Origin of the sequence: Streptomyces sp. OfavH-34-F (genome assembly GCF_022347745.1) — a bacterium.
Lineage (GTDB): Bacteria > Actinomycetota > Actinomycetes > Streptomycetales > Streptomycetaceae > Streptomyces.
In genome coordinates this window covers 1-46,572 of the sequence record NZ_JAKRGC010000020.1, presented here as the reverse complement: position 1 = coordinate 46,572, position 46,572 = coordinate 1, and the positions used below count along the sequence as shown (strand labels likewise).

The 46,572-nt window shown below is 71.6% G+C and carries 44 protein-coding genes and 1 pseudogene; 17 read left to right on the top strand and 28 right to left on the bottom strand.

Annotated features, from left to right (window positions below):
- Positions 1-30: 30 nt before the first annotated feature.
- The gene (locus MHW47_RS06490; protein ID WP_239221670.1) at positions 31-714 is read right to left on the bottom strand and encodes an alpha/beta fold hydrolase; all 684 of its coding nucleotides are present in this window, start codon (positions 712-714) and stop codon (positions 31-33) included.
- A gap of 61 nt (positions 715-775) precedes the next feature.
- On the opposite strand from MHW47_RS06490, the gene MHW47_RS06485 reads away from it, so the two are divergent.
- Positions 776-1,600: a chitosanase gene (locus MHW47_RS06485; RefSeq protein ID WP_239221669.1), complete on the top strand. Its 825-nt coding sequence runs from the start codon at positions 776-778 to the stop codon at positions 1,598-1,600.
- A 58-nt stretch (positions 1,601-1,658) separates the two neighbouring features.
- Here the strand turns inward: MHW47_RS06485 and MHW47_RS06480 are convergent, their stop codons facing one another.
- The 8 genes from MHW47_RS06480 to MHW47_RS06445 form a co-directional block, all read right to left on the bottom strand.
- Positions 1,659-3,107 carry a nucleobase:cation symporter-2 family protein gene (locus MHW47_RS06480; protein ID WP_239221668.1) on the bottom strand — a complete coding sequence of 483 codons (1,449 nt, stop codon included), beginning with the start codon at positions 3,105-3,107 and terminating at the stop codon, positions 1,659-1,661.
- A gap of 279 nt (positions 3,108-3,386) precedes the next feature.
- Complete coding sequence (locus tag MHW47_RS06475; RefSeq protein WP_239221667.1) at positions 3,387-4,784, bottom strand: 8-oxoguanine deaminase; 1,398 nt, start codon at positions 4,782-4,784, stop codon at positions 3,387-3,389.
- A 172-nt stretch (positions 4,785-4,956) separates the two neighbouring features.
- Positions 4,957-5,880 carry a factor-independent urate hydroxylase gene (gene pucL / locus MHW47_RS06470; protein ID WP_239221666.1) on the bottom strand — a complete coding sequence of 308 codons (924 nt, stop codon included), beginning with the start codon at positions 5,878-5,880 and terminating at the stop codon, positions 4,957-4,959.
- A gap of 7 nt (positions 5,881-5,887) precedes the next feature.
- Positions 5,888-6,280, bottom strand: coding sequence for a hydroxyisourate hydrolase (gene uraH, locus MHW47_RS06465; protein WP_239221665.1), 393 nt, complete (start codon positions 6,278-6,280; stop codon positions 5,888-5,890).
- Positions 6,281-6,299: 19 nt separating this feature from the next.
- A complete protein-coding gene (gene uraD, locus MHW47_RS06460) occupies positions 6,300-6,809 on the bottom strand; it encodes a 2-oxo-4-hydroxy-4-carboxy-5-ureidoimidazoline decarboxylase (protein ID WP_239221664.1) in 510 nt (169 codons plus the stop codon).
- A 177-nt stretch (positions 6,810-6,986) separates the two neighbouring features.
- Positions 6,987-7,364 carry a helix-turn-helix domain-containing protein gene (locus tag MHW47_RS06455; protein WP_239221663.1) on the bottom strand — a complete coding sequence of 126 codons (378 nt, stop codon included), beginning with the start codon at positions 7,362-7,364 and terminating at the stop codon, positions 6,987-6,989.
- The gene (locus MHW47_RS06450; protein WP_239221662.1) at positions 7,361-7,612 is read right to left on the bottom strand and encodes a thiamine-binding protein; all 252 of its coding nucleotides are present in this window, start codon (positions 7,610-7,612) and stop codon (positions 7,361-7,363) included. Before MHW47_RS06450 ends, MHW47_RS06455 begins: the two co-directional genes overlap by 4 nt.
- A gap of 81 nt (positions 7,613-7,693) precedes the next feature.
- Positions 7,694-8,863 carry a lactonase family protein gene (locus MHW47_RS06445; RefSeq protein WP_239221661.1) on the bottom strand — a complete coding sequence of 390 codons (1,170 nt, stop codon included), beginning with the start codon at positions 8,861-8,863 and terminating at the stop codon, positions 7,694-7,696.
- Positions 8,864-9,087: 224 nt separating this feature from the next.
- On the opposite strand from MHW47_RS06445, the gene MHW47_RS06440 reads away from it, so the two are divergent.
- The 3 genes from MHW47_RS06440 (at position 9,088) to MHW47_RS06430 (ending at position 12,546) form a co-directional block, all read left to right on the top strand.
- The gene (locus MHW47_RS06440; protein ID WP_239221660.1) at positions 9,088-9,933 is read left to right on the top strand and encodes a TIM barrel protein; all 846 of its coding nucleotides are present in this window, start codon (positions 9,088-9,090) and stop codon (positions 9,931-9,933) included.
- A 38-nt stretch (positions 9,934-9,971) separates the two neighbouring features.
- Positions 9,972-10,871, top strand: coding sequence for a 2-hydroxy-3-oxopropionate reductase (locus tag MHW47_RS06435; RefSeq protein WP_239221659.1), 900 nt, complete (start codon positions 9,972-9,974; stop codon positions 10,869-10,871).
- Positions 10,872-11,088: 217 nt separating this feature from the next.
- Positions 11,089-12,546, top strand: coding sequence for a catalase (locus tag MHW47_RS06430; RefSeq protein WP_239221658.1), 1,458 nt, complete (start codon positions 11,089-11,091; stop codon positions 12,544-12,546).
- 225 nt (positions 12,547-12,771) lie between these two features.
- On the opposite strand, the gene MHW47_RS06425 is transcribed toward MHW47_RS06430, so the two are convergent.
- The 7 genes from MHW47_RS06425 to MHW47_RS06395 all read right to left on the bottom strand — a co-directional run bounded on the left by MHW47_RS06425 (position 12,772) and on the right by MHW47_RS06395 (position 22,403).
- A complete protein-coding gene (locus MHW47_RS06425) occupies positions 12,772-13,920 on the bottom strand; it encodes a hypothetical protein (RefSeq protein ID WP_239221657.1) in 1,149 nt (382 codons plus the stop codon).
- 73 nt (positions 13,921-13,993) lie between these two features.
- Positions 13,994-16,075, bottom strand: coding sequence for a methyltransferase, FxLD system (gene fxlM, locus MHW47_RS06420; protein ID WP_239221656.1), 2,082 nt, complete (start codon positions 16,073-16,075; stop codon positions 13,994-13,996).
- A gap of 22 nt (positions 16,076-16,097) precedes the next feature.
- Complete coding sequence (locus MHW47_RS06415) at positions 16,098-17,369, bottom strand: lanthionine synthetase C family protein (RefSeq protein WP_239221655.1); 1,272 nt, start codon at positions 17,367-17,369, stop codon at positions 16,098-16,100.
- Positions 17,366-20,320, bottom strand: a complete 2,955-nt coding sequence (locus MHW47_RS06410) for a lantibiotic dehydratase (protein WP_239221671.1) — start codon at positions 20,318-20,320, stop codon at positions 17,366-17,368. The genes MHW47_RS06415 and MHW47_RS06410 overlap by 4 nt, the downstream gene beginning before the upstream one ends.
- A gap of 215 nt (positions 20,321-20,535) precedes the next feature.
- The gene (locus MHW47_RS06405; protein ID WP_239221654.1) at positions 20,536-20,715 is read right to left on the bottom strand and encodes an FxLD family lanthipeptide; all 180 of its coding nucleotides are present in this window, start codon (positions 20,713-20,715) and stop codon (positions 20,536-20,538) included.
- Positions 20,716-20,971: 256 nt separating this feature from the next.
- Entirely contained in the window at positions 20,972-21,691 is a 720-nt protein-coding gene (locus MHW47_RS06400) for a hypothetical protein (RefSeq protein WP_239221653.1), read from the bottom strand.
- A 133-nt stretch (positions 21,692-21,824) separates the two neighbouring features.
- Complete coding sequence (locus MHW47_RS06395) at positions 21,825-22,403, bottom strand: ATP-binding protein (RefSeq protein ID WP_239221652.1); 579 nt, start codon at positions 22,401-22,403, stop codon at positions 21,825-21,827.
- Positions 22,404-22,604: 201 nt separating this feature from the next.
- On the opposite strand from MHW47_RS06395, the gene MHW47_RS06390 reads away from it, so the two are divergent.
- The 6 genes and pseudogenes from MHW47_RS06390 (at position 22,605) to MHW47_RS06365 (ending at position 27,495) form a co-directional block, all read left to right on the top strand.
- Positions 22,605-23,891 (top strand): XRE family transcriptional regulator, encoded by a 1,287-nt coding sequence (locus MHW47_RS06390; protein ID WP_239221651.1) that lies wholly within the window; start codon positions 22,605-22,607, stop codon positions 23,889-23,891.
- Positions 23,888-24,454 carry a GNAT family N-acetyltransferase gene (locus tag MHW47_RS06385; protein WP_239221650.1) on the top strand — a complete coding sequence of 189 codons (567 nt, stop codon included), beginning with the start codon at positions 23,888-23,890 and terminating at the stop codon, positions 24,452-24,454. Before MHW47_RS06390 ends, MHW47_RS06385 begins: the two co-directional genes overlap by 4 nt.
- Positions 24,455-24,484: 30 nt before the next feature.
- Positions 24,485-25,671 (top strand): annotated as a pseudogene (locus tag MHW47_RS06380) (dihydrofolate reductase family protein).
- A 104-nt stretch (positions 25,672-25,775) separates the two neighbouring features.
- Entirely contained in the window at positions 25,776-26,282 is a 507-nt protein-coding gene (locus tag MHW47_RS06375; RefSeq protein WP_239221649.1) for a hypothetical protein, read from the top strand.
- A gap of 163 nt (positions 26,283-26,445) precedes the next feature.
- Positions 26,446-26,736, top strand: coding sequence for a hypothetical protein (locus MHW47_RS06370; RefSeq protein WP_239221648.1), 291 nt, complete (start codon positions 26,446-26,448; stop codon positions 26,734-26,736).
- 84 nt (positions 26,737-26,820) lie between these two features.
- Positions 26,821-27,495, top strand: coding sequence for a DUF6518 family protein (locus MHW47_RS06365; protein ID WP_239221647.1), 675 nt, complete (start codon positions 26,821-26,823; stop codon positions 27,493-27,495).
- A gap of 61 nt (positions 27,496-27,556) precedes the next feature.
- Here MHW47_RS06365 and gcl read toward each other — a convergent pair whose 3' ends face one another.
- Positions 27,557-29,341, bottom strand: a complete 1,785-nt coding sequence (gene gcl / locus MHW47_RS06360) for a glyoxylate carboligase (protein WP_239221646.1) — start codon at positions 29,339-29,341, stop codon at positions 27,557-27,559.
- 279 nt (positions 29,342-29,620) lie between these two features.
- Here gcl and MHW47_RS06355 point away from each other — a divergent pair, with 279 nt between their 5' ends.
- Both MHW47_RS06355 and MHW47_RS06350 read left to right on the top strand, forming a co-directional pair.
- Positions 29,621-30,319 (top strand): hypothetical protein, encoded by a 699-nt coding sequence (locus MHW47_RS06355; protein ID WP_239221645.1) that lies wholly within the window; start codon positions 29,621-29,623, stop codon positions 30,317-30,319.
- Positions 30,320-30,474: 155 nt separating this feature from the next.
- Entirely contained in the window at positions 30,475-30,711 is a 237-nt protein-coding gene (locus tag MHW47_RS06350; RefSeq protein ID WP_239221644.1) for a hypothetical protein, read from the top strand.
- A 15-nt stretch (positions 30,712-30,726) separates the two neighbouring features.
- Here MHW47_RS06350 and MHW47_RS06345 read toward each other — a convergent pair whose 3' ends face one another.
- Entirely contained in the window at positions 30,727-32,334 is a 1,608-nt protein-coding gene (locus tag MHW47_RS06345; RefSeq protein WP_239221643.1) for an AMP-binding protein, read from the bottom strand.
- Positions 32,331-34,007, bottom strand: coding sequence for an AMP-binding protein (locus MHW47_RS06340; protein ID WP_239221642.1), 1,677 nt, complete (start codon positions 34,005-34,007; stop codon positions 32,331-32,333). Before MHW47_RS06340 ends, MHW47_RS06345 begins: the two co-directional genes overlap by 4 nt.
- Positions 34,008-34,170: 163 nt before the next feature.
- Between MHW47_RS06340 and MHW47_RS06335 the strand changes: the two genes are divergently transcribed.
- Positions 34,171-34,989: a LuxR C-terminal-related transcriptional regulator gene (locus tag MHW47_RS06335; RefSeq protein ID WP_275448918.1), complete on the top strand. Its 819-nt coding sequence runs from the start codon at positions 34,171-34,173 to the stop codon at positions 34,987-34,989.
- Positions 34,990-35,007: 18 nt separating this feature from the next.
- Here the strand turns inward: MHW47_RS06335 and MHW47_RS06330 are convergent, their stop codons facing one another.
- Positions 35,008-36,153, bottom strand: coding sequence for a winged helix DNA-binding domain-containing protein (locus MHW47_RS06330; protein WP_239221640.1), 1,146 nt, complete (start codon positions 36,151-36,153; stop codon positions 35,008-35,010).
- A 177-nt stretch (positions 36,154-36,330) separates the two neighbouring features.
- Here MHW47_RS06330 and MHW47_RS06325 point away from each other — a divergent pair, with 177 nt between their 5' ends.
- Complete coding sequence (locus MHW47_RS06325; RefSeq protein WP_239221639.1) at positions 36,331-37,212, top strand: DMT family transporter; 882 nt, start codon at positions 36,331-36,333, stop codon at positions 37,210-37,212.
- A 36-nt stretch (positions 37,213-37,248) separates the two neighbouring features.
- On the opposite strand, the gene MHW47_RS06320 is transcribed toward MHW47_RS06325, so the two are convergent.
- Together MHW47_RS06320 and MHW47_RS06315 are read right to left on the bottom strand one after the other, a co-directional pair.
- Positions 37,249-37,833, bottom strand: a complete 585-nt coding sequence (locus tag MHW47_RS06320; RefSeq protein ID WP_239221638.1) for a TerD family protein — start codon at positions 37,831-37,833, stop codon at positions 37,249-37,251.
- 255 nt (positions 37,834-38,088) lie between these two features.
- Positions 38,089-38,316, bottom strand: a complete 228-nt coding sequence (locus tag MHW47_RS06315) for a DUF6296 family protein (RefSeq protein ID WP_111338952.1) — start codon at positions 38,314-38,316, stop codon at positions 38,089-38,091.
- A gap of 162 nt (positions 38,317-38,478) precedes the next feature.
- Here MHW47_RS06315 and MHW47_RS06310 point away from each other — a divergent pair, with 162 nt between their 5' ends.
- Together MHW47_RS06310 and MHW47_RS06305 are read left to right on the top strand one after the other, a co-directional pair.
- Entirely contained in the window at positions 38,479-38,940 is a 462-nt protein-coding gene (locus MHW47_RS06310) for a DUF5709 domain-containing protein (RefSeq protein ID WP_239221637.1), read from the top strand.
- A gap of 135 nt (positions 38,941-39,075) precedes the next feature.
- Complete coding sequence (locus MHW47_RS06305) at positions 39,076-39,438, top strand: nuclear transport factor 2 family protein (protein WP_239221636.1); 363 nt, start codon at positions 39,076-39,078, stop codon at positions 39,436-39,438.
- Here MHW47_RS06305 and MHW47_RS06300 read toward each other — a convergent pair whose 3' ends face one another.
- From MHW47_RS06300 to MHW47_RS06275, 6 genes are all read right to left on the bottom strand, one after another.
- The gene (locus MHW47_RS06300; protein WP_239221635.1) at positions 39,439-40,782 is read right to left on the bottom strand and encodes an LLM class flavin-dependent oxidoreductase; all 1,344 of its coding nucleotides are present in this window, start codon (positions 40,780-40,782) and stop codon (positions 39,439-39,441) included.
- On the bottom strand, positions 40,766-41,563 hold the full coding sequence (locus MHW47_RS06295; RefSeq protein ID WP_239221634.1) for an ABC transporter ATP-binding protein: 798 nt from the start codon (positions 41,561-41,563) through the stop codon (positions 40,766-40,768). Before MHW47_RS06295 ends, MHW47_RS06300 begins: the two co-directional genes overlap by 17 nt.
- The gene (locus MHW47_RS06290) at positions 41,539-42,411 is read right to left on the bottom strand and encodes an ABC transporter permease (RefSeq protein WP_239221633.1); all 873 of its coding nucleotides are present in this window, start codon (positions 42,409-42,411) and stop codon (positions 41,539-41,541) included. Before MHW47_RS06290 ends, MHW47_RS06295 begins: the two co-directional genes overlap by 25 nt.
- Before the next feature lie 2 nt (positions 42,412-42,413).
- Positions 42,414-43,475, bottom strand: a complete 1,062-nt coding sequence (locus MHW47_RS06285; RefSeq protein ID WP_239221632.1) for an ABC transporter substrate-binding protein — start codon at positions 43,473-43,475, stop codon at positions 42,414-42,416.
- Positions 43,476-43,495: 20 nt separating this feature from the next.
- The gene (locus tag MHW47_RS06280; protein ID WP_239221631.1) at positions 43,496-44,017 is read right to left on the bottom strand and encodes a flavin reductase family protein; all 522 of its coding nucleotides are present in this window, start codon (positions 44,015-44,017) and stop codon (positions 43,496-43,498) included.
- Between the two features lie 380 nt (positions 44,018-44,397).
- Positions 44,398-45,666, bottom strand: a complete 1,269-nt coding sequence (locus MHW47_RS06275) for an ROK family transcriptional regulator (RefSeq protein WP_239221630.1) — start codon at positions 45,664-45,666, stop codon at positions 44,398-44,400.
- Positions 45,667-46,018: 352 nt separating this feature from the next.
- Between MHW47_RS06275 and MHW47_RS06270 the strand changes: the two genes are divergently transcribed.
- A partial coding sequence (locus MHW47_RS06270) for a lamin tail domain-containing protein (protein ID WP_239221629.1) occupies positions 46,019-46,572 on the top strand: 554 nt, incomplete at its 3' end.

Here is a 46,572-nt window from a genome sequence, read left to right as displayed (position 1 = left end):
CGGAGGGGGGCGCCGCGCCGGCCGCCGTCGTCAGCTGGTGAAGAACTCCGTGATCCGGTGCGCCGTCTGCTCCGGGTCCGCCTCGTGCGGGCGGTGGCCGCCGCCCAGGGTGACCAGGTGGCAGTCCGGGATCAGCGCCGCCATGTCCTGGAGCCGGCCCTGCGGCATCTCGCTGCCGGGCCCGCCGGCCAGCAGCAGCGTGGGCGCGACGATCTCGCCGAGGCCCCGCGCCCACTCGGGGTCGGGGTCCGCCAGTTCGGCCCCGACCGACGCGAGGACCGCCTCGTCGTAGTCGGCGGGCCCGTCCGGGGACGCCGCCGGGTACGCCGTGCCGGGGAACGGCGGCGGGGTCTCCACCAGCACCAGGCGCTCCACCCGGTCCGGGTGCTCCTGCGCGAGGAGGTGGGCGACGACCCCGCCCATGCCGTGTCCGACGACGCCCACCCGGTCCAGCTCGCACTCGTCCAGGAACCCGAGCACGTCGTCGCGCATCAGCTCCAGGTCGTACGCGTCGGGCCAGTCGCTCTCGCCGTGGCCGCGCAGGTCGATCGCGTACACCCGCCACTCCTCGCCCAGCAGGCTCCCGGCCGCCTCCCAGCTCGCCGCGCTCGCGCCGACATCGTGCAGCAGTACGACGGGTGACCCGAAGGGGGCACCCCAGCTCCGGTACGCCAGCCGCACGTCGCCGACATCCACCACAGACCGTTCATCCATGCCCCCGACGCTACCGCCGAATGCGCGGGCTCCACGCCGCCGGGCCTGGCAGGCTGGAGCGGTGAAGCCCACCGCGCGTTCCCTGGTCACCCCGCTCGCCGCCCTCCTGCTGTCCGCCGTCGCGCTCGCCGGCTGTGCCCCGGCCGGGGAGGCGTGGGGCAAGGGAAGGGGAGCGGGGCTCGCCGATCCGGTGAAGAAGGACATCGCGATGCAGCTGGTGGCCAGCGCGGAGAACTCGACGCTGGACTGGAAGGCCCAGTACAAGTACATCGAGGACATCGGGGACGGGCGCGGCTACACGGGCGGCATCATCGGCTTCTGCTCCGGGACCGGCGACATGCTCCGGGTCGTCGAGCGGTACGCCGCGGCCCGGCCCGGCAACGCGCTGGAGCGGTTCCTGCCCGCGCTGCGGAAGGTGAAGGGGAGCGACGCGCACACGGGGCTCGGCGGCCCGTTCACCCGCGCCTGGGCGGCGGCGGCCGGTGACGCGCGGTTCCGGGCGGCGCAGGACGCCGAGCGGGACGCCTCGTACTTCGACCCGGCGGTGCGCCGGGCGCGGCAGGACGGCCTGGGCACGCTGGGCCAGTTCGTCTACTACGACGCGTACGTGATGCACGGGGAGGCCGACGCGGACGGCACCACCGGTTTCCGGACGATCCGCGACCGGGCGCTCGCCGAGGCCCGGACCCCCGCCGGGGGCGGGGACGAGACCGCGTACCTCGGCGCGTTCCTGGACTCCCGGGTCGCCGCGATCCGCGAGGAGCCCGCGCACAGCGACACCAGCCGGGTGGAGACCGCGCAGCGGGTGTTCCTGGAGCGGGGCAACCTGGATCTGGACCCGCCGCTGGACTGGAAGGTGTACGGCGACCGCTACCACATCGGCTGAACGCGCCCGTGGCGCGTACGGCCAACCCCCGTACGCGCCACGAACCTCCGACGATACGTCAGTGGGCGGCGGCCTCCATCGCCTTCGCCGGGTCGTGCCCGCCGGGCGCGGTCGCGGTCTCGGCGTCCGGGGTGCGGCCGAGGTGGTTGAAGGCCAGGTTCAGGACGATCGCCACCACGCAGCCGGTGGAGATGCCCGAGTCCAGCACGACGAGCAGGTCCTTGGGGAAGGCGTGGTAGAAGTCGGGCGCCGCTATCGGTATCAGTCCGACGCCGACCGCCGCGGCGACGATCAGCGCGTTCTCGCCCTTCTCCAGGGCGGCACCGGCCAGGGTCTGGACGCCGCTGGCGGCGACCGAGCCGAACAGGACGATGCCCGCGCCGCCGAGGACCGGCAGCGGCACCAGCGCGATGACGGACGCGGCCACCGGGACCAGGCCGAGCAGGATGAGGATGCCGCCGCCCGCGGCGACGACGAACCGGCTGCGCACCTTGGTCATCGCGACCAGCCCGATGTTCTGGGCGAAGGCACTGCACATGAAGCCGTTGAACAGGGGGCTGAGGGCGCTGCCCAGGGTGTCGGCGCGCAGCCCGCCCTCGATGGTCCGCTCGTCGGCCGGGCGGCCGACGATCTTGCCGAGGGCCAGCATGTCCGCCGTGGACTCGGTCATGCAGACCAGCATCACGATGCTCATGGAGACGATGGCGGCGATCTCGAACTGCGGGGCGCCGAAGTGGAACGGGGTGGGGAAGCCGATTGCGTCCGCGTCCCCGAGCGCGCCGAAGTCGGTGATGCCGGCGGGGATCGCGATGAGGGTGCCGGCGACGAGGCCGAGCAGGATGGCGATCTGCTGGAGGAAGCCGCGCAGGAGTTTGCGCAGCGCCAGCACGATGACGAGGGTGACCGCCGCCATGGTGATGTTGGTGGTGGAGCCGTAGTCGGCGGCGGTCGCGTTGCCGCCCTGGGACCAGTTGAAGGCGACCGGTAGCAGGGAGACGCCGATGAGGGTGATGACGGTGCCGGTGACCACGGGCGGGAAGAAGCGGACCAGTTTGCAGAAGTAGGGGGCGAGGACGAAGCCGAGGAGGCTCGCCACGATGATCGCGCCGAAGATGACGGCGATCCCGTCGTGTCCCCGGTCCTTGCCGATGGCCACCATCGGGGTCACTCCGGCGAACGAGACGCCGTTGACGAACGGCAGCCGGGCGCCTATGCGCCAGAAGCCGAGCGTCTGGAGCAGGGTGGCGATGCCCGCGGTGAACAGGCTCGCCCCCATCAGGAAGGCGGTCTCCTTCGCGCTGAGGCCGACGGCGGGCCCCACGATCATGGGCGGGGCCACCACGCCCGCGTACATCGCGGCCACGTGCTGGAGGCCGCTGGTGAACATCTTCAGCGGGGGGAGCGTCTCGTCGACCGGATGTTTGCGGTCGGACGGTGCCGTCGCCGGCTCTCCGTCGGGGGTGGGGGTCGCACTTGCGTCGTCGCGAAACCTGGGCGTAGCTGCCACGGCGGTTCCTCCGGTCGGGTACACGTCTGCGGTGACGTGGGTGTCAGGGAGGTGGATGCGGGGCCGGGTCCGCCGGACCGGGCCCCGTGTCATGCGGTGGTGCGGTGAGGCAGGTCGCAGCTGGTGCGGGCAGCTGGGAACGCCGGAGACGGGAGGCGCGTGCGCGGGTGCGGCGCGCCTCCCGTCCCGGGTGCCGCGGACCCCGCTCGGGTCCGCGGCGGCCGGGACGAGGGCCGTCCCCCTCGTCCGGCCTGTTTCGGGTCGCCGGTCGCGGGGCCGTCAGGCTCCGGCGGCGATCCGCGCGAGGCGGCGGGCCTCGTCGCGGGTGGCGCGGGCGATGGCGTCCTCGTCGCCGGTGACCAGGCGGCCGGACTCGACGACCGGCTTGCCGTCGACCAGGGACAGGGTGACCGGGGCGGCGGCGCCGAAGACGAGGGCGGTGACCGGGTCGGCGATGGAGGCGTGGGCGAGGGTGTCCAGCTTCCACAGGACCAGGTCGGCGAGCTTGCCTGGCTCCAGGGAGCCGGTCTGGGCGGCGCGGCCGAGGACCTGGGCGCCGCCGTGGGTGCCCAGGCGGAGGGCCTGGCGGGCGTTCAGGGCGCGTTCGCGGTGGGCGCCGAGGCGGTTGATGAGGAGGGCGTTGCGCAGTTCGGTGTGGAGTTCGCCGGACTCGTTGGAGGCGGTGCCGTCGACGCCGAGACCGACCGGGACGCCGGCGGCGAGCATGTCGGGGACGCGGGCGATGCCGGCGGCGAGGCGGGCGTTGGACGAGGGGCAGTGGGCGACGCCGGTGCCGGTGCGGGCGAACGCGGCGATGTCGGAGTCGTTCATGTGGACGCAGTGCGCCATCCACACGTCGTCGCCGAGCCAGCCGGTGGACTCGAAGTAGTCGGTCGGGCCCATGCCGAACAGCTCGTGGCAGAACTTCTCCTCCTCCACGGTCTCCGAGCCGTGCGTGTGCAGCCGTACGCCCTTGCGCCGGGCCAGTTCGGCGCCCTGGCGCATGAGGGCGGTGGAGACGGAGAAGGGCGAGCAGGGGGCGACGGCGATCTGGGTCATCGCGTCGAAGGAGGCGTCGTGGTGGGCGTCGACGGTGGCCTCGGTGGCGGCGAGCGCGTCGTCCAGGCTCTCCACCGCGAAGTCCGGCGGCAGCCCGCCGTCCTTCTCGCCGCGGTCCATCGAGCCCCGGGCGAGGGTGAAGCGTACGCCCAGGTCGCGGGCGGCGCCGATGACGGCGCCGGACAGGTCGCCGGAGCCCTGCGGGAAGACGTAGTGGTGGTCCATGGCGGTGGTGACGCCGCCGAGGGCCATCATGGCGAGCGAGCCCTGCGCGGCGGCGCGGACCATCGGTTCGTCGATGCGCGCCCAGGTCGGGTACAGCGCGACGAGCCAGTCGAACAGGTTGTGGTCGGTGGCCAGGCCGCGGGTGATCCACTGGTAGAAGTGGTGGTGCGTGTTGATCAGGCCGGGCGTGGCGAGGTGGCCGGTGCCGTCGATCCGGCGTACGACGTTCTCCAGTCCCTCGGGTGCCCGGCCGGCGCCGACGGACTCGATGCGGTTCCCGGCGACGACGACGTGTCCCGAGGCGTACTCGGTGTCGGCGGCGTCGACGGTCGCGATCGCGCAGTTCTCGATGACGATGCGTTCCACCCGGCCGGGTGCTGCCGGTGCTGCCATGGTGCTTCCTTCTCTCTTCCGGGATGTGGGCACGGCAGGACCCTGGGGAGATTTGAGTGCCACGGCGGTGCGGCCGTGGGTGCCGAGAGGGTGGCGGAACGCTCGGTGCGTCCCTGCGGCCCGGCCGGTGCCCGTCCGCGACGGTACGGGCGGGCGCCGGCGTGGTGCCGCGTCAGAGGTTGGTCAGGTCCACGGGGATCTGCGGCTCGACGCCGTCGCGCAGGACGGTGCCCTCGATGAGCCCGTACGGGCGGTCGGCCGCGAAGTACACCTCGTTGTCGTTCTTGAGGCCGAACGGCTCCAGGTCCACCAGGAAGTGGTGGTTGTTCGGGAGCGAGAAGCGGATCTCGTCGATCTCGCTGCGGTGCTCGATGATGCGCGACCCCATCTGGTACAGGGTCTGCTGGAGCGAGAGCGAGTACGTCTCGGCGAAGGCGTGCAGCATGTGCTTGCGCGCCTGCTGGTAGGACTTCTCCCAGTTCGGCATGCGCTGCTCGTCGCTGGTCCAGTTGTAGCGCCAGCGGGCGGAGACGTCGGTCGCGAGGATGCGGTCGTACGCCTCCTTGAGCGTCGTGTACTTGTCCTTGACGTAGCCCCAGAACTCGGAGTTGGTCGAGTTCAGCACGGTCAGGTCCTTGAGCCCGGAGATGACCTGCCAGCCCTCGCCGTCGAAGGTGACCTGGGTGGTGCGGATCTCCTGGTTCCGGCGGACGAACGAGTGCTTGACCTCGTCGGCGCCGATGAAGCGGGAGTTGGCGTCGGAGGTGGCGATCCGGTCCCAGGCGTACTCCTCGATGCGGATGCGCGCCCGCCGGATCGGCTCCTGCGAGGTCACGAAGTGCCGCGCGAGGTGGATGCCGAACTGCTCGGCGGAGTCGATGCCGTGTTCCTTGGCGAAGGCGAACACCGTGTTCTTGGTGGTGTCCGTGGGCAGGACGTGCGCGTTGGAGCCGGAGTAGTGGACGTCGTCCATGTCGCCGGAGAGGGCGACCGATACGTTCAGGTCCTTGAGGTGGTGGGTGTCGCCGTCCCGCACGACCCTGAGGACGCGGGTCTCTGCCTTGCCGTACTGGTTCTGGCCGAGCATCGTGGGCATGTGTCTGCTAGCTCCCTCGGTATACGGAGTAGCCGAACGGGTTGAGCAGCAGCGGTACGTGGTAGTGCTCGCCCGGAGTGACGGCGAAGGTGATCGCCACCTCCGGGAAGAACGCGCCGCTGTCCCTTACGCGGGGGGCGTCCTGCTGCGCCTCGGCTTGCTTCTTGGCGGTGAAGTAGGGCTCGGTCTCGAAGTCGAGCCGTACGTGGGTGGTGCCTTCCGGCAGGGCCGGCAGATCCTTGCAGCGCCCGTCCGCATCGGTCGCGGAGCCGCCGAGGGCCACCCAGTCCGCGTCGCGGCCCGAGCGGGCGGCGAGCGAGACGGGGACGTCCGCGGCGGGGCGGCCGATGCTGGTGTCCAGGATGTGGGTGGACACCGATGCGGTGGCGAAGGTGCTCAAGCCCTTCACTCTCCTTCTGTTACGCGTCTTCCGTGACGAGGCGGGTGAGGCGGATGCGGTTGATCCTGCCCAGTTCGGTGCGCACGATCCCCCGCTCCCGTTCGGGCGGGTTGCCGAGCCGCGCCTTGACCGCGTCGCGCATCTGCTCACCGGTGGCGCCGGTGGCGCAGATCAGGAAGACGTGTCCGAACCGCTCCTGGTAGGCCAGGTTGAGTTCGAGCATCTCGGCCTTGAGCTCCTCGGAGGCCCCGGCCATCCCCCGCTGCTCGCGGGAGGAGGTCGGGTCACCGGGCACGGGCCGGCCGATCGGGGGGTGACCGGCCATGGCCGCGGCCAGGTCGTCCGCGCCGAGTGCCGCCGTGGCGGTGTCGCTCGCGGAGAGCAGGGCTTCGGTGGTGGCGTACGGGCGGTGGGCGAGGATCGCTCGTGCCCAGGCCGCACTGGCGCACACCTCGTGCAGTGCGGCGGCCGCCTCGTTGTCCGCCAGGGTGTTGAACCGGGCGAGGCCCGGCGTGGAGCTCGAAGTCACGGGAGCCTCCGTGGCTGTTCCTCGCTGTGCGTTGGTCGGGCTGCGGATAGCTAACGCCCTCGGCAACACGACGTCAACAGTTTGTTGAAATTCCGTTCACGGAAAGGGCCGCCGCCCGGTCGTCCGGACGGCGGCCCTTCCGCTCACCTGTCGGCCACCCGCGCAGGAGCGGCCCAACTACCCGCTCTTGGCGGCGTTTTCCCTGTTCAGGTAGTTGTAGACGGTGAACCTGGAGACCCCCAGGGCGCCGGCCACGGTCTCGACGCCGTGCCGTACGGAGAAGGCACCGCGTGCCTCCAGCAGCCGGACGGCCTCCTGCTTGGCCTTGCGGTCCAGCTCGGCCAGCGGCATGCCGTGCCGGCGCTCCATCGCGGCCAGGATGTGGTCCAGCGACTCCGAGAGCTGCGGCAGCCGGACCGCCACCACGTCCCGGCCCTCCCAGGCCAGCACCACGTCGTCGGCGCGCGCCTCGTCCGGTCCGACCAGTTCGGCGCCCATCGCGTCGGCGAGCGGCTTCACGGCGGCGACGAGGGGGTGGTCCCCCGGTCCGGTCACTTCGGGTCCTCCCCGATGACGTTGACCTGGAGGGAGACCCGCGTGGCACCCGATGCCAGCGCCTGCCGCAGCAGGCTGTCCGCGGCGGTCAGCACCTGGTCGGCGCCGCCCTCGGCCGTGTTGCCGAACGGCCCGACGTCCACGGCGTCCAGCTCGGCCGACTGGATCACCTCGCGGGCGACGACCGCGTGCGCGGGCGCCTCGTCGAGATCGAAGGGCTCGGTGGTGAATTCCACCCTCAAGCGCATGGTGCCTCCCTGCTGCGTCCGCCGCGTCCGGGGCGGCCCCCCGCGGCTCGGGCTCGACCCTAGCGCCCGCGCGCCCGCGGCCTAAAGCGGTAGCACGCAGACCGCCGACGGCGCGGTGTACGGGGCGCCGGCCGGGGTCAGCGCGCCGGAGGCCGCGTCGACCCGGAGGACGGTGACGGTGCCGGAGCGCTGGTTGGCGGCGAACAGCAGGGTGCCGTCCGGCGAGAACGCGGTGTGCCGGGGGAAGTCGCCCCCGGCCGGCACGGTGTCGAGCAGGCGCAGCGCGGCCCCGCCGCCCTCGACGGCGTACCGGGCGATGCTGTTGTGGCCCCGGTTGGCGAGGTAGGCGAACCGGCCGTCGGCGGTGACCAGGAACTGGGCGGGGTAGCTGGTCGCGGCGCCGGTGCCGGTGGACTGCGGGGCGCCCGGCGTGAGCCGGCCGGTGGCGGGGTCGTAGCCGCAGACGACGGCCGTGTTGTCGACCTCGCAGGCCAGGTAGGCGTGGCGGCCGCCCGGGTGGAAGGCCAGATGGCGGGGTCCGGCGCCCGGCCGCAGTCGCGCGTACGAGAGCTGTCGCAGCGTGCCGCGCGCCTGGTCGAGCCGGTAGGTGTACACCGTGTCGTTGCCGAGGTCGGTGGCGAGGACGTGGTTGCCGTCGGGCGCGGTGACGATCTGGTGCGCGTGGGGGCCGGACTGGCCGGGCCCGGGGGCGGGCGAGGTGTGGGCGACGAGGTCGGTGCGTTCCCCGATGGAGCCGTCGGCGGCGAGCGGGTGCACGGCGACGCTGCCCGAGGTGTAGTGGGCGGTGAGCAGCCAGCGCCCGCTCGGGTGCACCGAGAGGTGACAGGGCCCGGAGCCGCCGGTGGAGCGGGTGCCGAGGACCCGGAAGGTGCCGTCACCGCCGAGGGCGACGGCGGTGACGCCGCCGCTCCACTGCTCGTTCACGGCGTACAGCGTGCCGCCGGTGGGGTGGAGGGCGAGGTACGAGGGGTTCTGCACGCCGGTGACGGGGGTGCGGGCGGTGATGCGCCCGGACGCGCTGTCGTACGCGGCCACCCCGATGCCGGGGCCGGCCGGGGTGTAGGTGCCGAGGAACAGGGTGCCGGTGCGGAGGGCCGCGGGCCGGGCGGGGCGTGGCGGGCGGGTGGTCGCGGGGTGGCCGGCGGAGCGCGCGATGCCGGGGGCGGCGGTGAGGGCGCCGCCCGCGAGAAGGGCGCCGAGCAGGGTGCGGCGGCTGGTGGGGGACGTCATGCGAAGCACCTCGTGGGGGGGTCGGTCGCGTCGATGTGTCAGCCACAGTGGCCGCCTCCGCATCCGCCCGCAAGACACGCACCGGCCATTGCGCAGGACGCAACAACAGGACCGATCTGTCGGCCCGAGTCGCGGACACCCCTTGACAGCCTCGCCACCCGCCGGGCAATCTTCCGTTAAGCAGAAACAAACTTCCGCAATACGGAAGGAGCGCCGAACCCCTCATGGGCTACCCGGACCAGCGCTTCGATGTGAACCTGTCGATCCTCTTCACGGAACTCCCGCTCCTGGAGCGTCCCGCGGCAGCCGCCGCGGCCGGCTTCACGGCGGTCGAGCTGTGGTGGCCCTGGATCGAGACCCCCACCCCCGAGCAGGCCGAACTCGACGCGCTCAGGAAGGCGCTCGACGAGGCCGGCACCCAGCTGGTGGGCCTGAACTTCTACGCCGGCCGGCTCCCCGGCCCGGACCGCGGCGCGCTGTCCGTGCCCGGCGAGGAGTCGGACCGCTTCCGCGCCAACATCGAGGTGGCGGCCGGCTTCGCCGCCTCGGTGGGCTGCCGGGCGCTCAACGCGCTCTACGGCAACCGCGTGGACGGCGTGGACCCGGCCGTCCAGGACGAACTCGCCCTGGAGAACCTGGTGCTGGCCGCCCGCGCCGCCGACCGGATCGGCGCGGTGCTGCTGATCGAGACCCTGAACGCGCCGGAGTCGCCGCACTATCCGCTGGTGAGCGCCCCGGCCGGGATCGAGGTCGTGGACCGGGTCAACGCCGCGACCGGCCTCGGCAACGCCAAGTTCCTGCTGGACCTGTACCACCTGTCGATGAACGGCGAGGACCTGAGCGAGGTCATCGCCGCGTACGCCGACCGGACGGGTCACGTCCAGATCGCCGACAACCCGGGCCGCGGCGCGCCCGGCACCGGCTCGCTCCCCCTGGAGCAGCTCCTCGACGAGCTGGCGAAGGCCGGTTACGAGGGGTGGGTCGGGCTGGAGTACAAGCCCGGCGACCGCCCCAGCGCCGAGTCCTTCGACTGGCTCCCGCCCGCCGCGCGCCCCGCCGCACGGGCCTGAGGAGCCCCCCGTACACACGCCGATCGGAAGGCACCCTCATGAGTGACAACCTCCCCAAGGTTGCGTGGATCGGACTCGGCATCATGGGCTCGCCCATGTCCGAGAACCTGATCAAGGCCGGTTACGACGTCACCGGCTACACCCTGGAGCAGGACAAGATCGACCGGCTGGCCGCGGCCGGCGGGACCGGCGCCTCCTCGATCGCCGAGGCGGTGCGCGACGCGGACGTGATCATCACGATGGTGCCGGCGTCCCCGCAGGTCGAGGCCATCGCGTACGGCCCCGACGGCATCCTGGCGCACGCGAGGCGCGGCGCCCTGCTGATCGACATGTCCTCGATCACCCCGCAGACCTCCGTGGACCTCGCGAAGAACGCCGCCGAGAAGGGCGTCCGGGTCCTCGACGCCCCGGTGTCCGGCGGCGAGGCCGGTGCGATCGAGGCCGTGCTGTCCATCATGGTGGGCGGCGAGCAGGCCGACTTCGACGCCGCGAAGCCGCTGCTCGAAGCGCTCGGCAAGACGATCGTGCTCTGCGGCCCGCACGGCTCCGGCCAGACGGTGAAGGCCGCCAACCAGCTGATCGTCGCGGTGAACATCCAGGCGTGCGCCGAGGCCGTGGTCTTCCTGGAGAAGTCCGGGGTGGACCTGTCGGCCGCGCTGGACGTCCTCAACGGCGGCCTGGCCGGCTCGACGGTCCTGACCCGCAAGAAGGACAACTTCCTGGGCCGCGACTTCGCACCGGGCTTCCGGATCGACCTGCACCACAAGGACATGGGCATCGTGACGGACGCCGCCCGCAACGTCGGCGCGGCGCTGCCGGTGGGCGGTGTGGTCGCCCAACTGGTCGCCTCGCTGCGCGCCCAGGGCGACGGCGGCCTGGACCACTCGGCGCTGCTGCGCGGGGTCGAGCGCCTCTCCGGCGTGCCCCTGAGGGACTGACCGCTCGCCCCTCTCCAGACTTCCGGGCGGTGCCGGCGCTGACACCTGTCCTGTCGCGCCCAGGCGCCGGCACCGTCCGGAACACCACTCCCCCAAGAATTTCAACAAACTGTTGACGTCGGGTTCGGGGCCTCCCTACGCTCCCGGACACACCCGCACTCCGGCCCACGGCCGTCGCAGTTCCAGCAGCTCCCGTACGGAAGGTCGCCCCGACACCATGACGCAGCGTGTGCTTACGACCGAGTCCGGCGCCCCGGTCGCCGACAACCAGAACTCCGCCACCGCGGGTGCCGGAGGCCCGATCCTCCTCCAGGACGGCCATCTCCTGGAGAAGCTCGCCCGCTTCAACCGGGAGCGCATCCCGGAGCGCGTGGTGCACGCCCGCGGCTCCGGCGCGTACGGCTACTTCGAGGTGACCGACGACGTCACCGCGTACACCCGCGCCGACTTCCTCTCCGAGGTGGGGCGCCGCACCGAGACGTTCCTGCGCTTCTCCACGGTCGCCGACTCGCTGGGCGGCGCGGACGCGGTGCGCGACCCGCGCGGTTTCGCCGTCAAGTTCTATACGAACGAGGGCAACTACGACCTCGTCGGGAACAACACCCCGGTCTTCTTCATCAAGGACCCGATCAAGTTCCCCGACTTCATCCACTCGCAGAAGCGCGACCCGTTCACGGGCCGCCAGGAGCCGGACAACGTCTGGGACTTCTGGGCCAACTCCCCCGAGGCCACGCACCAGGTGACCTGGCTGATGGGCGACCGGGGCATCCCCGCCTCCTACCGCCACATGAACGGCTTCGGCTCGCACACCTACCAGTGGACGAACGCGGCGGGCGAGGCCCACTTCGTGAAGTACCACTTCAAGACGAACCAGGGGGTGCGCTCGCTCTCCGCCGAGCAGGCCGCCGAACTCGTCGGCAAGGACGCCAACTCGCACCAGACGGACCTCCTCCAGTCCATCGAGCGCGGCATGAATCCGTCCTGGACGCTGTACGTGCAGCTGATGCCGGCCGCCGAGGCGGCGGACTACCGCTTCAACCCGTTCGACGTGACGAAGGTGTGGCCGCACGCGGACTACCCGCTCCAGCGGGTGGGCCGGCTGGTCCTGGACCGCAACCCGGACAACGTGTTCGCGGAGGTCGAGCAGGCCGCGTTCTCGCCGAACAACTTCGTGCCCGGCATCGGGCCGTCCCCGGACAAGATGCTCCAGGGCCGCCTGTTCGCCTACGCGGACGCCCAGCGCTACCGCCTGGGCATCAACCACACCCAGCTCCCGGTGAACGCGCCGCGCGCCGCCACCGCGGACAACTACGGCCGCGACGGCCTCCACGCCACGCGGTACGGCTCGCGCCACGACAAGAACTACGAGCCCAACTCGTACGCGGGCCCCGCCCAGACGGACGCCCCGCTCTCCGCCCCGCTCCCCGTGCAGGGCTGGACCGGCACCCACGAGGCGCCCGCCCACAGCAAGGACGACGACTTCTTCCAGGCGGGCGAGCTGTACCGGCTGATGTCGGCCGAGGAGAAGGACCGGCTCATCGCCAACATCGCGGGCGGCCTGTCCCAGGTCTCCCGGGACGACGTGATCGAGAAGAACATCGCGCACTTCCACGCCGCCGACCCCGAGTACGGCAAGCGCGTGGAGGAGGCGGTCCGCGCCCTCCGCGAGGACTGACCTCCCCCGGACCCTGCCCACGCCGACGCGTCCACCCGGATGAGGGGTAGTGCGCGACGCGGGCAGGCCGGGGTCGCGGCGGTGGCACGATGCCAGTGCGGTGGTACGCGGGAGGGCGGCCCGGTCACCAGACCCGAAGGCCCGTGCAGCCCCCCTTCGCGCCACCGCCGCGGCCCCTGTTGTCCTCCCTTCCCCCCGAACGAGGGCGTGGAGTACGGCGGGGGGCTACGCCTCCGAGTCGCGCCCGCCAGCCCGTGTGGCTCGCCACAGCCCTCCACCGGCGCAACTCGTGACGCTTGCCCGGATCACGTCGGCGCTGGTGTGCAGAGCCCCTCTCAGTCGGTCTTCCAGGTCCTCCGGCAAGGCCCGTGCGCCGAGGGCGCAAGCACGCACCAACGCGCGGCAGTCCTCCAGCTGCCGGTCAGTGGCCAACGCCGTGAACAAGGGGTGTGCCAGGTTCTCGCGAGCCGCGTAGCCGTCCTGAGCACTCATCGCCCTGCGGTGGAGGTGTTCAACGGTGCGGTGTGCAGCATGCGTTTCGGCATATCCGATCGTGTCCATGACCGTGAGCCCGAGGCGGGTGTCGAAGACGGTCATGCCGGGCTCGGGATTCCGGCCGAGGCAGACGCTCACCAAGTCCGCAGCACCGACCGGCTGCCCGGCATCGCGGTGGCACAGAACGGTCAGACAGGCCGTGACGGCTTGCTCCCAGGGTTCGCCGGGCATCGTGTCGGCGAGGAGGAGGGCTGCCCGCGCGGTGTCACCCGTGGTCAGGGCGGCGAGCACGGCGACCTGCCGACCGTCGAGCATCCGTCTTCCGATGCCGTGGTGGGCCTCGATATGTGCCAGCGCCTCCGCCCACCGCCCTTCCACGGTGAGGGTGCGCGTGCCGTCCGCCAGAAGTACGCGCCACAGCCACGCGCGTACTTCCTCTCGCTCTTCACCGGTCGCCGTGAGGTTCGGGGGTACTGGGATGCCTTCGAAACGGGCGCCCGCACCGCCCCGGACGGCCTCGTACAAGTCGAGCAGTCGCCGCCGCCCCTCGTCCGCGCGGCCTGCCCGGATCTGGAGGCGGGCCAGGTTGACGACCGGCTCCAGCCCCCGAATCGCGGCCGCGCCGGGGAGAGGGCAGGCGTGGAGGTAGGCGGCGGCGTGCCAGTGACACAACTCGCGGGCGAGATCGGGAAGGCCGACGTCGGAGGCGAGAAGCGCGGCCTGGTTGAAGGCAGCCGATGCGAGCCCCTGGTCGTTCTTGCTCACCGCGCTCCGGGCCAGGTCGACCAGGCTGGTCACGCGCTCGGGCAGTGGCAGGCAGGCGGGCCGGAATCGGGCGACGAGTGGGAAACGCCGGGCGAGGCGTCCGTGCGGGTCCATGAATACCCCCGTATGTGTGCGAGCCAGGAGGGACGACGGAGCCCGCCGGGCGCCGTCGTCTCCTCGTGGTGGGTCACCGCCAGTCGACGACGATGCGGTTCAGCGGCGTACCGAGGACGAAGAGGCCGGGGCCCGGCTCGATGTCCGGCGCGTCGAGCGGCTGGATCTCGAACGTGGCCTCGCGGTCGCGGTAGTGGCGATCCCAGGTACGGATGGCGTCCGCCACCCTCGCGACCAGCTCACCGCTGCCGGGACCGTGCCCGATGACACCGAACTCCCAGAGCTTGCCGCCCTCGGGCGTCTTGTCCTGCGACAGGCGCCGGGCAAGGTAGGCGACAGCCCCCTTCTCGACGGCCGCGGTGGACGAGGGATAGGGGTCCTCGGTCAGCAGGGTGCCCTTGGCACTCCGGGGGAACAGCATCCGAACCAGCCCGGAAGGCAAGGAGCAGGTGACGAACAGCTCCATCCACTCCGGCGACTCCATGGCGCGTACCGTCATACCGGTCCATTCCTCGGTACGCGGCCGGTCCAGCACACCGGCGAGGGCGTCGGCGTCGATGTCGAGAGCTGCGGGGGCCTGGAGCCGCACGGACCCGTCCGCGCTGAGCGGGATCACCCGACGGTCATCGTCGGCGATGCCCCGCCGCAGCGGCATGAAGGTGTTCATCTCGCTGCCGAGGGACACCCACCGACCGTCCCGCTGCTCGTAGGCGATGGACCGGGCAACGGTGCCCTTGAGCCGCTGCGGGACGAGAAGTCGGCCCTCGGGAGCGAGCTGCGACAACCAGGCATGCGGTACACCGTGCGCGCCGACGGTGGCGACGATCCGGTCGTACGGGGCTCCCTCGACGTACCCCAGAGCACCGTCACGCGTGACGGCCTCGACGTTCCCGATACCGGCAGCGGCAAGGTGGGCGCGAGCCCCCTCCACCAGGTCCTCGTCGACATCAAGGGTGGTCACATGCCCGTACTCGCCGACCAGGTGGGCGAGCAAACCGGCGTTGTAGCCGGTTCCCGCGCCCAGTTCGAGGATGCGCTCACCGGGTTGGACATCGAGCTGATCAAGCATGAGAGCGACGACACCTGGCTGCGAGGCACAGGAGAGGGACGTGCCGTCTGCGTCGTACTTGATGTGCACGGGTGCGTTGGCGTACGCGTCCTCCAGCGTCGCATCGGGTACGAACACGTGGCGGGGAACGTTACGCAACGCCGCCTCGGTAGCGGGCTTCCGAGCATGCCCGTCCGCTTGGAGCCGGTCGACCAGAACGTTCCGAAGGCGGTCGGCGATCCCCGTCGAAGTGGTGCTCGTGTCGGTATTCACCACGCCGACGCTAGCGATGTCGGCCGCAGTCTCAGCGCGAAACTCGGTGTGGTCACTCGTTCCCATGATTACCTCTCGTGCGATGTGGGACAGGGCGCTCTGATCGTCCCGAAGGAGACCGGCGCGGTTGGCGTGGAAAATCACGTGATGGGTGATGACGGCACGCAGGCCACGGCTGAGGACGCCCCGGTTGGCGAGGCCGGCAAGCCTGGCCCCGGCCCGTTCGAAGGCGGTCACCCACTCCTGGTGCTCGTACAGCGGACCGCGCAGGCGGCAGAGGCTGTGCGCGTCGACGGTCATGAGCTTTCGCATGGCCGGGGTCAGCGCTGCGACTCGTCCGGATGGTGGTGGCTCGGCGGCCGGGCGCAGAGCCGTGACCCTTGCCCATACGTCACCCTGCTCGAACCAGTCGAGACCAGCACCGCGCATCATCACACTCGCCAGCAGGACGGCAGTCTCCCGGCGCCCCAGGTGCCTGGGGCCCGGCTGATAGCCGATCAGATGACGCGAGTCGATGTGGAACAGATCGTGGGCGGCGTCCATGGCCTCGGTCCCGCCGAATGCTTCGGTCTCGGGCTCGTATGCGCAGGGCACGCACGACACGGCCACCCCGTTGCCGACGAGCTCGCTCAGAAGTGCCTCGACTGTCGGCGCGGGCTCGTCGGCGACGTAGCGCAGCGGCCAAGGCTGCTTGTTCATGAACCACCAGCCGGTGAGCTGGTCATTGGACTCGGCCTGGGCCAGCACAGGGCCCATACGTTGGGCGATGGTGCGCCGGGCGATCTCGCGATCGGCCCAGGTGATGTTGTGCTGTTGCCAGCGGTCGGAAGGCATCGGGGCCTTTCGGTCGGTGAGATCAAGAGGTGAGCAGGCATGCATCCCAGGCAGAGCGGGGTGGTGTGGCCAATCCGTGCGCGAGGAGGACCAGTGCCGTGCCGGCCGCGCCGTCCAGCAGGCCGTCTCCCCCGTCTCCCCGCTTGAGTGCCATGGCGATGTCGTGGAAGTGGGTGCCCGAAGGGACGGCGGCGGCCAGGAGGGCAGGAATCGCCGCGCGCAGTTTTTCGGCAGTCACGGGGTGGGCGTCGACGGCCGTGCGCGCGGCTGTGTGCGCGAGACCGGCGAAGCCGTGGCAGAGGCCGTGGTCCGTCGTGGCATTCAGTTGCTCAGGGTCGGTGAGGGCGGCCACGAGCGCGTTCTCCGCATCCAGACGGCGGGCCGTATCGCCGAGGGCCAACGCGGCGAGTTGCTGGGCGCGGGCAAGTCCGGCAGTGCCGTAGCACCAAGAGGGCCGACTGGGCATTGAAGTCTCGAGACGCTCACTGCGCAGCTCGCTCCGAGTGACCCAGTATGGCCAGGAGGGTTGGCCGTCGGTCCGCCGTGCCCAGCGGTCCAGCCAGGCCAGAATGGTGCGTAGAGCCGCGTGATGCCCGCCGGTGATGTGGCCACTGCGAGCGGCGAGGGCCAGCAGCGCGAGCACGCCGCCGATGCCGTGTGCCATGCCGGTGTTGGCGTGTCCGCCGAGGAACCGGTGGTCCAAGGTGCCCGACGGCCCTGTCTCGGTCCACCAGCCGGGGAGGGGCTCACCCTGGTGGGTGACGGGTTCGGTGAGGCGCACGCAGTAGTCGAGAACAGCACGCATCGTGGAGCCGCCGGGATCACGGCGCAGAAGGTAGGCCCCGTACCCGGTGATACCCCGGATGGCGTCGAACTCGGCGAGCTGGGGCAGACGTCCGGCGTCGAGACGGCGGTGTGCGGCGTCGAGACGGCGTTGGGTATCGACGGCGATCCGCTTGTCCACCACGTCGAGGGCGCGCTGGTAGGAGCTGGGTAGCTGGTCTGCGGCGCAGGCCAGGGCATGGGCGAAGGCAGGTAGACCGTAGAACGGGTGGCTGTCCGGACCGCTTGTGAGCGGCTGACGGGAGGCCGCGGCCAGCCAATCGTGGGCGCGCCGCCACGGCCCGAGGCCGTTCGCGGCCAACTCGATGTGCAAGAGGGCGATTCCGGGCGGTCCGTACGCAAGGTGCTGCCGCCCGCAGGATTGTGTGCCGCAGACGCGTGGCGCGGAGCCGGGGTCGGCGAGCCGGGTGGCGACGGCGTCGACCAGCCCGAGCGCGGGGTGGGCTGTCACTGTGCCCTCCTCTGGGTGCGAGCGGTCCAGGCCAGGGCCGCTGCGCGCGCCAAGTAGAGGCACACCTCTTCCTCGGGAAAGTTCACCGCGATGTGGCGGACGAAGTGAACGTGCAGAAGCGAGGTCAGGACGTCGTCCGGGGCGACGCCCTGAGTGTCCGGGCCGGGCAGATGCAATCGGTACCTGGCAAGCGCCGCATCCCGGTCGGCCCATCCCGACACGATGTCCGCTCCGCCCGGAACACTGCGCAGAGCAGCCCAGGCATCCGACGGGTCGGCGAGCCGTACGGCGTCGGCGAATTGAGGGCGTGGTACGAGAGCGGGCGCGTGCGGAGAGATGTGGTCGATCAGCCACCGCATTCCGGCCGCGGTACCGCCGAGGAAGGCGGAAGCGATGGCGATGATGTGCGCCACCATCAGTGTGCGTGGTCCTGGACGCCGAGGCTGACTGAGCTGGGCCAGGACGGCGCGCGAGTCCGCCCGGAAGACCTCTTCGGCCGCCTCCCATGCGGCGCCTGCGCCCCAGCGGCCCATCTCCCGGTATGAGGTGGGATAGCGCAGGTCGGCCAGCAGGCCGTTGCCGCGTAGCTCGTCGGCCCAGGCACTGACTGCTCGGGCCGTATCGGCAAATGCTTCCGGGCCGGAAAGAGCGATGCGCACCCGGAGGTGTGGGTCAGGGTCCCGAAAGCGGATGAACCACCACGGCGGGTTTCCGAGCTGTTCGAGGAGACCGGACACATGCCGGGAGAGAAGGATGTCCTGACGGCGGGGGTCACCGTAGAGCGACGCCAGAAGCACCGGGGAAGAGCCGGGTGTCTGCATTTGGTCCGCAGCCAGCATGCGGGCTCGGCCGGGGGCTGGAAGGGGCGGCCATGACGACGGTCCGGTGGTTCTGAGCGGCACCACGACCTCGTGGGCTCGACCACCGCACCAGCCGTACGCGGCCGGCTCGGGCGCCTCGACCAGTACGGCAAAGCGCGTACGTTCCAGGTGTCTGCGCAGCAGCGCACGATGTCCGACCTCGCCGAGATCGAGGAACAGTCGCCGGTCATCCTCTGCGAGATGTACGCGGCGCGGCAGCCTTCGCCGAGCCTGCCAGTTCCTCAGCGCGGCGTCCCACTCGGCCCGAGAGTGGGCACGACCCGGCAGTTCGGACGCCTCCAGCCGCCAACGGGCTTGGGCCAGCACGGTCCGGCCGTACCGCACGCGTGGCAGAAAAGGCATGGCCGTTGCGGCTCCCCAGTCAAAGGTGGTGACTTGCGCGCACTGGGCGCGGGCCAGTTCGGTGAGGAACCGCGCCAGAGGCGGGGTGTGGGTGCGGAGGTTCAGCGCGTGCATCCCGATGGCCTCGACACGGTGACCACGCTCGGGAACGGCGAGGTACATACGGCGGCCGTCGCAGCCCACCGCCAAGTCCTCCGGGGTAAGGACGGCATCCTGCGGGGTGCGGTGTTCCTGGAGACTGATCACTGTGGGCAGGATTTGCGGGGCACGGGTGACGTGGGCAGTTGAGGGCAGCAGGGGCGGGAAGGACAGCTGCGCGGGCACGGTGTTTCCGTCGGCGGCCGGAAGATCGGCGAGTTCGGCAGCCAGGGCCTGTCGGTGGGCGGGGTCCAGCACTGCGAGGAATCTGCCTGTGGAGACGCCGGCACCGCGGGACACGCTCAAGACTTCCAACCGGAACCGCCCGCGCTGCAGTTCCTCCAGGCCGGAAGCGTGTACCCGCAATCCCACCTCCAGGTGTGGTGGCAGGCGAGGCTTGTCAGGCCCCACGTCCAGGTTCTGGATTTGTTCCTCTGTGAGAATCACTTCGTCAAGGCCGTCGAGTGCGGAAGTTTGGGCAAGCCGTACGAGAGCGTCGTCCCGAGGGGAGACGCGGGGCCTGTGTGCACCGGCCGGAGCACCCGCGTAGCCATCGGGGTAGCCGATGCCGCTGTCCGCGATGACCTCGGTGAGCGGCACCATCGTGCCGATCCCGTACCGCTCGTAGAACCGCTGGTGGTAAGCGCTCCAAGCGGCGGTTCCGTACGGGCGGGTACTCAACCGGGTCAGAACGAGAGCAGCCCTCTCGATCTCGCGGGCGACCGCTTCCGGAAGAGTGACGTGTGCGTTCAGGCGGAGGTCGAGCGCGACGGGATGGCTGCTTATGCCGGGAACGAGGTCGCGCATCCGCGCCGCGACGCTGTTCCGGTCCCCGGCCGTGGCGCCCTTCCCCAGGTCGGCCCGGATCGTGCGCGCTTCTCGAACGGTCGCCGCCACGGGGGCGAGGTCGCCTGCCTCCACCGCGTCAAGCCTGTCCACCAGATGTGCGAGGGCGTCGGTCTCGGTGCTCGGAGCGTGAAGGTTCGTGATCAGCACCCCTGTTCGAATCAGCTTCGTCAACAGTTCGCGGGCCTTGCCGGGGCCGGCATCGGGGAAATCCGCCCGGACCTTGTCCACGAGGCTGCCGAACCGGATGGGCAGTCGGGTCTCGGCAAGGACCAAGCGCACTGGTGCGGTCAAGGCAAGGGAAGTCTCGACCGCGTGAGCCCGATCGTCCTGAACGTCGGACTGGAACGGCACGACGAGCCGATCCCCCCGGCACGTCGCGGTGTTGTTGGCAACCACCGACAGGCGTTCGAGGAGTTCCGGGCATGATTCGAGCTGTGCGACGAGTGCGGCCACCCACTCCGCTCCTGCACGGCCAACGGGCTGATGCTCCTCACCCCAGTCCGCCCGCGCCTGGGGGCCGAACTCCGCAGCGGCCACTCCGGCGAACAGGCCGAAGGGTGTCGCCCGGTGCTGGGCACGCAGTAGGTAGCGGGCGACGGACAACGCAGCGCGCCGCACATCGCGGTGGGCGGGACGAGCGACGGTGCACAAGGCTTCCACTTGAGCGGCCAGGGCCGGGCTGGAGTATCGAAGTGCTTCCGCGATGTCCTCGTCCGCCCAGACCGTACGCAACCACGCCACGCGGGCGGATGAGCCACCGGGCGACGGGTCATCGAGGTCAGGGCATGAAGGAATCGGCAAGGAGGGCCGGGCCACGGCCCGCACGAGGGCGGTGGCCCCGGCGCGGAACGCCGCGAACGCTACAACCACCAAGTACCTCCGTAGTAAGGGAGTGAAGGTGTGGTGCCGCCGGGTCTCCGCACGACGGCACCACACCGGATCGACCAGGCTTCCGGTCAGGCGACGTTGGTGGTGCAGGCACCGCAGGTGGACCCGCAGTTGTCATCGGTCAGGTTGACGAGGCCCGCCGGGTCGGCGATCTCGACGAGGGATACGTCCAGGTCGAAGCCGTCCGAAACCTCACAGGTCTGTGGGCGTACCTCGGTGCGGCCGGAAACTACGGTGTTGCGCGTCATGCTGCGCTCCCTTTTCATCGTTGGTTGTTGTTGCTGAGCTGGGCTGGTATGCCCGTCAGGGACTGCCAGAAGGACGACGTAGGACGGCTGAGCCCTCCGTTTTGCCTCCTGGCTGCCCGGCGCGAGCGTGCGAATCCGGCAGAGACAGCCCTGACGGATCGCTTGTCCACACCGGGAAGTTGAATATGGTGGGGCCGATCGAGCAGGGCCGGTGCACCGGCCAGACTCGAAAGGTTGTGAGGGCGCCGTATCCGGGCTAGCTGGGCCGGATACGGCCGGTCGGTGCTGCGTTCCGGTGAAGCGCGTCGGCGAGGTGTAGCGCGTCCTCCGCGTGCAGGTAGTCGAAGCGGAGGCGGTTGCCGCCGTGCCGTTCCCGGCACCGACCGCAGACGGGCACCGACTCCACGAGCTGTGCCCGGCCGGTAGCGGCAACCGCCTGCTCCATCTCCCGGGCGAACCGCTCGTGGTCGTGCCAGTCCGCGAGGTCCAGGCCGCGCAGGACCGACTCGTCGCCCCCGAGGCCGCGGTAGAGGAGCGTGGCCGCGTCCGGATCGAACGTGCCGATGTCGATGACGGCGCGACTTCCGATGGTCTGGATGTCCACGTGCCGCTCGACGCCGGTGGCGGCAAGGACTCGATGCAACCGCAGCGCCGCGTTCTGCACCTCCGTGAGACGGGCCTCCAACAGTCGTCCCAAGCCTCGGACTTCCTCCTCCGAGGGCAGGGCGAGAACCAGCTCGCCGCCGGGGCCGGCAGAGTGGTCTTCGAGGCGTGCCACCGCGGCGGTGATCCCCTCGGCAAGCAAATGGGCTCGTACATCTCCGCACGTCCAGGGGTGGGCGGCCGAGGAAGCCAGGCGCAGGCGGCAGCCACCCGCCGCAGGGCCCTCCTCCAGCTCGAAGCCGAGACCGGTGTACTCCAGCACGCGCTTCAGCTCGCGTGCGGTGGCCACTGCGGTCGTCAGCGAGTTCGTCATCGAACAGTCCTCGTCAGGTAGGTCGTGCACCTGCTTGTGGTGCACAGGTGTGTGGCGTGCGTGTGTGGCGGTCGGCGACTCAGGAGGGTCTACGCGGGGGCGCGGTTGTTGCCCAGGCAGCCGGCCGACGCGGTCAGAGTTCTCGGATGCCGACGAGTACGCGGCCGATCAGGTTCGGTTCCACGCGTGCGTCCTCGAACATCTGGCAGCCGTCCGTTGCCGGCTGGCCCGACGACGACGTCATAGCGTCGTGGTCCTCACCCGGACCTGTGGAAGCGAGCGCGATCTCGGCCCACACCACTTTCCCCGTTGCGCTACGCGCCGGGTAGTATCCCCAGGCTCGGCTCAGCGCCGCAACGATGAAGATCCCCCGCCCGCCCGTCGCGTCGACGCCGACCTCCTTCAGAACGGGCGGCCTGACATCGCGGTCCCACACCGACAACCGGATGGCGCCGGGCACGGCCTCCAGCGCCAGTTCGAAGGTGCGCACGTCGCTCTGTGACGAGTACGGCGGCGCCGGCTCCTCACCGTCCTCCGAGTGCCGCACGGCATTGGTCGCCAGCTCCGACACCAGAAGCCGCGCCGTCTCGACGACCTCGGCAGCCACTCCCCAGCCCGCGAGAACATCGGCGGCGTGCAACCGCGCCAGAGCGACGGCATTGGGCGTATCCGCCAACACGAGCCGACTCCTCCGGGACTGTTCATGGTGCATGACAGGTCTCCTGATGTGAGCGATGAATTCGAGGGCAATACGAACCGCTACCAGCCACTCGCGGAAGGTGACTCATCCAGGTAACTCCCCTCCCCTGCTGGCCGGTTAGGGCGTTCGGCTGCATGCCGAGGGGGCTCGCCTAGGGTGTTTTGACCCGCGTTTTACCTGGTCGGCGGATAGCTCGCGGGCTACCGTGCCCGCATGGACGCGATCCGCAACACCGTCCTCGAGGCGTGGATGAACGAGCACGGCTACAGCTCCAACAGCCTGGCCGATGCCGTGAACGGGGCCGTCGCAGACCTGACCGGGCGCATAGGAGGGCTCGACGGTTCATCGGTACGGGCATGGAAGGCGGGCAGGGTCACCTGGCCGAAATCGGCGACCCGTAAGGCACTTGAGGCCGTCACCGGATTACCCCCCGTCGCTTTAGGGTTCGTGCCACGAGGCCGGTCGTCGTCCCTCAGCCCAGCACCACCGCAACAGAAGGAACCCGACATGAAGCGCCGCACCCTCGTCGGCGGCATCGCCGCGGCCGCTGCCGCAGCCGCCGCACCCGGCACCGCTTCACCGCGACGTATCGGCATGAGCGACGTCAACCGGCTGAACAAGCGCTTCGCCGAGATCATCGCCAACGACCACCGCCACGGCGGGCAGCTCCGCATCGAGGAACAGGCCGCCGCGCTGGCCGAGGAAGCACTCAACCTCCAGAACGCGGGCAGCGCGACGCAGCGAGTACGCAACAGCCTGTACGCCTCCGGAGCCGCATTTCGCTCTTCCGCGATGTGGGCGGCTATCGACGGCCGTCGCTATGACGTCGCGAAGGCACACATGCGCGAGGCCCAGGCCCTGGCCGAGATGTCGGGAGACCAGGCGATCAAGTTCCGCATCTGGAGCCACGCCGGCACGATGTACCGCCACATGGGCCGTCCCGCCGACGCGATCGCCGCCAACGACGTCGCACGCAACCTGCACATCACGCGCCGAGATCCGCTCTTCGCGTCCCTGGGCCTGGCCCGCCAGGGAGCCATTCACGGCACGGCCCAGAACCGGACCGAGACCCGTCGCGCGTTCGAGCATGCGCAGGACGCCATGTTGCGTGCCGACCCCGCTGACAGCCGACCCGTCTGGTTGCTTGCCTTCTACGATCAGGCCGAACTGGACTCCCTGGCCCTCTCCGCGTACCTGGCGCTCGGCGAGTATCCGACCGCCGAGTACCACGCCCACCGTTGCTTAGCCTCGCGTCGGCCCCACATGGTCAGGTCTCGTGCCATCACCACGACGCGTCTCGCCCACGCCCTTCTCGCGCAGGGGGCGGCCGACGCAGCGACAGCCACCGCCATGAAGGTCCCCGCAGACGCCGCCACCCGGCACGCCCGTGTATCGCGCATGCTCCAGGAATTCGGTGCTGCCCTCCGCGCCACCGCGCCGCACAGCACCGCTGTCCAAAACTGGACCGACCACACCACCACCTGGAGGACAGCCGCATGACCACAGCACCCACCGCCGAGTTGCGTATCTTCAGTACCTTGGAACCCATCCGAGGCGACCTCCTCGATGTGTACGCCGAGGTGCGTGCCCCGCTGCTGCATCTGCCGAACTACGCGGTCACCGCATTCGGTGAACGAATCGACCGGCATTCCACCGAACCGGGCTTCACAGCCGTCCTCGCATACGCGGACGGCCAACCGGTCGGCTATGCGTACAGCAACACCATTGAGCACGGCGACCGCTACTGGCAGCGCACCAGCCCCGCCCCGGCGAAGCAATACACCGAGCGTCCCGCGAGGGCACTCAAGGAGATCGGTGTCCGCCCTGCCTGGCGCAAGACCGGCACCGCCCGCCGCATCCACGACGCCCTTCTCTCCACCGGCGACGAACCGTACGCCACGCTCATGGTCAATGCGGCCGCAGGCGACGGAAAGGTCCACGCGCTCTACACGTCATGGGGCTACGAGAACATCGGCCGAAGCAGGCCGTCCCCGGCCTCCCCGGTCCTCACCGTGATGGTCCGTAGGACTCCTGGACCGGGACACGCACACCACAAAAGTTGAGTCCCGCAGCGAAAAGTCCCGGAGACGCCCATGACTCGCCCGTACGTCCTGCTGTCAGCGGCCGTGTCGATCGACGGCTACCTCGACACCCGTCCGGGCGAGGAACGGCTCATGCTGTCCAGCAAAGCGGACTTCGACCGGGTCGACTCCGTACGCGCGGGCGTCGACGCCGTCCTCGTCGGCGCCGGGACACTGCGCGCCGACAACCCGCGTCTGCTGGTCAACTCGGCTCAGCGCAGGGCGGCACGACTGGCTTCCGGTCGGTCGGAGTACCCGCTGAAGGTCACCGTCACCGCCACGGGCGACCTGGACCCGGACTGGAAGTTCTGGCATCACGGCGGGGACAAGCTGGTCCTGGCGGCCGGCGAAGGGGCCACCAGCAGGGCCCGGGCCAACCTCGGGGACCTGGCTACGGTCCACACCGTCCCCACCGGGACCGTGTGGCCAGCGGCCCTCGACGTCCTGGGCGACGTGTATCGGGTCCAGCGGCTCATGGTGGAAGGCGGGGGCACCGTCCACACCCAACTCCTCTCGGCGGGGCTGGCCGACGAACTGCAACTCGTGGTCGCCCCGCTGCTCGTCGGCCAGCCGGACGCAGTACGCATGCTCGGCCCAGCCGCCTACCCGGGCGGCCCCGCCGCGCGCCTGCGGCTGCTGGAGACGCGCCAGATCGATGACGTGGTACTCCTGAGGTACGCACCCAAGGACACCTCGACGGAGCCACGATGAGTACTGCCCCCTCACCCAACGCTCCGGGCACGGGACGCGAGCCGAACGCCGCCGACGGCAAGTGGCTCGCCCGCGCCTGCGAACTGGCCGCCCTGTGTCCGCCCTCGGAATCCGCGTTCAGTGTGGGCGCGGTGATCGTCGCCGCAGACGGAACCGAACTCTCCTGCGGCTACTCCCGGCAAGCCGACCCACACGACCACGCCGAAGAAGCGGCCCTGGCCAAACTCACGCCCCAGGACCCCCGCCTCACCACGGCCACGATCTACAGCTCCCTGGAACCCTGCGCCGAACGAGCCTCACGCCCGCGCCCATGTGCCCAGCTCATCGCGGAATCCGGGCTACGACGTGTAGTCACGGCCTGGACCGAGCCGGACACGTTCGTCGCCGACGCGCACGGTACGCGGCAACTTGAAGCCGCCGGTGTCTCAGTCGTGACGATGCCCGCATACGCTAGGGCCGCGCAGGCACCCAATGGGCACCTGTTGTGAGAACGCGGCGCCGGATGCCTTCGCGGGGCACGGCCCGCCGTGTGTCAGAGTTCTCGGCCCACGCCTGCCGGTTGGCCGATGCGGGCTGAGGGCGGGAGGTTCTGATGGCGGCCGGAAGCACGCTGCGGGCGTGGGGGCGCCTCCTCAGTGGCTTGATGGTGGTTTTGGCCACTCTGACGGCGTGTGACCCCTATCAGTACTACGAGGGAACAGGCATCCACGACACCACGGCGGCCGAAGTCGCTGGAGGATGGGAGAACGTCGAGGGAACCCGCGTGCTGCTCCGGAAGGACGGGACCACTCTTTTCGAAAAGCTCGACGGGCAGGACTTCGACTTCGAGGACGGCTGGCGCCTCTCCGGTGAGGGGACCTGGCAACTGACGGACGACGACGGCGGGCAGGTCGTCCGCCTGGCGCTGACAGAACGGACCCGAGTGGAGAGCCGTTCCCCCTCGCCGGCCACCGACACCACTGCACCCGAAGCCCCGTCGACGTACGCATGGTCCTTTTACGTGGACCGCGATCAGAACGACGCATTGAAGCTGTTCTTCTTCTACGGCGATCCTGACGCCGGGAACACCTACGTCATGACGCGCGAGGCAGGGTCATAGCCCTTCGCTGATCGCTGCGACCAGCGCAGTCGCCTCGTACCCGACCGCCGGCTTGCAGGAGGACCCGGATGTGACGGGACGGGCTGTCGAGTGGTTACCACTCGGATGCGGGGTCGGCGCTTCGACACCGCGCTGACCGCCTTGCTGCGTGAAGGAGAACGGTATGGAGAAGTCGTCCGAGCAGGAGTTGCGCGACGCGCTCACCGAAAGCCTCATCGAGCTGGGAGCCGCCCGCAGCCCTCGTGTGATCGCTGCGTTCCGCAACGTACTCCGTCACCTGGCCACCCCTCACGCGGACCTCGCCTCGACGTATGACGCCGAGGTCGCGACGAGCACGGGGGGAGACCGCGCACGCATCGAGGTCCACCCGGCGGGCACGCCGGACGACCGTCTTCCCGCCGGCGGCCGGCGTATCGAGCGGCGGCACTCACGGATCTCGATCACCTGGCCCTAGCCACCCACCACCGCCGAACGCCTTCGCGGTCGAGCCCCACCCTTCTATACATTGCATGTATAGCGCGAGTGTATAGTCACCGTCATGACCTCCCCGTCCTCCACGCCTCTGGCGACCCCGGCCCCAGTCCTCCGGCAGCCCGCCGCCGGTCGGGACCGCGCGATGCTCACGATGGGCCTGTGCGCCGTCACCGGTATCGGCTTCGGTGTCCTGACGAACCTGCTCCAGGGGTGGCTTCCCTGGCCCTGGAGCCAGTTGGCGAATTCCGGCGGGGTGTGGTCGGTGTTGGCCTTCGCCACCGGCGCGTTCCTCGCGCCGCGCGTCGGCGATGTCCGCCGCATCGCCGTGGCCGGTGCGCTCGCGGAGATCGGGCTCGTCGTCGGCTACTACGGCTACGCCGAGCTGGGCCGCGGCGGCATGGGGAGCCTCGTCTTCCCTCTGGTGTGGCTGGTCATGGCCTGCGTCTCCGGCCCGCTCTTCGGCACGGCCGGTGCCTGGGCGCGGCGCAGTCCCCTGCTGTGGCGGCGCGTCGGGTCGCTGGGCGCGGTCGGCGGCCTCTTCGGGAGCGAGGGCCTGCACTCCTGGCTGATCCTCGGGTACGCCGACCAGGCCGGCGCCTGCGCCGTGGCCGCCTGTGCGCTGCCGCTCGCGCTGGCCCGGACCTGGCGCGAACGCGGCCTGGGCCTCGCGGTGATGGTCGTCGCTTCTCCGGTGGCCTACGCGGCCGTGTACGGGGTGCTGGACCGGATCTCCGGCTGAGGGCCGAGGGCACCCACGGATCTCCGCAGGTGCCCTTCCCCGGGCCGCAGGCCCTACGGCGTCACGCCCCCACGTACGGGCGGATCGCCGTCGGGGCGTGGGCCGGGTCCGTCGCCAGGTCCTCGAACTCGTTGACCGAGGCGATGTCCGTACCGCTCATCGCGATGTTCGTGACGCGCTCCAGGATGGCCTCGACCACCACCGGGACGCGGTGTTCCGCCGCCAGCTTCTTGGCCTCCTCGAAGGCCGGGAGCAGGGCGTCCGGGTCGGTGACGCGGATGGCCTTGCAGCCCAGGCCCTCGACGACCTTGACGTGGTCAACCCCGTAGACGCCCAGCTCCGGGGAGTTGAGGTTGTCGAACTCCAGGTTGACCTGGAAGTCGATGTCGAAGTTGCGCTGGGCCTGGCGGATCAGGCCGAGGTACGCGTTGTTGACCAGGACGTGCACGTACGGGATGCGGTGCTGGGCGCCCACCGCCAGCTCCTCCAGCATGAACTGGAAGTCGTAGTCACCGGACAGCGCGACCACCGAGCCCTCCGGGTCGGCCGTGGCGACGCCGAGCGCGGCCGGGATGGTCCAGCCGAGGGGGCCGGCCTGGCCGCAGTTGATCCAGTGGCGCGGGCGGTACACGTGGAGCATCTGGGCGCCCGCGATCTGGGAGAGGCCGATCGTGGTCACGTAGCGGGTCTCGGGGCCGAACGCCCGGTTCATCTCCTCGTACACGCGCTGCGGCTTCAGCGGGACGTCGTCGAAGTGCGTACGCCGCTGGAGGGTGGCCCGGCGTTGCTGGGTGGAGGCGGCCCAGGCCGAGCGGTCCTTCAGCCGGCCGGACGCCTCGCGTTCCCGGGCGATCGCGACGAACTGCTCCAGCGCCGCCTTCGCGTCGGAGACGATGCCGAGGTCGGGTGCGAAGATCTTGCCGATCTGGGTGGGCTCGATGTCCACATGGACGAAGGTGCGGCCCTCGGTGTACACGTCCAGTTTGCCGGTGTGGCGGTTGGCCCAGCGGTTGCCGATGCCGAGGACGAAGTCGGACTCCAGGAAGGTGGCGTTGCCGTAGCGGTGCGAGGTCTGGAGGCCGACCATGCCGGCGTTCAGCTCGTGGTCGTCGGGGAGGGAGCCCCAGCCCATCAGGGTGGGGACGACCGGGACGCCGGTCAGTTCGGCGAACTCGACGAGGAGGTCCGCCGCGTCGGCGTTGATGACGCCCCCGCCGGCGACGATCAGCGGGCGCTCGGAGGCGTCGAGCATGTCGAGGGCGCGTTCGATCTGGCGGCGGCTCGCGGCGGGCTTGTGCACCGGCAGCGGCTCGTACAGCTCGGGGTCGAACTCGATCTCGGTGAGCTGGACGTCGATCGGGAGGTCGATGAGGACCGGGCCCGGGCGGCCGGTGCGCATCAGGTGGAACGCCTGCTGGAAGACGCCGGGGACCTGGGCGGCCTCCAGGACGGTGGTGGCGGCCTTGGTGACCGGGGCGGCGATCGAGGCGATGTCGACGGCCTGGAAGTCCTCCTTGTGCAGGACGGCGGTCGGGGCCTGACCGGTGATGCACAGGATCGGGATGGAGTCGGCGATCGCCGAGTAGAGGCCGGTGATCATGTCGGTGCCGGCCGGTCCGGACGTGCCGATGCAGACGCCGATGTTGCCGGGGCGGGCGCGGGTGTAGCCCTCCGCCATGTGGGAGGCGCCCTCGACGTGGCGGGCGAGCGTGTGGCGGACGCCGCCGGCGGCCTTGAGGGCCGCGTAGAAGGGGTTGATCGCGGCGCCCGGCACACCGAACGCGTTGCCGACGCCTTCGCGCTTGAGGATCTCGACTGCCGCGCGGGCAGCGGTCATACGAGGCATTGAGTGCTCCTGCTCGTCCCTGGGTGGAGTCGGGCTCTGTCGCGCCACCTGAGAGCACCAATTCCGCGAATATTCCGCATTGCGGAAAGTCTCTTCTGTTATGTGGAAGTGAATGTACGGCGCGTCCGGATGGCCGTCAAGAACGGGAAGGGCACCAACTGGAGCGAATCCCTGCCGGGCGGCGGGCTCTTGGGGGAGCATGGGGACACGGAGCGGAGCCGGCCCGATACGCCGGGCGCGCCCGCTCCCGCGCGGCCCTCGGGGCGAAGGGAGTACGGGGTGGAGTCTGTGCCGCTGCGGTGTCCCGCCTGCCGCCGCGACCACACCTACGTCACACCCGTCTACGCCTGCCCCTGCGGCGAACCCACGGCCCCGCCGCTGCTGCGCGGCGCGCCCGTCACGCCGATCACCCACCGCACCTGGAACGACGACTGGGTGACCGTGCGCTGCCGGGGGTGCGGGCGGCACGACCAGTGGCCGCAGCCCGAGCTGTACTGCCCGTGCGGCGCGGTGCTGCGGGTGCCGGTGCGGCCGGTGGCGTCCGCCGGGGCGGTCCGGCCCGCGCACATACCGCTGCCGCGCACGGCGGCGGCGCCGCGCCCCGCGTTCCGCCCGCTGACCATCCGCACCGCCCGCGACGCGGTAGCCGCGGCGGCCCTGTATCTGGCGTGGCTGGGGTTCCGGGAGATCACGCACCCGGTGCACCGGCCCGCCTCGCGGATCGACCTGCGGGCGGCCGGGCTGATCGCGCAGGTGGACGCCGGCACCCGGCCGACCGCCGTGCGGGACGTCGAGTGCCTGTGGCTGAACGCGCTGAACGGCTCGGTGCGCGGGGTGCTCTTCTCGCTCGCGGGTTACGCGCCGGAGGCCCGGCGGCGCGCCGACGCGCTGCGCGTCCCGCTGTTCGTCCTGGACCTCACCGGCACCCCGCGCCCCGTGAACGGCGCGGCGGACGAACTCGTCAGCACCGGCGCCTGAGGGGGCGTACGCCCCTCCTTTTCGGACACGGAGGCGCCGCCGTATGTCGTACCTCACAGAAACCGCCCGGCCACACTGCGTGTGATCCGTCACGTTCTGGCCAACGGGCTCCGATCGGGGGTTCGTTGTCGGTGGCGAGCCCTAAAGTGGAACGCATGGTCTTAACTCGACGGACTTCACCACCCCCGAACACGCCCGCGTACGCCCCCGCGCGCCCCCGTCGGTCGGCGCGGCGCACCGCCCTGGAGGCGAACGAGGCGATCCGCGCGCTCGTGGACGCCCGCGCGGGCCAGGAGTGGTCCCCCATGGAGGCCGCCGCGTACGAGGTGCTGCTCATCGAGTGGGCCGCCGCGACGCGGGGCGCCGCGGCGGACGTCATCGCCGCCGCCTAGTCGCGAGCGCCCGGCCTACGGCCGGTAGTTCTCGCGCAGCTCGACCTTGCGGACCTTGCCGCTCACCGTCATCGGGAAGGTCTCCAGGATCTGGAGCAGCCGCGGGATCTTGTAGTGGGCCAGCTGCCCCTCGCAGAAGGCGCGCACCTCCTCCAGGGCCGGCGGGTCGGCCGGGTCGGCGGGGATGACGCAGGCCAGCACCTCCTCGCCGTACCGCTCGTCCGGCACTCCCACCACCTGCACATCGGCGATCTTCGGGTGGCGGTAGAGGAACTCCTCGATCTCGCGCGGGTAGATGTTCTCGCCGCCCCGGATGATCACGTCCTTGATGCGGCCGACGATCTGTACGTAGCCGTCCTCGCGCATCACCGCGAGGTCCCCGGTGTGCATCCAGCGCCCCGCGTCGATCGCCTCGGCGGTCCGCTCGGGCTGGTCCCAGTATCCGAGCATCACGCTGTAGCCGCGGGTGCACAGTTCGCCGGACTCGCCGCGCTCCAGGGTCACCCCGGTCACCGGGTCGATCACCTTGACCTCGATGTGCGGCATCACGCGGCCGACGGTGCCGGTGCGGCGTTCCAGGTCGTCGTCGCGCCGGGTCTGGGTGGACACCGGCGAGGTCTCCGTCATGCCGTAGCAGATGGACACCTCCGCCATGTGCATCTCGGCGACCACCCGCTTCATCACCTCGACCGGGCACGGCGACCCGGCCATGATGCCGGTGCGCAGCGAGGACAGGTCGTACGAGGCGAAGTCCGGCAGGTTCAGTTCGGCGATGAACATCGTCGGCACCCCGTACAGCGAGGTGCAACGCTCCTGCTGCACGGCGCTCAGCACGGCGGCGGGCTCGAAGGAGGGGCCGGGGATCACGATGCAGGCGCCGTGCGAGGTGGCGCCGAGGTTGCCCATCACCATGCCGAAGCAGTGGTAGAAGGGCACCGGCAGGCAGACCCGGTCCTGCTCGGTGTAGGCGACCAGCTCCCCCACGAAGTAGCCGTTGTTGAGGATGTTGTGGTGGGAGAGGGTCGCGCCCTTGGGGAAGCCGGTGGTGCCGGAGGTGTACTGGATGTTGATCGGGTCGTCGCAGGAGAGTTCCGCCTCGCGGGCGGCGAGCTGCTCCGGCGTGATCCGGCCGGCGGTGGCGACCAGTTCGTCCCAGGAGGCGTCCCCGATGTAGTGGACCGCGCGCAGCTCGGGGCAGTCGGCGCGGACCTCCTCGACCAGGGCCCGGTAGTCGCTGGTGCGGTGGGCGAGCGAGGCGACCAGGAGGGAGATGCCGGCCTGCTTGAGCACGTACGCCAGTTCGTGCGCCCGGTACGCGGGGTTGATGTTGACCATGACAGCGCCGATGCGGGCGGTGGCGTACTGGACGAGCACCCACTCGGGGCAGTTGACGGCCCAGATGCCGACCCGGTCGCCCTTGGCGACGCCGGACGCCAGCAGGGCGCGGGCCAGTTCGTCGACGGCCGCGCCGAACTCCGCGTACGTCCAGCGCCGCCCCGACGGTACGTCGACCAGCGCCTCGCGGTCGGGCCAGGCGGCGACGGTCCGGTCGAGGTTGCGTCCGATGGTGTCGCCGAGCAGGGCGGTGGTGCCGGTGCCGTGGGCGTAGGACAGCTCGCTCATGCCAGGTCCCCCTCGGCGTACTCGGTGCCGCCGCCCTGGGCGGTGCGCTCGCGCAGTTCGATGCGGCGGATCTTGCCGGAGACGGTCTTGGGGAGTTCGGCGAACTCCAGCCGCCGTACGCGCTTGTAGGGGGCGAGCACGGACCGGGAGTGGGCGAAGAGCACCTTCGCCGTGTCCGGTCCCGGCTCCCAGCCCTCGGCGAGCACCACGTACGCCTTCGGCACGGAGAGGCGGACCGGGTCGGGGGACGGGACGACCGCCGCCTCGACGACCGCCTCGTGCTCCAGCAGGGCGCTCTCCAGCTCGAACGGGGAGATCTTGTAGTCGGAGGACTTGAAGACGTCGTCGGCGCGTCCGACGTACGTGATGTAGCCGTCCTCGTCGCGGGCGCCGATGTCGCCGGTGCGGTAGTAGCCGCCGGCCATCGCCTCGGCGGTGCGTTCGGGGTCGCCGTGGTAGCCGGTCATCAGGCCCACCGGCCGCGTGGACAGGTCGAGCGAGATCTCGCCCTCGGCGGCGCCGGGCTCCCCGCTCACCGGGTCGAGCAGCACCACCCGGTAGCCGGGGCTGGGGCGTCCCATGGAGCCGGGCTTGAGGACCTGGCCGGGGGTGTTGGCGACCTGGACGGCGGTCTCCGTCTGGCCGAAGCCGTCGCGGATGGTGACGCCCCAGGCGCGCCGGACGGCCTCGATGACCTCGGGGTTGAGGGGTTCGCCGGCCGCGACGACCTCGCGCGGCGGGGTCGCGAGCTGGGTGAGGTCGGCCTGGATGAGCATGCGCCACACCGTGGGCGGAGCGCAGAAGCTGGTGATGCCGGAGCGGTCCATCTCAGCCATGAGGCGGCCCGCGTCGAAGCGGGTGTAGTTGAAGATGAAGACGGTCGCCTCGGCGTTCCAGGGGGCGAAGAGGTTGGACCAGGCGTGCTTGGCCCAGCCGGGCGACGAGATGTTGAGGTGGACGTCGCCGGGCTTGAGGCCGATCCAGTACATCGTCGCCAGATGGCCCACCGGGTAGGAGACGTGGGTGTGCTCGACCAGCTTGGGGCTGGCGGTGGTGCCGGAGGTGAAGTAGAGCATCAGGGGCTCGTCCGCGTCGGTCTCGCGGTCCGGCGTGAAGCCGCCGGGGGCCCGGTCGGCCTCCGCGTAGTCGAGCCAGCCCTCGGTCGGGGCGCCGACGCAGATGCGGGTGTAGTCGCCGGGCACCTCGTCGAACTTGTCGGTGTCGGTGTCCCGGACGAGCACGTGCCGGACCCGGCCGCGTTCGACGCGGTCGCGCAGGTCGGCGGGGCCCAGCAGCGGGGTCGCCGGGATGACGACCGCGCGCAGCTTCATCGCGGCGAGGGCGGTCTCCCACAGCTCGACCTGGTTGCCGAGCATGACGAGGATGCGGTCGCCCGCCCGCACCCCCCGGCCGCGCAGCCAGTTCGCGGCCCGGTCGGAGCGGGCGGACATCTCGGCGAACGACACCTCGGTGCGCCGGCCGTCCTCCTCCACGATGTGCAGGGCGGTGCGGTCGTTGTCGCGGGCGATGACGTCGAACCAGTCGAGCGCCCAGTTGAAGTGAGGGCTGCGGGGCCACTCGAACCCCGCGCAGGCGGCGTCGTAGTCGTCGCGGTGCCGGAGCAGGAAGTCCCGGGCCGCCCGGAACGTCTCCGTCGCACTCGTTTCCGGCATGTGCCCTCCTCTTTACCGACCCGGCCGGTCCGTTGGCTCCTCACATGATGTAAACAGTGACCCAGGTCTCACCACCCCCGGACGGGGGTGTCGCGGGGCGGCCATTCCATCGGGGGGCGGGCAGGGAGGCGTCAGGGTGCCGGAATCCTTCGAGGCGGTCGAGATGCAGGCGGCGCTGCTGCGGCTGCGCCGGACGAGCGGGCTGCCGGTGGCGTTCGGCGGGCTGCTCTCCGACAGCCGCCATGCCCGGATCGCCGAGGTGAACGGGGCGCGTACGGGGGCGCTGCGCGGGCTGGTGATCTCCTCGGGCAGCGGTCTGGGCGGCAAGTCGATGGCCCTGTCGCGGCCGTGCGCGGTGACCGACTACCGCTCCTCGCGCCACATCAGCCACGAGTACGACACGGCCGTCGCGGCGGAGGGGCTGCGCTCGGTGGTGGCGGTGCCCGTCGTGGTGCGGCGGGAGGTGCGCGGGGTGCTGTACGGGGCGCTGCGCGAGCCGCTGACCCTCGGCGACCGGACGTTCGACGCGGCGGTGGCCGCCGCCCGCGACGTGGAGCAGGCGCTGGTGGTGCGGGACGAGGTGCGGCAGCTGCTGGCGGCGGGCCGTCCGGAGCCGCCCGCCGGGGACCTGGTGGCGCCGGGCGCCTGGGAGGACGTCCGGGAGGCGCACCGGGAGCTGCGGGCGCTGATGCCGAAGGTGCTGGACCCGGCGCTGCGGGACGAGCTGGCGGCGGTGTGCGGGCGGCTGGCGTCGGCGACGGGCACGCCGGCGGCGGGGGCGCGCGAGGTGCGGCTGGCGCCGCGCGAGATCGATGTGCTGGCGTGTGTGGCGGCGGGCGCGACCAACGCGGCGGCGGCGGAGCGGCTGGGGCTGCGGCCGGAGACGGTGAAGGGCTATCTGCGTTCCGCGATGCGCCGGCTGGGAGCGCACACCCGGCTGGAGGCGGTGGTCGCGGCGCGGCGGGCGGGGCTGCTGCCGTAGCCGGTGACCGGGCCCGCGTCAGCGGCCGAGATCAAGGAAGTGCGCGAACCGGAGGTCGTGGGCGGGGGCGTCGGTCATCGTCGCGACCAGCCGGGCCGCCTCCTGGCCGAGGGCGTCGCGCTCGGCGGCGGTGAGCGGGCGCAGCTCCTGGACGGTGAGCGCGGCCGGGGCGTCGCGCGGGGTGTCCAGGCGCCAGACGGCGGCGAAGAAGCCGTCCACGAGCACGCTGCCGTAGTTCTGGTTGCCCACGCCGTTGAGCCCCTTGAACGGGGCCGGGATGATCCGGGTGCGGTCGGCGTGGCCGAGCAGGACGTTGTCGAACTCGGGCAGGAAGCGGGGCGGGGCCGGGGTGTCCTCGGCGGGGCGCGGGGCGTCCGGCAGGTCGAAGAGTTCGACGCCGTGCTCGTCGCGGAAGGTGGTGAGCCGGGGCCGCAGCCGCTCGAAGACCTCCTTGAGCCGGGTCAGCCCGGCCCAGCTCTGCATGTCCTTGACCGAGGCGGGGCCGAAGGCGCCGAGGTAGCGCAGCACGGTGGCCTCGATGTCGGCCGCGGCCTGTGCGGGGCGGCCGAGCCAGTGTTCGGCGGTGGTGAGGGCGACGCCGCCGCTGCGGCCCCACAGGCCGCGCGGGGTGACCTGGACCAGGGGCAGCACACAGCGTGCGGCGATGGTCAGGGCCTGCGGGTCGGCGTCGGGCCACTCGGCGAGCAGCAGGGTTCGGATCTCCCCCGGGGTGCGGGGCGCCTCCTCGACGTGGGCGCGGGTCAGCTCGCGCAGCCGGTCCACGTCGACGCCGGGCAGCTTCTTCCGGAACAGGGTGAGTTCCCGTGCGATGGCGGGCTGGACCAGGGGGCGCAGGGTGAGGGCGTCCTCGGCGGTGTGGGTGTGGACGGTGGAGCGCAGGGAGGCGATGCGGACGACCTCGCGGGACTCCATCAGGGCGGAGAGTTCGGCGGGCCGGAAGTCCCGGAGCCGGGCGAGCAGCTGGTAGTAGGGCGGCTTGGTGTTCTGCGCCTGGAGGCCGACGAGGTGGGCGACGGCGTCCCGCGCGCTCATCGCGGCCCGGTCCAGCAGCAGCTGGCGTTCCAGGGTCGCGCGGTTCAGCGCCCTCGGTGTGAGCACGGGGGCGGGGGCGGCACCGGTGCTGGTCTTCTCGTTGACGGCCATGACGGCACGCTACGCGGCCATCAGGTCTGATTCGGTCCTATTGACGGGACCGGGTCGCGGAGAGGGTGGCGGCGGCCCGGGGAGGGGGCGACGGGCGGTGACGGGCGTCGGGCCCGCCGCCATGCCGGGGTCGCCCGGAAGCCGGGTTCGCGGTGCGGGCGCCCGCATCATGGTCCGGTGATCGCCGTCCTGTTCGCCGTGCTGACCGCCGTCAGCAACGGCTCCGCGTCCGTGCTCCAGCGCCGCGCCGCGCTCGACGTGCCGCAGACCGAGGCCCTGCGGGTGTCGCTGATCGGCCAGTTGCTGCGCCGGAAGGTGTGGCTGGCGGGGATCGGGCTGGTGATCGTCGCCGCCGTGTGCCAGGCCGTGGCGCTGGCCACCGGCCCGATCTCGCTGGTGCAGCCGATCTTCGTCATCGAGCTTCCGGCGACGCTGCTGCTGGCCGCCTTCCTGACGCGGCGCCGCCTGCCGCGGCCGGTGTGGGTGGGGGTGGCCGCCGTGACGGCGGGGCTGGCGCTCGGGATGGCGACGGCCGCGCCGGGCGGCGGCAGCGAGTCGGTGCAGGGGGCCGCCTGGGTGCCGGCGCTGATCCTGACGGGGGTGTTCGAAGCGGCGCTGATCGCGGGGGCGCTGGCCGCCCGGGGCGATCTCCGGGCGGCGCTGCTGGGCACGGCCGCCGCCTGCGGCTACGCGCTGACCGCCGCGCTGATGAAGGACGCCATGTCGCGGCTGGACGACGGGGGCGGCGCGGCGGCGCTGTTCGGCGCCTGGCAGCTGTACGCCATGGCGGCGGCGGGCGTCGGGGCGCTGTTCCTGCTCCAGAACGCGCTCCAGGCGGGCACCCTGGTCGCGGTGCAGCCGTGCCTGACGCTGGGCGACGCGCTGATCAGCGTGCTGTACGGGGTGACCCTCTTCGGCGAGGACATCCGGACCGGCTGGTGGGTGCTGCCCGAACTGCTGGCGCTCGGCCTGATCGCGGCGGGGTGCGTGGAGCTGGCGCGTTCGCCGCTGGCCACCGGGGACGCGACGGCCCCGGCCCGCCCGCGCCGGGTCGACTGACCGGGCGCGCGGGGACCGGGGCCGTGCCGCCGCGCGTTACTTGCTGATCGCGAAACGCATGAGGGCGTGCTCGTCGCCCTGCTTGATCTTGCCGGTCTCGTTGATCACCTGGAGCTTCCAGCCGGCGCCGACGCGCATGGCCTTGGCCACGGCGCAGCCGTTGTCGCTGGTGAGCAGGCTCGGCCAGATGTCGGCGACCTGCTGGCTGCTGCCGCCGGTGGCGTCGTAGACCTTGATGCTGACGTTGCGCGCGTTCTGGAAGGAGCTGCCCTTCTTGTACGCGGCGGCGACGAAGACGATCGACGTCACGTTGCCCGGCACCTTGGCGAAGTCGACGGTCACCGTCTCGTCGTCGCCCTCTCCCTTGCCGGTCTGGTTGTCACCGCTGTGCAGCAGCGAGCCGTTGCCGAGCGGGTCCAGGGAGTCCAGGCCGGCCAGGCGCACGGGGTCCGCGCCCTGCATCGCGATGGCGATGAGGTCGAGGTCGGTGCCCTTCTTCTGCTTCAGCTTCCCCATCAGCCCGCCACTGCTGCCGACGGTGGGGTCCCAGGAGACGCCGATGGAAAGGTGGGTCACCCCGTCCAGGTCCGCCGGGCCGTCTTCCTTCTTCAACGTGATCATGCGTGATCCTCTTCGTGGCGAGATTCCTACAGGGTGAGTCTGCCTGGTGTCCTCCCGTGACCCCTCACCAGGGGCAAAATTTCGACCAAGTGTTGGACACGTCGGGCCGGATTGTCCTGCCTTGGCAGGATGTACACATACGTGTACGCGTGGTAGAGGGCGGATCACACGCGGGCCCGGTCCGGGTCGTCCCGATCCGGACCGGGCATCAGTTGTCGGCCGTTTCGGCGGCGCCCTGCTCAGGCGGCGCCGTGCTCAGGCGGCGTCGCGCACCACCAGCGGCGTTCCGAGGCGCTGGTGGCCGCCGCTGGCCAGCATGCGCACCTCGGCGTGGTCGCTGATCTCGGCGCGGACGATGCCGGTCTCGTCCTCGTAGACGGGATGACCGCCCGCTCCGCTCTGTGCGGTCCGGTGGACGGTGACGGTGTCGTCCTCCACGGCCGACGACTGGAACACGAGCTGGTAGCTCTCCGGATAATCCATGATGACGGGCTCTCCAGACGACCGTTTCCGGACCGGCCCCTGCCGGGCACGTCCGGCCCTGCACCGTCCATGGTCGCGCACACCCCGCCCGGACGCAGGGCGCGCCCGCGCGGGCCGGGCTGCCTATCCTGAGAAGGACCCGCCGCGGGAAGGGACAGCGCCATGGATGAGGCCGATTGGGGCGACGAGGTCTATCAGCCCCAGCCGCAGTCGGAGGCGGCCGACCCGATCGAGCAGCTCGACACGGAGGACACCCTCGACGACCCGGACGTGGACGACGTCCTGGACCGGGGGTACTCGCCGCCGGAGCGCCCGTACGCCGTGGACGACGTGGGCACCACCGCCGCCGAGCAGCACCGGGGCGAGACCCTGGAGAGCCGGCTCGCCCGCGAACTGCCCGAGGACGGCGCCCCGCCCGGGGACGGCGTGGGCGACGTCGTGGACGGGGACGGCGAGCCCTGGGACGGCCAGGTCGGCACGGTCCGCGCCGGACGGCTGACCCGCGACCTGGACGTGAACGAGCCGGACAGCACCGCCGGCGAGGACGTCGGCATCGACGGTGCGGCGGCCTCCGCCGAGGAGGCCGCGGTGCACGTCATCGCGGACGGCCCGGACGGCCCCTGACCGCCGCGGCCGCCGCTCCCCCGCCGCCCTTACCCCGCAGGTAATCGACGCCCCGCACGGCGTCGGACATCGTGTTCCCCACGAGCACAGCGCTCCCCGCCCCCGGCGGCCGGAGCCCTACGGGAGGAAGCCACGATGACCACGTACGACGAGGCCGTGCGGCGCTACTTCGCCGCCTGGAACGCCGGCGCCGAGGACCTGGAGAAGGCCGTCGCCGCCGCGTTCACCGACGGGGCCGCCTACACCGACCCGCTCGCCGACGTGCGCGGCCACGACCAGCTCGCCGCCACGATCGCCGGGGCGCGGGAACAGTTCCCCGGCTTCGTCTTCCGGCCGCTCGGCGCGGTGGACGGACACCACGCGCTGGTGCGGTTCGGCTGGGAGCTGGTCGCCCCGGACGGCTCGGCGCCGGTCGCCGGCTTCGACGTGGCGACCCTCGCCGAGGACGGCCGGATCGCCTCGGTGAGCGGCTTCCTGGACCGGGTGCCGGGCGCCTGATCACGGGACGGCGTCGAACAGGCGGTTGGCGGGGCGCGGCAGCCCGTAGTGGCCGCGCAGGGTGCCGGCGGTGTACTCGGTACGGAACAGTCCGCGTTCCTGGAGGATCGGGACCACCCGGTCCACGAAGACCTCCAGGCCGGACGGGAGGACGGCGGGCATGATGTTGAAGCCGTCGGCCGCGCCGCTCCCGTACCAGTGCTCGATGGTGTCGGCGACCTGCTCGGCGGTCCCGGCGAAGGTCCGGTGGCCCCGCCCGCCGCCGAGCCGGCCGATGAGTTCCCGTACGGTCAGCCGCTCGCGCCTGGCCAGCTCCACGATGAGGGTGTAGCGGCTCTTGGCGCCCTCGATGTCGTCCTCGCCGGGGATGTCCTCGGGCAGTTCGTCGTCCAGGTCGAGGTCGTCGGAGTCGATCCGCAGCTGCTTGGCGAGCTGCCGCTTGGCGTACTCGGGCACGATCAGGTACTCCAGTTCGGCATCGAGCGCCCGCGCCTCGGCCTCCGTGTCACCGATGACGGGCACGATGCCGGGGAGGATCTTGATCCCGCCCGGGTCGCGGCCGAGGGCGGTGGCGCGCTCCTTGACGTCCTTGTAGAAGGCGATGCCCTCCTCCAGGGTCTGCTGGGCGGTGAACACCGCCTCCGCGTACCGGGCGGCGAAGTCCTTGCCGTCCTCGCTGGAGCCGGCCTGGACGAGCAGCGGGTAGCCCTGCGGGGAACGCTGGACGTTGAGCGGCCCGTCGACGCGGAAGAACTCGCCCCGGTGGCCGATCCCCCGCACCCGCTCGGCCACGGCGTGCACGCCGCGGTCCTTGTCGGCGATCACCGCGTCGTCGGCCCAGCTGTCCCACAGTTTCGTCGACACCTCGACGAACTCGGCGGCGCGCCGGTAGCGGTCCCGGTGCAGCGGGGTGTCGTCCAGGCCGAAGTTGCGGGCCGCGTCGGCGCCCGCGGTGGTGACGATGTTCCAGCCGGCCCGGCCGCCCGAGACGTGGTCCAGCGAGGCGAACCTGCGGGCCAGGTTGTACGGCTCGTTGTAGCTGGTGGACGCGGTGGCGATGAGGCCGATGCGGCGGGTGGCCCCGGCGAGCGCGGTGAGCAGGACGGTGGGCTCCAGCTTCGAGGCGGGCCGCCGTCCGGGGTCGCCCATCAGGACGGGGCTGTCGGCGAGGAACACCGAGTCCAGCCGGCCGCGTTCCGCGATCCGGGCGAGGTTCTTGTAGTGCTCGATGTCCGTCTCGGCGTCGGCCGGGCTCTCGGGGAGCCGCCAGGACGCCTCGTGGTGGCCAGTGGACATGAGGAAGGCGTTGAGGTGGAGCTGCTTGCGCTCAGGCGTGGTGGTCATCGGAGTCCTTCGTTCCGGTGGAGGCCGTCGGGCCGTGGACGCCCAGGGCGGTGAGCAGGGTGTCGCGGTACTCCTGGAACCGGGCGTCCCGGCGGGAGCGCGGGGCCGGCAGGTCGATCGTGAGGTCCACGGAGATCCGGCCGTCCTCCAGGACCAGGACGCGGTCGGCGAGTTCGACGGCCTCGTCCACGTCATGGGTGACCAGGAGCACGGCGGGGCGGTGGCGTGCGTGGAGTTCGCGCAGCAGGGCGTGCATCCTGATCCGGGTCAGCGCGTCCAGGGCCCCGAACGGCTCGTCGGCCAGCAGGAGTTCGGGCTCGCGGACCAGGGCGCGGGCGAGGGCGGCACGCTGCTGCTCGCCCCCGGACAGCTCGTGCGGCCAGGAGCGGTCGCGGCCCTCCAGCCCGACCTCGGCCAGGGCGGTGAGGCCGCGCCGGCGGGCCCCGGGGCCGCGCAGCCCGAGGGTGACGTTGTCGAGCAGCCGGAGCCAGGGCAGCAGCCGGGAGTCCTGGAAGGAGAGCGAGACGCGTTCGGGGACGGTGAGTTCGCCGGAGCCCTCGACGGTGTGGTCGAGGCGGGCGACGGCTCGCAGCAGGGTGGACTTGCCGGAGCCGCTGCGCCCGAGGAGTGCGGTGAACTCGCCGGGCGCGACGGTGAGGTCGAGCCCTTTGAGGACGGCGCGGTCGCCGAAACGGCGGACCAGGTGCCGGGTGCGGACGGCGGGGCGCGGGGCGAGGGCCGTCGCGCCGGGAGCGGTCAGCCCGCCAGGGTGCGTCGCCATGACAGGACCTTCCTCTCGACGGCGCGTACCGCGGCGTCCGAAGCGAAGCCGAAGATCCCGTAGGCCACCAGGCCCACGATGATCACGTCGGACTGGGCGTACTGCTGGGCCTGGAACATCATGTAGCCGATGCCGCTCGTGGCGTTGACCTGCTCGACGACGATCAGCCCGAGCCAGGACGCGGTGACGCCGAGGCGCAGCCCGACGAAGAAGCCGGGCAGCGAGCCGGGGACGACGACCTTGCGGATGAACTGCGCGCGGCTCAGGTCGAGCCCTTCGGCGAGTTCGACGTACCGGCTGTCGATGCCGGTGAGCGAGGCGTACGTGTTGATGTACATGTTCACGGCGACGCCCAGGGCGATCACGGTGACCTTCATCTGCTCGCCGATGCCGAGCCAGAGGATCAGCAGCGGCAGCATGGCGAGGGAGGGGATCGCCCGTTTGATCTGGAGGGGGCCGTCGAAGAGGTATTCGCCGGTGCGGCTCAGTCCGGCGGCGACGGCGAGGAGGACCCCGGCGATCACCCCGAAGAACAGGCCGAGGCCGGCGCGCTGGAGCGAGACGAGGACGTTGTCCTGGAGCCGCCCGTCGGCGACGAGGTCGGCGGCGGTGGACAGGACCGTGCCGGGCGAGGAGAGGATACGGGGGTCGAGCTGCCCCGTCGCGGAGGCGGCCCACCACAGGGCCACGACCAGGACCGGGCCGATGAGCCGCCCGAAGGGGACGGTCCGGCCGGGGCCCAGCCGTCTGCGGGTGCCCCGCGCGGCGGGCGGGGGCGGGGAGCCGTTCCCGGCCGGTGCGGCGGCCCGGGGCGGCGCGGTGCGGGTGTCGGTCAGCAGTTCCGTCATGGCTACTCCCGGTACTGGGCGGGTACGGCCTCGGCCGCCAGCCCCTCGAAGCGGCGGTCGAACAGCTCGGCGGCGTCCAGCCCGGGCACGAATCCGCCGGCGGCGAGCAGGTCGGCGGTCTCCTGCTCCCAGGCCACGGCCCGGTCCCAGGAGGCCGGGAAGAGCGGCTTGTCGAGCGAGGCGACGATGCGTCGGCCGTCCGCCCGGGAGACCCCCTGGTCCTTGACGTAGTAGGCGTCGATCCAGGTGTCCTGGTTCTCCCACGCCCAGACCTGGCCCCGTGCCCACAGCGGGACGAAGCTGCGGACGGCGGCGGCCTCGGCCCGGTCGGCCAGCACCTCGTCGGGCGCCCAGAGCACCGTGAGCAGGTCCACGACGTCGGTCCGCACCGCGCGTGCCCCGTCCTTTCCGTACTGGGTGAGGTACTTGGTCAGGGTGGGTTCGCCCAGCGGGGCGGCGTCGACCTGCCCGGACTGCAGGGCGGTGAGGAACTGGGTGCTGGGCAGGGCGACCAGCTCCACGTCCTCGACGGCGATGCCCGCCTCCTTCAGCGCCCGCAGGACGACGACCCCCTGGGCCTGGCCCTGGGAGAACGCGATCTTCCGGCCCCGGAAGCCGGCGACGGACCGGACGCCGGAACCGGGTGCGGTGGCGAATACGTACGAGGGTGTGTTCCGTACCTGCACCGCGACGATTTTCGCCCCGACGCCTATGGCGTGGGCCTGGATCGGCGGAATTCCGGCATTGACGGCCAGGTCTATGGAATGCGCCCGGAATCCCTGGATGATGTCGGGCCCCGCGGCCAGATTGGGCCATTGGGAAACGGTGAAGGGAAGGTCCTTCTTCAGTCCGGCGGGGCCCAGTTGGAGTTGGGTGGAACGCGCGGCCACGGAGAGTTCGGTCCCGGGCGGCGGCGCCCCCGAGGGCAGTTTCCCGGTCGGTTCGGCGCTTGCCACGGACCGCGTCTGCGGGGAGCAGCCGACGAGCGTACCGGCGAAGAGGGTGCCGGCCAGGGCCAGCAGCGAGCGGCGGCCGAGCACCGGGGGCGCGGGGTGGTGGGACATGGGCGGGGTCCTGTTCGGGGTCAGAGGGAGTGGTAGGAGCCGTCGTGGAAGAGCAGGGGGCTGCGCCCCGCGTCGAGCTGGGCGTCCACCACCCTGGCGATGACGATGCGGTGGTCGCCGGCCGGGACGATCTGCTCCGTCTCGACCCGCAGATGGCCCGCCACGTCGTCGAGCAGCGGCTCGCCGCCGGGCAGCCGGTGCCAGCGGGTGGGGGCGGCGAACCGGTCGATGCCGCTGGTCGCGAACGAGGCGGCCAGGGGCTGCTGTTCGGCGCCGAGGAAGTGCACGACGGCCGTACGGGCGTGCTCGAAGTGCGGCCACGACGAGGTGGTGGTCCCGATGCCGAAGGAGATGAGCGGCGGGGTCAGCGAGAGCGAGGTGAGCGAGGTCGCGGTGAAGCCGACGGGTCCTCGGCCGGAGTCGGTGGTGATGACGACGACTCCGGCGGGATAGCGGCGGAACGCCTGCCGGAAGCGGTCCGGGGCGATGGCGGCCGGGCCGGGGGCGGTCTGGAGGGCGTACGGGGGCACGGTGACGGTCAACGTCTCTCCCGAGGTGAGAAGCCGGAAAGGGCAGCGCGAGAACGCCGTTGCCGCGCGGCGGTGCGCACGGAGGCATATGGAGGCATGCGGGGACGTTCGAAGGCGGACTGAGGCGCGGCGCGCGAATGCGCGGAACGTACGCCGAATGTCAGCGGGTGTTTACCGGAGGCCCGGACAAAGGCCGCGACAGGGCCGCGACGGAATGCCGGCGCGCGCGGAGGACCGGGCGGACGAGCGGAAGGGCGGCGTCACCGGGGACGCTTCTCCTGAATTCCGCTGTCGGCTGGTCATGAATCCATCATCCTGTCGTGGCCTGCGGCCGGTCAACAATGCAACGAACTGAATTAAGTCGGATCACGGGGAGCGGGTGCGGGCCCGGTTCAGGACACTGCGGGCAGCGCCGGCCAGGGCCCGAGCGGGTCCGCGTACAGCACGTCGAGCGCCACCGCGCCCCCCGCCACGGCCAGTGCCGAGCCGGTGAAACTGCTCGGCATCACGGCCCGTTCGGGGTCGTCGCACACCCAGGAGCGCTCGGCCACCTCCGCGCGCAGCTCGGCCAGGCACTCCGGCATCCGCCCCACGCCCGGCTCGACGACGACCAGCACCTCCGGGTCGAACATGTCCAGCAGCAGCGCGGCGGCCCGGCCCACCAGCCGGGCCCGGCGGCGGAACAGGGCCACGGCCCGCGCGTCCCCGGCCAGTGCCCGCTCCAGCAACCGCGGGAAGGAACCGGTCATCAGCCCCTGGGCGGCGGCGCGGCGCACCATGGCCGCCTCGGACACCTCCGCCTGGAGGCACCCCGCCCGCCGGCAGGAGCAGGGCTCCTCGCCGGCCGGTCCCCCGGCGCCCAGCGGCAGGTGGGCGACGCTGCCCGCGCCGGAGCGCGGTCCCCGGTGCAGGGCGCCCCCGGTGGCGAACGCGGCGTCGACGACCGCGCCGACGAAGAGCAGGACGGTGCTGGCACGCGTCGCTTCCTGGCCGAACAGCTGCTCGGCACGGGCCAGGGCGCGGGAGTGGCTGTCCACCCGTACGGGCAGTCCGGTCGCGGCGGCGAGCAGGTCGCGCGCCGGGACGTCGTGCCAGCCGAGCTGCGGATGCGCCACGATCACCCCGCCGTCGGGGTCCACGCGGTTCCCGGTGGCCAGTCCGAGGGCGAGCAGGGCGCGGCCGTCCGCGTGGGCGGCCGTCAACGGGCCGAGCCGGTCCGCGAGCCGGCCGAGCAGCATGTGGGGGTCGGTGGTGGTGTGGGGCCTGCGTTCCTCGGCGACGACCCGGCCGCGCAGGTCCATCAGGGACACGGTGGAGTGGGCGACGGCGATGTGCGCCCCGGCCACCAGATGGCGGCCGGTGTCGATCTCGACGGGGATGTGCGGTCTGCCGAGCCCCTTGGGTCCGGCGGTCTCGGCGCTCTCCCGGACCAGTCCGCGGGCGAGCAGCCTGCCGACGTGCCCGCTGACGGAGGCGGGCGAGAGGCCGGTGAGCCGGGCGACGGTGGAGCGGGCGACCGGGCCGTGATCGAGGATCGCGCCGAGGACGGAGCCGGTTCCGGTCGGGCGGCGGCTCCGCGCCGGCGCGGGTATGTCGGCGCGGCGGAGGGGGGCGGGTCGGGTGTCGTGGGGGCGGCGGACGGGGGCGGGCGGACTCTGCACCGTGACTTCCAGTCCTCGGGGCGGCGATGGGCGCGGTGTCGGCGCGGCACGGGCCGGGGCGCGGGACCTCCGGGAAACGGGGAGGGCGGCGCGGGCGCGGGTGCCTCAGGCGTGGCGACACACGGCGGAGCACACCCGCTTGAGGTCGATGTGACCCCGCGTCGTCAGGTGTGTGGATCGCTGCATGCCGCGCAACGTAGCCGGGCGGGCACAAGCCGGTCAAACCGTCGCCGCATCCTGGACAACCCCGGCCGTCGCCGAACGTTTTCCGGAATTCACCACTGATGCCTTGTCATCGCCTGTTCTACGCGCATAGCTTGTGCTCCTTCACCAGAATCTGAGGGGCATTTCCGTGCGCATATCCACACCCCGTTCCGTCCTGCTGGCCGGCGCGGTAGCCGTGACGCTCTCGGCGACCGCGCTGCCCGCCGCCTTCGCGGCCCCGTCCTCGTCCGCCGTGATCTCCGAGGTGTACGGGGGCGGCGGGAACTCCGGTGCGACGCTGACCCGTGACTTCGTCGAGCTGGCCAACGCCGGGTCCGGCGCGTACGACCTGTCCGGGCTCAGCGTCCAGTACCTGCCCGGCGCCCCGTCGGCGGGTTCGCAGTGGCAGGTGACGCCGCTGACCGGTGCGGTGGCGCCCGGCGGCCGGTATCTCGTCGCCCAGGCGGAGGGCGCCGGGGGCACGGTCGCGCTGCCCGCCCCGGACGCCACCGGCAAGGTCGCCATGGCGGCGGGCAGCGGCACCGTGGCCCTGGTCTCCGGGACGACGCCGCTGACCTGCAGGACGGCTGCCGACTGCGCCGCGGACGCCCGCGTCGTGGACCTGGTCGGCTACGGCACCGCGGTCGTCCGGGAGGGCAGCGGCCCGGCCAAGGGCGCCTCGGCCACCGCGTCCGTGGCGCG

What these genes read in the sequence shown, in the direction of transcription:
- MHW47_RS06340 (WP_239221642.1), bottom strand. Translation starts at nt 34,007, where the DNA reads ATGCCGGAAACGAGTGCGACGGAGACGTTCCGGGCGGCCCGGGACTTC.
- MHW47_RS06385 (WP_239221650.1), top strand. Translation starts at nt 23,888, where the DNA reads ATGACCACAGCACCCACCGCCGAGTTGCGTATCTTCAGTACCTTGGAA.
- MHW47_RS06330 (WP_239221640.1), bottom strand. Translation starts at nt 36,153, where the DNA reads ATGGCCGTCAACGAGAAGACCAGCACCGGTGCCGCCCCCGCCCCCGTG.
- MHW47_RS06320 (WP_239221638.1), bottom strand. Translation starts at nt 37,833, where the DNA reads ATGATCACGTTGAAGAAGGAAGACGGCCCGGCGGACCTGGACGGGGTG.
- MHW47_RS06315 (WP_111338952.1), bottom strand. Translation starts at nt 38,316, where the DNA reads ATGGATTATCCGGAGAGCTACCAGCTCGTGTTCCAGTCGTCGGCCGTG.
- MHW47_RS06445 (WP_239221661.1), bottom strand. Translation starts at nt 8,863, where the DNA reads ATGACGTCCCCCACCAGCCGCCGCACCCTGCTCGGCGCCCTTCTCGCG.
- MHW47_RS06425 (WP_239221657.1), bottom strand. Translation starts at nt 13,920, where the DNA reads ATGGACCCGCACGGACGCCTCGCCCGGCGTTTCCCACTCGTCGCCCGA.
- gcl (WP_239221646.1), bottom strand. Translation starts at nt 29,341, where the DNA reads ATGCCTCGTATGACCGCTGCCCGCGCGGCAGTCGAGATCCTCAAGCGC.
- MHW47_RS06400 (WP_239221653.1), bottom strand. Translation starts at nt 21,691, where the DNA reads ATGACGAACTCGCTGACGACCGCAGTGGCCACCGCACGCGAGCTGAAG.
- MHW47_RS06430 (WP_239221658.1), top strand. Translation starts at nt 11,089, where the DNA reads ATGACGCAGCGTGTGCTTACGACCGAGTCCGGCGCCCCGGTCGCCGAC.
- MHW47_RS06305 (WP_239221636.1), top strand. Translation starts at nt 39,076, where the DNA reads ATGACCACGTACGACGAGGCCGTGCGGCGCTACTTCGCCGCCTGGAAC.
- MHW47_RS06350 (WP_239221644.1), top strand. Translation starts at nt 30,475, where the DNA reads ATGGTCTTAACTCGACGGACTTCACCACCCCCGAACACGCCCGCGTAC.
- MHW47_RS06335 (WP_275448918.1), top strand. Translation starts at nt 34,171, where the DNA reads ATGCAGGCGGCGCTGCTGCGGCTGCGCCGGACGAGCGGGCTGCCGGTG.
- MHW47_RS06490 (WP_239221670.1), bottom strand. Translation starts at nt 714, where the DNA reads ATGGATGAACGGTCTGTGGTGGATGTCGGCGACGTGCGGCTGGCGTAC.
- MHW47_RS06395 (WP_239221652.1), bottom strand. Translation starts at nt 22,403, where the DNA reads ATGCACCATGAACAGTCCCGGAGGAGTCGGCTCGTGTTGGCGGATACG.
- MHW47_RS06345 (WP_239221643.1), bottom strand. Translation starts at nt 32,334, where the DNA reads ATGAGCGAGCTGTCCTACGCCCACGGCACCGGCACCACCGCCCTGCTC.
- MHW47_RS06285 (WP_239221632.1), bottom strand. Translation starts at nt 43,475, where the DNA reads ATGTCCCACCACCCCGCGCCCCCGGTGCTCGGCCGCCGCTCGCTGCTG.
- MHW47_RS06440 (WP_239221660.1), top strand. Translation starts at nt 9,088, where the DNA reads ATGGGCTACCCGGACCAGCGCTTCGATGTGAACCTGTCGATCCTCTTC.
- MHW47_RS06300 (WP_239221635.1), bottom strand. Translation starts at nt 40,782, where the DNA reads ATGACCACCACGCCTGAGCGCAAGCAGCTCCACCTCAACGCCTTCCTC.
- MHW47_RS06390 (WP_239221651.1), top strand. Translation starts at nt 22,605, where the DNA reads ATGGACGCGATCCGCAACACCGTCCTCGAGGCGTGGATGAACGAGCAC.
- fxlM (WP_239221656.1), bottom strand. Translation starts at nt 16,075, where the DNA reads ATGCCTTCCGACCGCTGGCAACAGCACAACATCACCTGGGCCGATCGC.
- MHW47_RS06475 (WP_239221667.1), bottom strand. Translation starts at nt 4,784, where the DNA reads ATGGCAGCACCGGCAGCACCCGGCCGGGTGGAACGCATCGTCATCGAG.
- MHW47_RS06450 (WP_239221662.1), bottom strand. Translation starts at nt 7,612, where the DNA reads ATGCGCTTGAGGGTGGAATTCACCACCGAGCCCTTCGATCTCGACGAG.
- MHW47_RS06290 (WP_239221633.1), bottom strand. Translation starts at nt 42,411, where the DNA reads ATGACGGAACTGCTGACCGACACCCGCACCGCGCCGCCCCGGGCCGCC.
- MHW47_RS06435 (WP_239221659.1), top strand. Translation starts at nt 9,972, where the DNA reads ATGAGTGACAACCTCCCCAAGGTTGCGTGGATCGGACTCGGCATCATG.
- MHW47_RS06295 (WP_239221634.1), bottom strand. Translation starts at nt 41,563, where the DNA reads ATGGCGACGCACCCTGGCGGGCTGACCGCTCCCGGCGCGACGGCCCTC.
- MHW47_RS06370 (WP_239221648.1), top strand. Translation starts at nt 26,446, where the DNA reads ATGGAGAAGTCGTCCGAGCAGGAGTTGCGCGACGCGCTCACCGAAAGC.
- MHW47_RS06375 (WP_239221649.1), top strand. Translation starts at nt 25,776, where the DNA reads ATGGCGGCCGGAAGCACGCTGCGGGCGTGGGGGCGCCTCCTCAGTGGC.
- MHW47_RS06405 (WP_239221654.1), bottom strand. Translation starts at nt 20,715, where the DNA reads ATGACGCGCAACACCGTAGTTTCCGGCCGCACCGAGGTACGCCCACAG.
- pucL (WP_239221666.1), bottom strand. Translation starts at nt 5,880, where the DNA reads ATGCCCACGATGCTCGGCCAGAACCAGTACGGCAAGGCAGAGACCCGC.
- MHW47_RS06365 (WP_239221647.1), top strand. Translation starts at nt 26,821, where the DNA reads ATGACCTCCCCGTCCTCCACGCCTCTGGCGACCCCGGCCCCAGTCCTC.
- MHW47_RS06310 (WP_239221637.1), top strand. Translation starts at nt 38,479, where the DNA reads ATGGATGAGGCCGATTGGGGCGACGAGGTCTATCAGCCCCAGCCGCAG.